The sequence below is a fragment of the Mycobacterium sp. 852002-30065_SCH5024008 genome (genome assembly GCF_001665645.1).
GTDB lineage: Bacteria > Actinomycetota > Actinomycetes > Mycobacteriales > Mycobacteriaceae > Mycobacterium > Mycobacterium paraffinicum.
In genome coordinates this window covers 1-55409 of sequence record NZ_LZSZ01000177.1, presented here as the reverse complement: position 1 = coordinate 55409, position 55409 = coordinate 1, and the positions used below count along the sequence as shown (strand labels likewise).

General features: G+C 68.9%; 58 protein-coding genes and 1 pseudogene (1 of these 59 running past the window's edge). 13 read left to right on the top strand and 46 right to left on the bottom strand.

Annotated features, from left to right (window positions below; all coding sequences use genetic code 11):
- Window positions 1–459, top strand: partial view of a PPE family protein gene (locus tag A5781_RS23055; protein WP_067212463.1) — the 3' portion only. It extends 432 nt beyond the left edge of the window; the window shows 459 of its 891 coding nt (coding positions 433–891); its start codon lies off the left edge, out of view; the stop codon is at window positions 457–459.
- 8 nt (window positions 460–467) lie between these two features.
- On the opposite strand, the gene A5781_RS23050 is transcribed toward A5781_RS23055, so the two are convergent.
- The 10 genes from A5781_RS23050 to dxr form a co-directional block, all read right to left on the bottom strand.
- On the bottom strand, window positions 468–1202 hold the full coding sequence (locus tag A5781_RS23050; protein WP_067212460.1) for a gamma-glutamyl-gamma-aminobutyrate hydrolase family protein: 735 nt from the start codon (window positions 1200–1202) through the stop codon (window positions 468–470).
- Between the two features lie 99 nt (window positions 1203–1301).
- Window positions 1302–1862, bottom strand: coding sequence for an alpha/beta hydrolase (locus tag A5781_RS23045; RefSeq protein WP_197504017.1), 561 nt, complete (start codon window positions 1860–1862; stop codon window positions 1302–1304).
- Window positions 1863–2006: 144 nt separating this feature from the next.
- Window positions 2007–3518 carry a cobyric acid synthase gene (locus A5781_RS23040; RefSeq protein WP_067212454.1) on the bottom strand — a complete coding sequence of 504 codons (1512 nt, stop codon included), beginning with the start codon at window positions 3516–3518 and terminating at the stop codon, window positions 2007–2009.
- A 14-nt stretch (window positions 3519–3532) separates the two neighbouring features.
- Complete coding sequence (map, locus tag A5781_RS23035; RefSeq protein WP_067212522.1) at window positions 3533–4390, bottom strand: type I methionyl aminopeptidase; 858 nt, start codon at window positions 4388–4390, stop codon at window positions 3533–3535.
- 10 nt (window positions 4391–4400) lie between these two features.
- Window positions 4401–5006 (bottom strand): DUF1707 domain-containing protein, encoded by a 606-nt coding sequence (locus A5781_RS23030; protein ID WP_067212451.1) that lies wholly within the window; start codon window positions 5004–5006, stop codon window positions 4401–4403.
- Between the two features lie 66 nt (window positions 5007–5072).
- Entirely contained in the window at window positions 5073–6890 is a 1818-nt protein-coding gene (locus tag A5781_RS23025; RefSeq protein ID WP_067212448.1) for a penicillin-binding transpeptidase domain-containing protein, read from the bottom strand.
- 150 nt (window positions 6891–7040) lie between these two features.
- Complete coding sequence (locus tag A5781_RS23020) at window positions 7041–7895, bottom strand: GNAT family N-acetyltransferase (protein ID WP_067212445.1); 855 nt, start codon at window positions 7893–7895, stop codon at window positions 7041–7043.
- Window positions 7896–7950: 55 nt separating this feature from the next.
- A complete protein-coding gene (gene ispG / locus A5781_RS23015; protein ID WP_067212442.1) occupies window positions 7951–9117 on the bottom strand; it encodes a flavodoxin-dependent (E)-4-hydroxy-3-methylbut-2-enyl-diphosphate synthase in 1167 nt (388 codons plus the stop codon).
- Between the two features lie 18 nt (window positions 9118–9135).
- A complete protein-coding gene (locus A5781_RS23010) occupies window positions 9136–10359 on the bottom strand; it encodes an RIP metalloprotease (RefSeq protein WP_067212439.1) in 1224 nt (407 codons plus the stop codon).
- 19 nt (window positions 10360–10378) lie between these two features.
- Complete coding sequence (gene dxr / locus A5781_RS23005; protein WP_067212436.1) at window positions 10379–11575, bottom strand: 1-deoxy-D-xylulose-5-phosphate reductoisomerase; 1197 nt, start codon at window positions 11573–11575, stop codon at window positions 10379–10381.
- Between the two features lie 96 nt (window positions 11576–11671).
- On the opposite strand from dxr, the gene A5781_RS23000 reads away from it, so the two are divergent.
- Complete coding sequence (locus tag A5781_RS23000; RefSeq protein ID WP_067212520.1) at window positions 11672–11926, top strand: DUF2631 domain-containing protein; 255 nt, start codon at window positions 11672–11674, stop codon at window positions 11924–11926.
- On the opposite strand, the gene rlmN is transcribed toward A5781_RS23000, so the two are convergent.
- The 4 genes from rlmN to pyrH all read right to left on the bottom strand — a co-directional run bounded on the left by rlmN (window position 11927) and on the right by pyrH (window position 15343).
- The gene (rlmN, locus tag A5781_RS22995) at window positions 11927–13021 is read right to left on the bottom strand and encodes a 23S rRNA (adenine(2503)-C(2))-methyltransferase RlmN (protein WP_067212433.1); all 1095 of its coding nucleotides are present in this window, start codon (window positions 13019–13021) and stop codon (window positions 11927–11929) included.
- A 23-nt stretch (window positions 13022–13044) separates the two neighbouring features.
- Window positions 13045–13866 carry a phosphatidate cytidylyltransferase gene (locus A5781_RS22990; protein ID WP_369816479.1) on the bottom strand — a complete coding sequence of 274 codons (822 nt, stop codon included), beginning with the start codon at window positions 13864–13866 and terminating at the stop codon, window positions 13045–13047.
- 133 nt (window positions 13867–13999) lie between these two features.
- The gene (gene frr / locus A5781_RS22985; protein ID WP_067212428.1) at window positions 14000–14557 is read right to left on the bottom strand and encodes a ribosome recycling factor; all 558 of its coding nucleotides are present in this window, start codon (window positions 14555–14557) and stop codon (window positions 14000–14002) included.
- Window positions 14558–14572: 15 nt separating this feature from the next.
- On the bottom strand, window positions 14573–15343 hold the full coding sequence (pyrH, locus tag A5781_RS22980; RefSeq protein WP_082939483.1) for a UMP kinase: 771 nt from the start codon (window positions 15341–15343) through the stop codon (window positions 14573–14575).
- Window positions 15344–15700: 357 nt separating this feature from the next.
- Between pyrH and A5781_RS22975 the strand changes: the two genes are divergently transcribed.
- A complete protein-coding gene (locus A5781_RS22975; RefSeq protein WP_067212426.1) occupies window positions 15701–15937 on the top strand; it encodes a CsbD family protein in 237 nt (78 codons plus the stop codon).
- Window positions 15938–16160: 223 nt separating this feature from the next.
- Complete coding sequence (locus tag A5781_RS22970; RefSeq protein ID WP_067212418.1) at window positions 16161–16898, top strand: response regulator transcription factor; 738 nt, start codon at window positions 16161–16163, stop codon at window positions 16896–16898.
- 46 nt (window positions 16899–16944) lie between these two features.
- Here A5781_RS22970 and A5781_RS22965 read toward each other — a convergent pair whose 3' ends face one another.
- Together A5781_RS22965 and A5781_RS22960 are read right to left on the bottom strand one after the other, a co-directional pair.
- Entirely contained in the window at window positions 16945–17880 is a 936-nt protein-coding gene (locus A5781_RS22965) for a lysophospholipid acyltransferase family protein (RefSeq protein WP_067212415.1), read from the bottom strand.
- 103 nt (window positions 17881–17983) lie between these two features.
- Complete coding sequence (locus A5781_RS22960) at window positions 17984–18538, bottom strand: MPT63 family protein (protein ID WP_067212411.1); 555 nt, start codon at window positions 18536–18538, stop codon at window positions 17984–17986.
- A 513-nt stretch (window positions 18539–19051) separates the two neighbouring features.
- Here A5781_RS22960 and A5781_RS22955 point away from each other — a divergent pair.
- Window positions 19052–19891, top strand: coding sequence for a glucose 1-dehydrogenase (locus A5781_RS22955; protein WP_067212407.1), 840 nt, complete (start codon window positions 19052–19054; stop codon window positions 19889–19891).
- Window positions 19892–19921: 30 nt separating this feature from the next.
- Here the strand turns inward: A5781_RS22955 and A5781_RS22950 are convergent, their stop codons facing one another.
- Together A5781_RS22950 and A5781_RS22945 are read right to left on the bottom strand one after the other, a co-directional pair.
- Window positions 19922–20251 carry a DUF2795 domain-containing protein gene (locus tag A5781_RS22950; protein ID WP_067212404.1) on the bottom strand — a complete coding sequence of 110 codons (330 nt, stop codon included), beginning with the start codon at window positions 20249–20251 and terminating at the stop codon, window positions 19922–19924.
- An 89-nt stretch (window positions 20252–20340) separates the two neighbouring features.
- A complete protein-coding gene (locus A5781_RS22945) occupies window positions 20341–20754 on the bottom strand; it encodes a ChaB family protein (protein ID WP_067212401.1) in 414 nt (137 codons plus the stop codon).
- Between the two features lie 125 nt (window positions 20755–20879).
- Here A5781_RS22945 and A5781_RS22940 point away from each other — a divergent pair, with 125 nt between their 5' ends.
- Entirely contained in the window at window positions 20880–21299 is a 420-nt protein-coding gene (locus A5781_RS22940) for a MarR family winged helix-turn-helix transcriptional regulator (RefSeq protein ID WP_066952628.1), read from the top strand.
- Between the two features lie 61 nt (window positions 21300–21360).
- Here the strand turns inward: A5781_RS22940 and A5781_RS22935 are convergent, their stop codons facing one another.
- The 3 genes from A5781_RS22935 to rpsB are packed head-to-tail and all read right to left on the bottom strand — an operon-like array spanning window position 21361 to window position 24453.
- Entirely contained in the window at window positions 21361–22758 is a 1398-nt protein-coding gene (locus A5781_RS22935; protein ID WP_067212399.1) for an amidase, read from the bottom strand.
- A gap of 32 nt (window positions 22759–22790) precedes the next feature.
- Window positions 22791–23606, bottom strand: a complete 816-nt coding sequence (gene tsf, locus A5781_RS22930; protein ID WP_067212397.1) for a translation elongation factor Ts — start codon at window positions 23604–23606, stop codon at window positions 22791–22793.
- Window positions 23607–23619: 13 nt separating this feature from the next.
- Window positions 23620–24453, bottom strand: a complete 834-nt coding sequence (rpsB, locus tag A5781_RS22925) for a 30S ribosomal protein S2 (RefSeq protein ID WP_067212517.1) — start codon at window positions 24451–24453, stop codon at window positions 23620–23622.
- A 261-nt stretch (window positions 24454–24714) separates the two neighbouring features.
- On the opposite strand from rpsB, the pseudogene A5781_RS22920 reads away from it, so the two are divergent.
- Window positions 24715–25200: pseudogene (locus A5781_RS22920) on the top strand (M23 family metallopeptidase); the annotation flags it as partial.
- Window positions 25201–25218: 18 nt separating this feature from the next.
- Here A5781_RS22920 and A5781_RS22915 read toward each other — a convergent pair.
- From A5781_RS22915 to dprA, 4 genes are read right to left on the bottom strand one after another with little or no spacing between them, the layout of a single operon-like run.
- On the bottom strand, window positions 25219–26124 hold the full coding sequence (locus A5781_RS22915; RefSeq protein ID WP_067212392.1) for a tyrosine recombinase XerC: 906 nt from the start codon (window positions 26122–26124) through the stop codon (window positions 25219–25221).
- A gap of 33 nt (window positions 26125–26157) precedes the next feature.
- The gene (locus A5781_RS22910; RefSeq protein WP_067212383.1) at window positions 26158–27321 is read right to left on the bottom strand and encodes an alpha-hydroxy-acid oxidizing protein; all 1164 of its coding nucleotides are present in this window, start codon (window positions 27319–27321) and stop codon (window positions 26158–26160) included.
- 42 nt (window positions 27322–27363) lie between these two features.
- Window positions 27364–28215, bottom strand: coding sequence for a siderophore-interacting protein (locus A5781_RS22905; RefSeq protein ID WP_067212381.1), 852 nt, complete (start codon window positions 28213–28215; stop codon window positions 27364–27366).
- Window positions 28216–28247: 32 nt separating this feature from the next.
- The gene (gene dprA / locus A5781_RS22900; RefSeq protein WP_067212380.1) at window positions 28248–29414 is read right to left on the bottom strand and encodes a DNA-processing protein DprA; all 1167 of its coding nucleotides are present in this window, start codon (window positions 29412–29414) and stop codon (window positions 28248–28250) included.
- Window positions 29415–29527: 113 nt separating this feature from the next.
- On the opposite strand from dprA, the gene A5781_RS22895 reads away from it, so the two are divergent.
- A complete protein-coding gene (locus A5781_RS22895) occupies window positions 29528–29803 on the top strand; it encodes a DUF4190 domain-containing protein (protein WP_067212378.1) in 276 nt (91 codons plus the stop codon).
- A 14-nt stretch (window positions 29804–29817) separates the two neighbouring features.
- Here A5781_RS22895 and A5781_RS22890 read toward each other — a convergent pair whose 3' ends face one another.
- From A5781_RS22890 to A5781_RS22875, 4 genes are all read right to left on the bottom strand, one after another.
- Complete coding sequence (locus A5781_RS22890) at window positions 29818–31329, bottom strand: YifB family Mg chelatase-like AAA ATPase (protein WP_067212373.1); 1512 nt, start codon at window positions 31327–31329, stop codon at window positions 29818–29820.
- Complete coding sequence (locus A5781_RS22885) at window positions 31329–31706, bottom strand: YraN family protein (RefSeq protein ID WP_067212371.1); 378 nt, start codon at window positions 31704–31706, stop codon at window positions 31329–31331. The genes A5781_RS22890 and A5781_RS22885 overlap by 1 nt, the downstream gene beginning before the upstream one ends.
- A 114-nt stretch (window positions 31707–31820) precedes the next feature.
- Entirely contained in the window at window positions 31821–32639 is an 819-nt protein-coding gene (gene fdhD, locus A5781_RS22880) for a formate dehydrogenase accessory sulfurtransferase FdhD (RefSeq protein WP_067212369.1), read from the bottom strand.
- 74 nt (window positions 32640–32713) lie between these two features.
- Window positions 32714–33694: an SDR family oxidoreductase gene (locus A5781_RS22875; protein ID WP_067212367.1), complete on the bottom strand. Its 981-nt coding sequence runs from the start codon at window positions 33692–33694 to the stop codon at window positions 32714–32716.
- Window positions 33695–33970: 276 nt separating this feature from the next.
- Between A5781_RS22875 and A5781_RS22870 the strand changes: the two genes are divergently transcribed.
- Window positions 33971–34729, top strand: a complete 759-nt coding sequence (locus tag A5781_RS22870; protein ID WP_067212514.1) for a GAF and ANTAR domain-containing protein — start codon at window positions 33971–33973, stop codon at window positions 34727–34729.
- A 5-nt stretch (window positions 34730–34734) separates the two neighbouring features.
- Here A5781_RS22870 and A5781_RS22865 read toward each other — a convergent pair whose 3' ends face one another.
- From A5781_RS22865 to rplS, 4 genes are all read right to left on the bottom strand, one after another.
- Complete coding sequence (locus A5781_RS22865) at window positions 34735–35040, bottom strand: DUF2469 domain-containing protein (RefSeq protein WP_046184425.1); 306 nt, start codon at window positions 35038–35040, stop codon at window positions 34735–34737.
- On the bottom strand, window positions 35037–35840 hold the full coding sequence (locus A5781_RS22860; RefSeq protein WP_067212364.1) for a ribonuclease HII: 804 nt from the start codon (window positions 35838–35840) through the stop codon (window positions 35037–35039). Before A5781_RS22860 ends, A5781_RS22865 begins: the two co-directional genes overlap by 4 nt.
- A 2-nt stretch (window positions 35841–35842) precedes the next feature.
- Window positions 35843–36721: a signal peptidase I gene (lepB, locus tag A5781_RS22855; protein ID WP_067212360.1), complete on the bottom strand. Its 879-nt coding sequence runs from the start codon at window positions 36719–36721 to the stop codon at window positions 35843–35845.
- A 69-nt stretch (window positions 36722–36790) separates the two neighbouring features.
- Window positions 36791–37132, bottom strand: a complete 342-nt coding sequence (gene rplS, locus A5781_RS22850) for a 50S ribosomal protein L19 (protein ID WP_067212356.1) — start codon at window positions 37130–37132, stop codon at window positions 36791–36793.
- A gap of 353 nt (window positions 37133–37485) precedes the next feature.
- Here rplS and A5781_RS22845 point away from each other — a divergent pair, with 353 nt between their 5' ends.
- Window positions 37486–38454 (top strand): hypothetical protein, encoded by a 969-nt coding sequence (locus A5781_RS22845; protein ID WP_067212351.1) that lies wholly within the window; start codon window positions 37486–37488, stop codon window positions 38452–38454.
- On the opposite strand, the gene trmD is transcribed toward A5781_RS22845, so the two are convergent.
- The 5 genes from trmD to A5781_RS22820 form a co-directional block, all read right to left on the bottom strand.
- Entirely contained in the window at window positions 38451–39155 is a 705-nt protein-coding gene (gene trmD, locus A5781_RS22840) for a tRNA (guanosine(37)-N1)-methyltransferase TrmD (RefSeq protein WP_067212348.1), read from the bottom strand. The two genes, A5781_RS22845 and trmD, sit on opposite strands and share 4 nt — an antisense overlap.
- On the bottom strand, window positions 39152–39673 hold the full coding sequence (rimM, locus tag A5781_RS22835) for a ribosome maturation factor RimM (protein WP_067212344.1): 522 nt from the start codon (window positions 39671–39673) through the stop codon (window positions 39152–39154). Before rimM ends, trmD begins: the two co-directional genes overlap by 4 nt.
- A 17-nt stretch (window positions 39674–39690) precedes the next feature.
- Entirely contained in the window at window positions 39691–39933 is a 243-nt protein-coding gene (locus tag A5781_RS22830; RefSeq protein WP_003878715.1) for an RNA-binding protein, read from the bottom strand.
- 5 nt (window positions 39934–39938) lie between these two features.
- Window positions 39939–40463: a 30S ribosomal protein S16 gene (gene rpsP, locus A5781_RS22825; RefSeq protein WP_067212341.1), complete on the bottom strand. Its 525-nt coding sequence runs from the start codon at window positions 40461–40463 to the stop codon at window positions 39939–39941.
- A gap of 176 nt (window positions 40464–40639) precedes the next feature.
- Window positions 40640–41059 carry a nuclear transport factor 2 family protein gene (locus A5781_RS22820; RefSeq protein WP_067212338.1) on the bottom strand — a complete coding sequence of 140 codons (420 nt, stop codon included), beginning with the start codon at window positions 41057–41059 and terminating at the stop codon, window positions 40640–40642.
- Window positions 41060–41117: 58 nt separating this feature from the next.
- Here A5781_RS22820 and A5781_RS22815 point away from each other — a divergent pair, with 58 nt between their 5' ends.
- The gene (locus A5781_RS22815; RefSeq protein WP_067212336.1) at window positions 41118–41993 is read left to right on the top strand and encodes a D-alanyl-D-alanine carboxypeptidase family protein; all 876 of its coding nucleotides are present in this window, start codon (window positions 41118–41120) and stop codon (window positions 41991–41993) included.
- On the opposite strand, the gene A5781_RS22810 is transcribed toward A5781_RS22815, so the two are convergent.
- The 4 genes from A5781_RS22810 to ffh all read right to left on the bottom strand — a co-directional run bounded on the left by A5781_RS22810 (window position 41994) and on the right by ffh (window position 47160).
- On the bottom strand, window positions 41994–42602 hold the full coding sequence (locus A5781_RS22810) for a TetR/AcrR family transcriptional regulator (RefSeq protein ID WP_067212333.1): 609 nt from the start codon (window positions 42600–42602) through the stop codon (window positions 41994–41996).
- A gap of 1 nt (window position 42603) precedes the next feature.
- The gene (locus tag A5781_RS22805) at window positions 42604–44406 is read right to left on the bottom strand and encodes an amidohydrolase family protein (RefSeq protein ID WP_369817783.1); all 1803 of its coding nucleotides are present in this window, start codon (window positions 44404–44406) and stop codon (window positions 42604–42606) included.
- A 96-nt stretch (window positions 44407–44502) separates the two neighbouring features.
- Window positions 44503–45582 (bottom strand): amidohydrolase family protein, encoded by a 1080-nt coding sequence (locus tag A5781_RS22800; protein ID WP_156622752.1) that lies wholly within the window; start codon window positions 45580–45582, stop codon window positions 44503–44505.
- A gap of 12 nt (window positions 45583–45594) precedes the next feature.
- Complete coding sequence (ffh, locus tag A5781_RS22795; RefSeq protein ID WP_067212321.1) at window positions 45595–47160, bottom strand: signal recognition particle protein; 1566 nt, start codon at window positions 47158–47160, stop codon at window positions 45595–45597.
- A 175-nt stretch (window positions 47161–47335) separates the two neighbouring features.
- On the opposite strand from ffh, the gene A5781_RS22790 reads away from it, so the two are divergent.
- On the top strand, window positions 47336–48130 hold the full coding sequence (locus A5781_RS22790; RefSeq protein WP_067212511.1) for an alpha/beta hydrolase: 795 nt from the start codon (window positions 47336–47338) through the stop codon (window positions 48128–48130).
- 103 nt (window positions 48131–48233) lie between these two features.
- The gene (locus A5781_RS22785) at window positions 48234–49964 is read left to right on the top strand and encodes a DEAD/DEAH box helicase (protein ID WP_067212318.1); all 1731 of its coding nucleotides are present in this window, start codon (window positions 48234–48236) and stop codon (window positions 49962–49964) included.
- Between the two features lie 6 nt (window positions 49965–49970).
- Here A5781_RS22785 and A5781_RS22780 read toward each other — a convergent pair whose 3' ends face one another.
- The 4 genes from A5781_RS22780 to ftsY all read right to left on the bottom strand — a co-directional run.
- Window positions 49971–52430, bottom strand: a complete 2460-nt coding sequence (locus A5781_RS22780) for a [protein-PII] uridylyltransferase (RefSeq protein WP_082939482.1) — start codon at window positions 52428–52430, stop codon at window positions 49971–49973.
- 45 nt (window positions 52431–52475) lie between these two features.
- On the bottom strand, window positions 52476–52814 hold the full coding sequence (gene glnB, locus A5781_RS22775) for a nitrogen regulatory protein P-II (protein WP_066952569.1): 339 nt from the start codon (window positions 52812–52814) through the stop codon (window positions 52476–52478).
- Window positions 52811–54202, bottom strand: coding sequence for an ammonium transporter (locus A5781_RS22770; protein WP_067212312.1), 1392 nt, complete (start codon window positions 54200–54202; stop codon window positions 52811–52813). The genes glnB and A5781_RS22770 overlap by 4 nt, the downstream gene beginning before the upstream one ends.
- Before the next feature lie 184 nt (window positions 54203–54386).
- Window positions 54387–55409: signal recognition particle-docking protein FtsY (gene ftsY, locus A5781_RS22765; RefSeq protein ID WP_067212509.1), on the bottom strand; the 1023-nt coding region annotated here is incomplete at its 5' end.

Here is a 55409-nt window from a genome sequence, read left to right as displayed (position 1 = left end):
GCCGCGGCCATGCACGCCTACGCCGCGGCGTCGGCGGATGCCGCGGCCATCGTGCCGTTCACGTTGCCGCCCGGCAGCGCAAGCCGAGGCACGTGGGCACTGGAATCGGGGCCGGAGGTCGTATCGGCAGGCCGGCAGCTGATCGCAGCCGCGCCCGGCGCGCTGCGGGCGCTGTCCCTGTCGCCGCTGGCCACGTTCGACGTCTCCCTCGCGTCGGCGACCTGCCCGCTGTCAAAACTGAGCTCACTCACCGCGCCGTCGGGTGTCGCGATCGGCTACCTGAATTCACTCAACAAGGCGGCGGCTTTGCGCTGCCTCGCGCCCGACCAGCGTGCTGTTCGCGGCGCGACAACCACCGCGCGGGTCGGCCGCGCAACGTCGGTCGGGGCGCTGTCGGTACCACGGGTCTGGGCGACGGCCGCGGCGCCGATGGCCGTCTACCGCGGAACGGTTGCGTAGCGCTCGGGTCAGCCCCCGCGCCCGGCATACGACCGCGCGGCGTCCACGATCGCGGCGAAGAGGCGTAAGTCGTCCAGGGATTGTTCCGGATGCCATTGCACCGCAAGCACAAAGCGGTCCCCGGGCAACTCCAGCGCCTCGACGACGCCGTCGGCGTCCCAGGCGCTGACCATCAGCCCCTCACCGACTTTGTCGATCGCCTGATGGTGGTAGCACGGCGCATCGGTGGACTCCCCGACCAGCGCGGCCAGCCGGCTGCCCGCCGCGGTGCGCACCGTCAACCTGTTGAACACCGCGTTGCCCGCCCGATGTCCGTCGTGGCCGAGAACCTCCGGCAGGTGTTGATGCAGGGTGCCGCCCAGCGCCACATTGAGCACCTGCGCACCGCGACAGATGCCCAGCACCGGCAGTCCCCGGTCCAGCGCGCCGCGCAACAACGCGAATTCCCATTCGTCGCGGGCGGCGCGCGGCTGATCGGTGGTCGGATGCGGCTGTTGGCCATACGCGGCGGGATCCACGTCGTAGCCGCCCGTGATCACCAGCGCGTGCAGACTGTCGAGCACCGGGCCCACCGTCGCAGGTTCCGCCGGTTGTGGCGGTAGCAACACCGCGGCCCCGCCGGCCAGCACGACACCCTGGAAGTAATCGGCAGGCAGATAACCCGCCGGCACGTCCCAGATCCCGGTCCGCACCCGCTCCAGGTACGAAGTCAGGCCCACCACCGGGCGCCCAGAGGCGTTCACAACCGCGCATCCTTTCCCCGACCGACACGGTACCGCCCGCGACCCGCGAAGTCGCCGCAAACCGCTTGTGCGAGTTGCTGTTCGGCGCGCCCGCCGGGACTACCAGGTACTGGTGCGCAACACGATCTCGGCGGCCAACTGTGCCGTCGACTCCTGCACCGTCCGCCGGCCCAAATGCACCACGCGGTACTCGGCGTAGACATACTGCTGGCTGGCGCGCGCCACCGCCCGCGCGGCCGGGGAGCTGACCAGGACCGTGGTGCCGATCTCCACCGGCGGGCAGTGCCCGTCGCGAACCGCGCCGTCGCGATCGGCCGCCCGCGGATGGCCGCGATCGATCACCACCAGGCCGACGAACCGGCCCAGCTTCGTCGCGGCCAGTTCCCAGGCCAGCTCGCCGCCGGCGCGGTCGCCCACCACCACGGCCCACCCGATTCCCAGCGCGTCGAGGATGCCGACCACCGACTTGGGGGTCAGGCGCGGGTCGAGACCGATGACGACCGTCCGAAGCGACGCGGTGTGCAGCCGTTCGCAGACCGCGTCGTACGCGGCCGGGATGCGCTCCTCGTCGCCCAGGATTACGACCACGACGCCCTGTTCCGGACCAGCCACCGCTACCGGGACGGGGAACCCGTCGAGCGTGGTCATCATTGAGGGCATCTACGCACGCTACAACCGACCGGCCCGCGCGCGGGACGATTTCTCCACATCCCCCGCGTTCAGCGGCTATCCCTGCGGGCGCGCGCGACGCGTTTTGCGTCGCCGTCAATTCGGCCGTCGTGCCGCCGACGCTCGGCGAATGCCCTACGGCCCCAACCGAGTTGCCAGGTGCGGCCGGCGGGGCGGCGGGCCGTCGAGCAGGCCGAGGACGGCGTCGGTGTCGAGGTGGTCAGCCAGCAGATCGGCGATCACATCGAGTTGGGCATCGCGGCGCGCGGCGACGTTGGTGTCGGCGACGACGAACCCGTCGCGGCCTGCCGCGGCCGCGACGCAGGTGACCCACGCGCGGCGGAAGTCGTCGTTGTCGAGCAGCCCGTGCCAGTGGGTGCCGAAGACCGCGCCGCGCGCCAGGCCGTGCGGTTGGCAGTCGCGCCCGCCCTCCGCGCCGAACCAGATGTCCTCCGCGCAGCGCGACACCCGGCCGTGATGGATCTCGTATCCGGCGAGCGGCGGCGGCCAGCGGCGCAGGATCTTGGTCTCGCCGAAGGCGATGTCCGCGTCCAACAGCCCCAGCCCGGCGACTTCGCCGACCCCCGATTCCACCGGGTCGTCGAGGCGCCGGCACAGCATTTGAAAGCCGCCGCAGATCCCGAGCACCGGCTTGCCGGCCGCGGCGTGCGCGGTGATCGCCTCGGCCAGGCCGTGATCGCGTAGCCAGGTCAGGTCGGCGACGGTGGATTTGCTGCCGGGAATCACGATGAGGTCGGTGTCGGCCAGGTCGGCGGGGTCGGCGCTCCAGCGCACCGCGACGCCAGGCTCGCACGCCAGCGCCTCGACGTCGGTGGAGTTGGAGATCCGGGGCAACCGGATCGCGGCCACCCGCAGCCACTCGCTCCCGCGCGGCGGTTCCGGGGTGCCGACGAGGCGGCGCGCGACCACCGACAGCGAGTCCTCGGCGTCCAGCCAGAGTTCGTCGGTGTAGGGCAGCACCCCGTAGGTCGGGCGGCCGGTCATCGCGTGCAATTGCCGCAATCCGGGTTCCAGCAGTGCGGGGTCGCCGCGGAATTTGTTGACCACGAACCCGGCGATCAGCGCCTGGTCTTCGGGCTCGAGCACCGCGACCGTTCCGAACAGATGGGCCAGCAGACCGCCCCGGTCGATGTCTCCGACCAGGATCACCGGCAGGTTCGCCGCCCGGGCCAGGCCCATGTTCGCCAAATCCGTTGCACGCAGGTTGATTTCGGCCGGCGAGCCTGCCCCCTCACAGATGACGGCATCAAAATCATCGCGCAGGCAAGACAATTCGTCTGCGACGATCCCGGCGAGGCGGTCGCGATGCCGCACATAGCTTGCCGCCGTGACCGAATCCGCGACCTGGCCGCGGATCACCAATTGCGACGTCCGGTCACTGCCCGGCTTGAGCAGGATCGGATTGAACCGCACGCTGGGCGCTAGCCCCGCCGCCCGCGCCTGGAGGGCCTGCGCCCGGCCGATCTCGCCGCCTTCCATGGTGACCACGGAATTGTTGGACATGTTCTGCGCCTTGAACGGCGCCACCCGAACGCCGCGGCGTGCCAGCAACCGGCACAGGCCCGCGACCACCACCGATTTCCCGGCGTCGGAGCTGGTGCCGGCGACCAGCAGCGCCCCGCTCAAGGATTCACGGCTTGTTATATCGAGGTGAGGATTTCGACGCCGGTGTCGGTCACCAGCAACGTGTGCTCGAACTGCGCGGTCCACTTGCGGTCCTTGGTGACCACCGTCCAGCCGTCGTCCCAGATCTCGTAGTCCAGGCCGCCGAGGTTGATCATCGGTTCGATGGTGAACGTCATCCCCGGCTGCATGATCGTCGTCACCGAGGGCTGGTCGTAGTGCAGCACGACCAGTCCGTTGTGAAACGTGGTGCCGATGCCGTGACCGGTGAAGTCACGAACCACGTTGTACCCGAACCGATTCGCGTACGCCTCAATGACGCGGCCGACGACCGACAGCGCCCGTCCCGGCTTGACGGCGTTGATCGCGCGCATCGTCGCCTCGTGGGTGCGCTCCACGAGCAGCCGGTGCTCCTCGGAGACGTCGCCGGCCAGGAAAGTCGCGTTGGTATCGCCGTGCACCCCGTCGATGTAGGCCGTGACGTCGATGTTGACGATGTCGCCGTCCTCGACCACCGTCGAGTCCGGGATCCCGTGGCAGATGACCTCGTTGAGCGACGTGCAGCACGACTTCGGGAAACCCTTGTAACCCAGGGTCGACGGGTAGGCGCCGTGGTCGATCATGTACTCGTGGGCGATCCGGTCCAGTTCGTCGGTCGTCACCCCGGGCGCCACCGCTTTGCCCGCCTCCTGCAGCGCGCCGGCCGCGATCCGGCCGGCGACCCGCATCTTTTCGATCACCTCCGGGGTCTGCACCCACGGCTCGCTGCCCTCCCGCACGGTGGGCTGCCACGCATACTCCGGACGGGGAATGCGGCCGGGCACCGGCAGAGTCGGGGACAACTCTCCGGGGGAAAGCGCAGTGCGAGCAGGCATGGCGACCAGCTTAATCACGCCGCGCGGCGGCTCCGCCGATGCGGCCGCGGATCAACGAGCGCCGCGGCCCGCGGATGATCACCGAGCCGCACACCACCCGTCCCGTCAGGACGACGTGCGGCCGGCCTTCGCCCGGTGCGTCCTTGCGGCGGTCGCTCGCGCTGCCCACGTAGACCTCCACGTCGTCGATCGACGCGCTGGCGCCGTCCGGCAACCGGATCTCCACCGAGCCGAACCGCATGTCGAGTTCGACGACCACCACCGGGCCCGCAAACCGCGCCTTGGTGAGGTCGAGCTCGATGGAGCCCAGCCGGCGGACCAACGCCAGCCGGGTGGGCACCGTCCATTCGCCCTGGCGCTTGAGCGAGCCGGCCCAGCCGCGCAGCTCGACCCGGTCGGCCGCGGAGGTGACGATCGCGCCCGGACCGGGCAGGTCGCCGACCAGCCCGTCGAGGTCTCCCCGGGTGCGCGCGTAGGACACCTGCGACGAGCGCTGCTCGAACTCGTCGATATCGATCAGCCCGAGCGCGACGGCGTTGTGCAGTCGCCGCATCGTGCCGTTGCGGTCGGCGTCCGAGACCCGTAACGCCACCATCTCTCCACCGGTCTCAGTCATGGCCTTTCCTGACGCTTGAACCCTGGGCCTACCCTCGCAACTTACCGCCGGGGCGGGCCGCCGGCGTCAGGCCAGGAAGTCGGGCGGCAGCGATTCGAACATCACCTTCGTCATCCGAACCGCGTATTCCGAGCTGCCGCCCCCGACGATCAGCGAGGCGAACGCCAGATCGCCGCGATATCCGGCGAACCAGGAATGCGATCCGCCCGGGAACTCGGCTTCGCCCGTCTTCCCGTAGACCGCGCCGCAGCCGGCGATCTCCTTGGCCGTCCCGTTGGTCACCACCAGCCGCATCATGGGCCGCAGCGCGTCGATCATCTTCGGGCTGATCGGCGTGGTGTCGCCCTGAACCGCGGTCGGCCGGCCCGCGATGAGCTGCGGCGTCGGGGTCTTGCCGGCGGCGACCGTCGCCGCCACCAGCGCCATGCCGAACGGGCTGGCCAGCACCTTGCCCTGGCCGAAGCCGTCTTCGGTGCGCTCGGCGAGGTCCACGGTCGGCGGCACCGATCCGGTCACCGTGGTGATGCCATCCACCTGATAGTCCAGCCCGATCCCGTACTGGGTGGCCGCCTGCGTCAGACCGCGCGGCGGCATCTTGCTGCTGAGCTCGGCGAAGGTGGTGTTGCAGGAGCTGGCGAACGCCCGCGACATCGGCACCACGCCGAGGTCGAAGCCACCGTAGTTCGGGATGGTGCGGTGCCCGATGTCGAGATGGCCCGGGCAGCCCAGCATCGTGTTCGGGGTGGCCATGTCGCGGTCGACTGCCGCGCCTGCGGTCACCATCTTGAACGTCGACCCCGGCGGGAACAGGCCGGTCGTGGCGAGCAGGCCGTCCGCGTCGGCGCCTCCGTTCTGCGCGATCGCCAGGATCTCGCCGGTCGACGGCTTGATCACGACGATCATGGCCTTGCCGCCGCGGGTGTCCACCGCGCGCTGGGCGGCGTTTTGCACGACCCGGTCGAGCGTGATCGAGATCGACGGCGCTGGTGAGCCCTGGACCTCGTGCAGGACTTCGACTTCGACACCGTTCTGGTTGACGCTCACCACCCGCCAGCCCGCTTGGCCGTCGAGTTGGTCGACCACGGCCTTCTTCACCTCGGCCATGGCCGCCGACGCGAAGTGCGGATCCGTCGGCAGGATCTCGGGCTGCGGCGTGACCACGACGCCGGGCAGCCGGCCGATCGCCGGGAAGACCTTGTCGTTGTCGTCGGGATGCAGCGTCACCAGGTCCACCGGTTGCGTCGCCGAGCTGGCCTGCTCGGCGAGCAGCTGCGGGTCGTTGAGCGTGCCGTTGAAGGGGTGCAGGACGTCCACGATCGCGTGCGCGGTCCCGCTCAGGGCGGATCCGGATCCGGCCTGGGTGGCGTCCAGCGTGTAGTGGTACAGGTAGCCCGGCACCAGCACGTCGGTGCCGCCGAGTTCGTTCACCGAGGCGCGCCGCGGCGCATCGGCCCGCAAGGCGAACGTCTGATGTTCGCCCAGCTTGGGGTGCAGGTCGGTCGGGGTCCACCGGACCTCCCAGCGACCCTCGTCGCGGGCCATTTTCAGCTGGCCGTCATAGGTCCAGGTCCGGTTCTTGGGCAGGTGCCACGTGAACCGGTAGCCGACCGTGCCGGTGTCCTCGGCGTACTTGGCGTTGAGGATCTGCGTGTCGAGGTGGGTCGCCTGCAGCCCCGCCCAGGCCGCGTTCAGCGCTTCGCGGGCCTCGTTGGGGTTGTCACTGAGTTGGGCGGCCGTGGCGGTGTCACCGATCGCCAGGGCGCCGAAGAACTTTTCGGCCGCGGGGCCGGGGCCGTCGGGCCGCGGTGTGCATCCGGACAGGGCGATCGCCGAGAGGAGCAACAGCCCTGAGGCAGAAGAGGCCAATGTTCTTGTAGTTACCATCGTTGCTGATGTTAAGAACTGCGGGGCCAACACCTCCGCAGACACTCCGAGACCGAACCGTTACGCGCAGGTAGCCCGCGACCACTGCGTCGAGATCGACAGGAGGGTGACCCGTACTCGCGCTGCCGTCGATCTCGGTGCGCCGGGCCGCTAGTCCAGCAGGACCGTCGCGAAGGTGCCCACCTCGGCGAAGCCGACTCGGGCGTATGCGGCGCGGGCCACGGTGTTGAAGCTGTTCACGTACAGGCTGGCGGTGCGCCCGCTCCCGACGATGACGGCGGCCACGGTCGCCGTGCCGGCGGTGCCGATGCCCAGGCCACGCCACTCGGGATGCACCCACACCCCTTGGATCTGGCCGACTCCCGGCGACTGCGAGCCGACTTCGGCCTTGAAGACGACCTGGCCGTGCTCGAAGCGGGCCCAGGCGCGACCGGCCGCGATGAGGCTGGCCACCCGCCGCCGGTAACCCCGACCGCCGTCGCCGATCCGCGGGTCGACGCCCACCTCGCCGATGAACATGTCCACGGCTGCCACCAGATAGGCGTCCAGCTCGTCCGGCCGAACCTGGCGCACCCCGGGGTCGATGTCGCAGTTGGGGTGCCTGGACAGCGACAGCAGCGGCTGGTGGTCGCGCACGTCCCGGGCCGGGCCCCACGCCGGCTCGAGCCGCTCCCACATCCGCATCACCAGGTCGGACCGGCCGACCAGCGACGAACAGCGGCGCGTCCCACTCATCGCCTCGTCGGCGAAGGCGTCCATGTCCTCCGGTGCGCCGCGCAGTGGGATCAGGTTGGCGCCGGCGAAGCACAGCGATTCTTCCGCGCCGCGCAGGGTCCACAGTTCCCCGCCGATGGAATTGGGGTCGATGCCGTGGTCCGCCACCCGGGCCGCGACCATGCATGACCCGACGGGATCCTCGTCGAACACCCGCCAGACGGCGGCGGCGTCGCGCACCACAGACACCCGTCGCTCACCGACAAGGCGGAAGAGGGGGGGAGCCGACATCTGGCGAACTCTCTGTGATGCGATTAACGGACTTGCAAGCTGGAAACGGCCCCCATCAGCTTACGGTCACGATCGGCGAACCGCTTGATGTTGTGTCAGGACCGTGATCGGTCCCCATCTCCGAGGCCAGACGCATCGCCTCCTCGATGAGCGTCTCGACGATCTGGGCTTCCGGCACGGTCTTGATCACTTCGCCGCGAACGAAGATCTGCCCCTTGCCATTTCCTGACGCGACGCCCAGGTCGGCCTCTCGCGCCTCGCCCGGACCGTTCACCACGCACCCCATCACGGCAACCCGCAGCGGGACGTCCAGGCCCTCCAGGCCGGCGGTGACCTCGTTGGCCAGGGTGTAGACGTCGACCTGCGCGCGGCCGCAGGACGGACAGGACACGATCTCCAGGCCGCGCGGCCGCAGGTTCAGCGACTCGAGAATCTGGCTGCCGACCTTGACCTCTTCGACCGGCGGCGCGGACAGCGACACCCGGATGGTGTCGCCGATCCCCCGCGAGAGCAGCGCGCCGAAGGCCACCGCGGACTTGATGGTGCCCTGGAAGGCCGGACCGGCCTCGGTGACGCCGAGGTGCAGTGGGTAGTCGCATTGGGCGGCCAGCTGCTCGTAGGCGGCGACCATCACGACGGGATCGTTGTGCTTGACGCTGATCTTGATGTCGCCGAAGCCGTGCTCCTCGAACAGCGAGGCCTCCCACAGTGCGGACTCGACCAGCGCCTCGGGGGTGGCCTTGCCGTACTTCTCCATGAACCGCTTGTCCAGCGAGCCGGCGTTGACGCCGATGCGGATGGGGATGCCCGCCGCGGCGGCCGCCTTGGCCACCTCGCCGACCCGGCCGTCGAATTCCTTGATGTTGCCGGGGTTTACCCGCACCGCGGCGCATCCGGCGTCGATCGCGGCGAAGATGTACTTCGGCTGGAAGTGGATGTCGGCGATCACCGGGATCTGGCTGTGCCGGGCAATCTCGGCCAGCGCGTCGGCATCCTCCTGACGGGGACAGGCCACCCGCACGATGTTGCACCCCGCCGCGGTCAGTTCCGCGATCTGCTGCAGCGTCGTGTTGACGTCGTGGGTTTTGGTGGTGCACATCGATTGCACCGAAATCGGATAGTCGCTGCCCACCCCGACATCGCGGACCATCAGTTGGCGCGTCTTACGCCGGGGGGCGAGCGTGGGCGCCGGTGCGTCCGGCATGCCCAGGCCAATGGTCACTGTTCTAATTCCTTCTTGCTATTGGAAGAGCCTGATCGGATTGACCAGATCAGCGGTCACGGTCAGCAACATGTACCCGACCACGAACACCAACACCACGTAGGTGGCGGGCATCAGCTTGAGGTAGTTCACCGGTGCGGCCGCGACCTTGCCGCGGGCCGACCGGACGAGGTTGCGGATCTTTTCGAACACCGCGATGGCGATGTGGCCGCCGTCGAAGGGCAGCAGCGGCACCAGGTTGATGGCACCCAGAATGAGGTTCAGCTGGGCCAGGAAGAACCAGAACGCCACCCAGAGCCCGTGGTCGACGGTGTCGCCGCCGATGATGCTGGCGCCGACCACGCTCATCGGGGTCTGGGGATCACGCTGTCCGCCCCCGATGGCGTGCACCAGCGCACCCACCTTGGTCGGGATGGTGACCAGCGCCCTACCCACCTCGCGGGTCAGGTCGCCGGTGAACGCGAAGGTGGCCGGCACCGCGGAGAGCACCCCGTAGTGCGCGGGCGCGAGTTTGACGGCCGCGACGCCGATGGCGCCGACCGTCGACGGCGCCGGCTGACCGCCCTGCCCGTTGGCGCCGGTGGTCAGGAAGCGCTGGGTGGGCGTGACGTCGACGTAGGTGGTGATCGCGTTGCCGCCACGCTCGACGACGACCGGGACGATGCCGTGCATCTTGCGGACCGCGGCGGCCATGTCCTCGAACGTGGACACCGGGGTGTCGCCGACCTTGACCACGACGTCGCCGGCGCGGATGCCGGCCGCCGCGGCCGGACCGGGGCCGGTGCAGTCCGCGATCTTCCCGGGAGCCACTTCCGGTGCGACACAAGCGGTTTCGCCGATCACCGCCCTGGTCGGCGGGTGCAGGTTGGGCAACCCCCAGACCAGCGCGATTGCATAGATCAGCACCAGGCAGATGACGAAGTTCATGGCCGGACCGGCGAACAACACCGCAACCCGCCTCCAGACGGCCTGCTTGTACATCGCGCGATCGGCCTCATCGGGAGCCAGCTCCTCGACCGAGGTCATCCCGGCGATGTCGCAGAAGCCACCCAGCGGCACGGCCTTGAGGCCGTACTCGGTCTCACCCCGCCGCGTCGACCACAGCGTGGGCCCGAACCCGACGAAATAGCGACGGACCTTCATGCCGGTGGCGCGGGCGACCCACATGTGACCGCACTCGTGCAAGGCCACCGAGATCAGGATGGCAAGGGCGAACAGCACAATGCCGATAACGAACATCATCTCCGCTGCAGGACCTTTCTCACACCATTCCGGAGGCGTTGACGGAGGCCTCGGTGGGCCGCGCGTGTGCGACGGCGCGTCGCGCTCGCTCCCGCGCCCAGCGCTGCGCGTCTAGTACCTCATCCACGTTAGCGGGTGAAACCGCCCATTGGTCCGCGGCGTGCAGCACGTCGGCGATGGTTTTCACGATGACGGGGAATCCCACCCGGCCCGCGAGGAACGCCGCAGCGGCTTCTTCGTTGGCCGCGTTGTAGACCGCGGTCATGCAACCACCGGTCTGGCCGGCATACCGGGCCAGTTCAACGGCGGGAAAAACCCCGCCGTCCAGCGGCTCGAATTCCCAGCTAGAGGCGGTGCTGAAGTCGCACGGGGCGGCCACCCCGGGAACCCGGTCCGGCCAGCCCAGCGCCAAGGAGATCGGCAGCTTCATGTCCGGGGGGCTCGCTTGGGCGATGGTCGAGCCGTCAACAAAAGTGACCATCGAATGAACAATCGACTGCGGGTGCACGACGACCTCGATGCGGTCGTACGGGACGCCGAACAGCAGGTGCGTCTCGATGAGTTCGAGCCCCTTGTTGACCAGCGAGGCCGAGTTCAGCGTGTTCATCGGGCCCATCGACCAGGTCGGATGGGCGCCGGCCTGTTCGGGGGTGACGCCCTCGAGCTGGGCGGCGGTCCAGCCGCGAAACGGCCCGCCGGAGGCGGTCAGCACCAGCTTGGCGACTTCCTCGGGGGCGCCCCCGCGCAGGCACTGGGCCAGCGCGGAGTGTTCGGAGTCGACGGGCACGATCTGACCCGGCCGTGCCGCCCGCAAGACCAGCGGGCCACCGGCGATCAGCGATTCCTTGTTGGCCAGCGCCAGCCGGGCGCCCGATTCCAGGGCGGCCAGCGTCGGCCGCAGGCCCAGCGCGCCCACCAGGGCGTTGAGGACGACGTCGGCCTCGGTGTCCTCGACCAGGCGGGTCACCGCGTCGGGACCGCGGTAGGGGGCGTCGGCGGCCTGCGCCGCGCGTTCGTCGGCGACGGCGATGTTGGTGACCCCGGTCTCGGCGCGCTGGCGCAACAGGGTGTCCAGGTTCGCGCCGCCCGCGGCCAGGCCGACCACCTCGAAGCGGTCCGGATGGGCCGCGATCACCTCCAGGGCCTGGGTGCCGATCGAGCCGGTGCTGCCCAGCACCAGCACGCGCAGGCGGCCCTCGGGTGTCGCGATCGTCACTCACTCATTGTGCCCCGCCCGGTGACGATGCGAGGGCTGCGGGACCTCGCCGCGGGTATGCCAGAATCGCTGCAGGACCGACGAAAGGGATTCACCGTGGCCAGTACCGAGGTGGAACACTTCAGCGGCGTCGACACCGTTGAGGTGCCGTCCGCGGCGTGGGGTTGGAGCAGCATCAATCACCGCACCTGGCACATCACCGGCCTGGTCATCATCGTGTTCCTGCTGGCGATGCTGCGCGGCAACCACGTCGGCCACATCGAGAACTGGTTCCTGATCGGGTTCGCGACGCTGGTGCTCGTCGCCCTGGTCCGCGACCTGTGGGGCCGCCGGCGCGGCTGGATCAGGTAGCTACTTCTTCTCGGCGGCCAGCTGTCCGCACGCGGCGCTGATCTCGCGGCCGCGGGTGTCGCGGACCGTGCAGGAAACCCCCTGCGCCCGCACCCGGCGGACGAACTCCCGCTCCGCCGCCTTTGGGCTGGCGTCCCACTGGCTGCCCGGGGTCGGGTTGAGCGGGATCAGGTTCACGTGCACCAGCGGGCCGAGCGCCCGGTGCAGGCGTTTGCCCAGCAGGTCGGCGCGCCACGGCTGGTCGTTGACGTCGCGGATCAGCGCATACTCCACCGACACCCGGCGGCCGGTGACGTCGGCGTAATAGCGGGCGGCGTCGAGCGCCTCGGTGATCTTCCACCGGTTGTTGACCGGCACCAGCGTGTCGCGCAGTTCGTCGTCGGGGGCGTGCAACGACAGGGCCAGCGTCACCCCGAGCCGCTCGTCGGCCAGTTTGCGGATGGCCGGGGCCAGGCCGACGGTCGAGACTGTGACCGCGCGGGCCGAGATGCCGAAGCCGTGCGGCGGCGCTTCGGTGATGCGACGCACCGCGGCCACCACCCGCGCGTAGTTGGCCAGCGGCTCCCCCATGCCCATGAACACCACGTTGGAGAGTCGATCGCCGAAATCGTCCCGCAGGGCCACCGCGGCGGAACGGACCTGTTCCAGGATCTCCGCCGTCGACAGGTTGCGGGTCAGTCCCCCCTGCCCGGTCGCGCAGAACGGGCAGGCCATGCCGCAGCCGGCCTGCGAGGAGATGCACACGGTGTTGCGCTGCGGGTAGCGCATCAGCACCGACTCGAAGGTCGTCCCATCGGTGCCGCGCCACAACGTCTTTCGGGTCTGCCCGGCGTCGCAGGTGACCTCGGCGGCGGACGTGAGCAGGTGCGGGAACATCGCGTCGGCGATCCGGTCCCGCACGGCCGCAGGCAGGTCGGTCATCTCGCGGGGGTCGGCGATCAGACGGCCGTAGTACTGATGCGCGAGCTGCTTGGCGCGAAACGCCGGAAGGCCGAGCTCGGCGACGGCCGAGGCGCGGCCGTCCGCGTCGAGGTCGGCCAGGTGCCGCGGCGGCTTGTTCGGGCGGGGTTCGGTGAAGACCAGTTGTTGGACCATGTCCAGTCCAGTATCGGCCCTTCTCAGGGGACGAGTGTCAGCACCGTCCACGCGGCGACCGCCGACGGGAGCACGCCGTCGAGCCGGTCCATCAGGCCGCCGTGGCCGGGCAGCAGGCGGCCCATGTCCTTGATGCCGAGGTCGCGCTTGATCTGCGACTCGACCAGGTCGCCAAGTGTGCAGGTGAGCACCAGGATCACGCCGAGCACCGCACCGATCCACGGCGGCTTGCCGGCCAGGAAGGTCGCGGTCAAAACGGCCGCGGTAATTCCGAGGAAGAGCGAACCGGCGAATCCCTCCCACGATTTCTTCGGGCTGATCGCCGGCACCATCGGGTGCTTGCCGAACAGCACGCCGACGGCGTAGCCGCCCACGTCGGAGGCGACGACGGTGACCATCAGGCAGAACACCCGGCCCGCGCCGTCCTTGGGGTAGACCAGCAAGGCGCCGAATGAGGCGAAGAGCGGCACCCACGCCGCCAGGAACACCGTCGCGGAGGCGTCGCGCAGGTAGTTGGCCGACGGGGACCCGGCGAACGGCTCGGGCCGCTTGCTGTTGTCCTGCATGAACAGCCGCCAGACGTTGCACACCACCACGGTGGCGCCGAAGCCGGCCAGGGCGCCGGCGGCGTGAAACGGCCACGTCAGCCAAACCGTCACCTGACCGCCGATCAGCAGCGGGATGAGCGGGATGACGTATCCGGCCTCGCGCAGCCGTCGCACCACCTCATGGGTGGCGACCAGGATGGCCAGCGCGACGATGGGGACCCAGAAGCGGGGCGCGAAAATCAGCGTCACGACGAGCACGCCGCCGATCGCGGCGCCCACCGCGATGGCCGCGCGCAGGTCGCGTCCCGCGCGGGACGTCTTCTTGGTCGGCTGCTGCGCGGCCTTACTGCCCTGACGCGCCGGCTCGTCGGGCGTGCTGGCTGCGCCGGTGGTTGCCACGGACCTGGGTGAACTTAGCTGCTGGTGGCCGCTAGACCTCCAGCAGCTCGCCTTCTTTGTGCTTGACCAGGTCTTCGATCTGGGTGATGTACTGGTGCGTCGTCTTGTCCAGGTCCTTCTCGGCGCGGCCGACCTCGTCCTCGCCGGCCTCGCCGTCCTTGCGGATGCGGTGCAACTCCTCCATCGCCTTGCGGCGGATGTTGCGCACCGACACCTTGGCGTCCTCGCCCTTGCCCTTGGCCTGCTTGACCAGCTCGCGGCGACGCTCCTCGGTGAGTTGCGGCACCGCCACCCGGATCAGGGTGCCGTCGTTGGTGGGATTGACGCCCAGATCGGAGTTGCGGATCGCGGTTTCGATCGCGCCCAGCTGACTGGTTTCGTAGGGCTTGATCACGACGAGCCGGGCCTCGGGGACGTTGATGCTGGCCAGCTGCGTAATGGGGGTGGTGGCGCCGTAGTAGTCGATGGCGACCCGGGAGAACATGCCCGGGTTCGCGCGGCCGGTCCGGATGCTCGACAAGTCGTCACGGGCGACCGCTACGGCCTTCTCCATTTTCTCTTCGGCGTCGAAGAGAGCCTCGTCAATCATCGTTCGCTCTTCCCCTCAGGTGGTGACCAGTGTCCCGATTTTCTCACCGGCGACCGCGCGGGCGATATTGCCATTGGTCAGCAGGTTGAACACCAGGATCGGCATGCCATTGTCCATGCACAGGCTGAACGCCGTGGCATCGGCCACTCGGAGCCCCCGGTCGATGACCTCGCGATGGCTGATCGCGGCGATGAGCTCGGCGTGCGGATTCTGCCGCGGGTCCGCTGAGAACACCCCGTCGACCGCCTTCGCCATCAAGACCACCTCCGCCCCGATCTCCAGTGCCCGCTGCGCGGCCGTGGTGTCGGTGGAGAAGTACGGCAGCCCCATGCCGGCCCCGAAGATGACCACCCGGCCCTTCTCGAGGTGACGGACGGCGCGCAACGGCAGATATGGCTCGGCGACCTGTCCCATGGTGATCGCCGTCTGGACGCGCGTGACGATGCCTTCCTTTTCCAGGAAGTCTTGCAGCGCCAGGCTGTTCATGACCGTGCCGAGCATGCCCATGTAGTCCGAGCGGGTGCGTTCCATGCCGCGCTGCTGCAGTTGCGCGCCACGGAAGAAGTTGCCGCCACCGATCACGACCGCGACTTGGACGCCGTCGCGAACCACCTCGGCGATCTGGCGGGCCACCCGCGCCACGACATCGGGGTCCAGCCCGACCTGGCCACCGCCGAACATCTCGCCGCCAAGCTTGAGCAACACCCTGGAGTACTTGGGCCGCGTCCGCGGCTGCCCGGCAGCTGATCCATTCTCCGGTGCCGTGGGCTCCCTGGACTCCGTCATCAGGCTCCTCGCATGAGAGTGCCATCCCGGGGGTTAACTCCTCCGGAACGGCATTTCACATCCTGCCTCATCGCAACACAAGCCGGCGTCGGTGGGGTGCGTTATGCGCGGAGTTGGCGATGCGGACGACTTTTCGCGGCGATCGGCCCAGGTGACGCGGAGGCGGCGCTCCGGTTCGGCGGGCTCCTCGCCACGGATGTTTGCGGGATGACCGTAGTGGGGAATCTGCACTATCGCGGCGGGAATTCACGGTCTTGAGAAAAAAGGGCCCATCTCGCCGTCTGACCGGATCGATCGCGTTGGCGATCGGTGGTGAGCGCGAATCGCTCAGGTACGCCTACGAGGAGGAACTGATCCATGGCGGACAACAACTCGGGACCTGCTGAAGCTGTCAAGGGCGTCGTCGAGGACGTCAAGGGCAAGGCGAAGGAAGCCGTTGGTGCGGTGACGGGTCAAGACGACCTCACCCGCGAGGGCCAGGCCCAGCAGGACAAGGCGGAAGCGCAGCGCGACGCGGCGAAGAAGGAAGCCGAGGCCGAGGCGGCCCGCGGCGGCGCCGAGGCCGCTGAGCAGCGCCAGAAGGCCAATCAGTAGCTTGCTGGGAGGATGGGTCCGGTCTGTGGAAACGGACCGGGCCCATCGACTTTTCTGGGTCAAGACGATCGCGTCCGGTTAGCCAGGCCGACGCGGTCCGCAAGCGTCGCAAGATCATTTGCATACTTTCGCCGCGAGTGGGTAGTCACCGCTGCGCTGGCTGACATCTCCCCCAGGAGAGATGCCTAAGGGCCGGGGGCCAAAGCGGACCCACATTCGGGAGATGTCGTTGGACGTTCTACTGCTGACCGACGCGGACGACTTCGAGCACGCCCTGCCGCCCCTGACTTCGTTCGGGCGAATCATGCGGCGCGCGCCCCTTATAAGTGACGGCCAGGGGCCGGTCGAAGCCGGCGACGTCGCCATCGTCGACGCTCGAGGCAACCTCGCGGCCGCGGCGGCGGCCTGCCGGCGCCTGACAACCGATGCCCCCGCCACCGCCGTGGTGGCGTTGGTGGCGCCGGCCGACGGCGTGACGGAGGACGTGGACTGGAACGTCGACGACGTCATACCGCCGGGGACCGACTTCGACGAGCTGCAGGAGCGGCTGCAGCGGGCGATTGCGCTGCGGCGCAGCATAATCAACGGCAGTTTGCGGTTCGGCGCCCTGCTCTTGCACCCGACCAGCTTCACCGGATCGCTGGAAGGCAAGGACCTTGGTTTGACGCTGACCGAGTTCAAACTGCTGAATTTCCTTGTGCAGCATGCCGGTCGGCCATTCACCCGAACCCGCCTGATGCACGAGGCGTGGGGCTATGACAGCAACGGCCGAGTCCGTTCGGTCGACGTCCACATCCGGCGGCTGCGCGCCAAGCTCGGACCCCGACATCAGTCGATGGTGGACACCGTCCGAGGTGTCGGCTACATGGCTGCGACCCCACCGCATCCGGAATGGATCATCAGCGAGCCGACGCTGACATTGGCGCCGACGGATTCCGCCAGGGACCCGGTCGCGCAGTGACGCGCTGAGCGCGAATCGCCCTGCCCGAGAAGGACTTCGAGATTGGTCAGCCGAAGAGCGGGAAGGCGCGCTTGCGCGCGAGCGCGTCCATGCCGTCCTGGATGGCGTCCTGGATCTCGCGGTACTTGCGGTCGATGTACGCTTCGTCCTCCGCGCGTGCGGGATCGTGGTCGAGCTGCACGGCGGGCATGAACCGGGTCCTGATCTTGGCCGGTAGCGGCAGCTGCGGAAGTGCCGCCGGCGCGATCCCCCACGGCAGCGAGATCGCCAAGGGGAACACTTTGAGGCGCAGCAGGCGGTCCAGCTGCAAGGCCTTCGACAGCTTGTCGCCGCGAATCAGCACGGGCATGGCGTCGGCGCCGCCGACCGTCGCGATCGGCACGACGGGCACGCCGGCCCGAATCGCCATCTTCACGAAGCCTTTTCGGCCCGCCAGGTTGGCCTGGTCGCGCTCGGTCCACGGGCGCAGGGAGTCCACCTCCCCACCGGGCCACAGTGCAACGTCGCGCCCTTCGGCCAGGGCGGTGGCGATCGCGTCCGGGGCGGCCGGAAGCACACCCATCGACCGGAAGTACCGGCCGATCACCGGAATCGCCATCAACGCGTCGTGGGCCGTACCGTGCAGCGGGCGTTCCTGCCCGAAGCGCCGCCACCATTGCAGACCGACGGTCCAGGCATCCCAGACGAAGGGAGCGCCGGAGTGGATTCCCACCAGCAGAACCGGCGGCTCCGGGACGTTCTCCCAGCCGTCGATCTCCATGCGAAACCAGTAGTCCACCAGCACATTCCACAGATACTTCTGCCGCTGCAGGGCGGCCTCTTCCTGGCCGCGGAGGTCCCACCGACCGGCGCGCTCGGCGACCCAGCCGCTCAGTCCCCCGCCCTGACCGCTGCGGCGATCCTCCATCGCCGCCCGCGCCCGCTCGGCGTTCAGTCGCGCTTGTTCGCGTACTTCGGCTGGCCTGTGATCTGGGTTACTCATGGGTACGGTGTACCCGATTCATGCCCACACGACGCAACACCCGGCTGCCAAAAGCACCTCCCCGCGTCGCATGCGCGACGCGGGGAGATATCCGCAAGCGGGATCAGGTGTGAGCCGGGCTGGGCGGCGCACCCGGTGCCGGGCTCGGGCTCGGAGCGCCGGGCGCAGAGCTGCCCTGCACGTTCGACGTCCACATCAGGATGTCTTGCATCCCGTCGTTGTAGGCCACGCCGTTGGGCGGCGCGCCGGTCACGTCGAAGTACAGCGTCCCGGTCGACTCGCTACCCTGCGGGATCGGCGCCGGGTTGAGGCCATTAGGGGCCCCCACCTTGTCGATCACCCGGTAGTTCTGGCCGTTGGGCCCGCGGGCGATGAAGTCCTTGACCATCGGGGTCACGAGCCCGCCGTCCGACCGAGCGGTGACGTCCGCCTGGTAGAGCGTCCCCTTGGGCGTGTAGCCGGGAATCGAGACGTTGCTCGGCTGCAGGTTGCTCACCGTGTAGTTGGTGATCAGCGGCCCGTCCACGAGTTGCTCACTGGTGCCGAAGCCCTGGATGTTGGGCGGCGCGGCAGAAGCCGGCACCGCGGCGAAAATGCCTGCCGCCGCTATCCCCCCGGCAGCGGCAGCTGTCTTCAGCGCGGTCTTGGTGACCTTCATTGCTCATTTCCTTTCGTGTCGAACAATCGCCCCCCAGAAGGGCAATACGCACATAGGCCGCAAATAGCCCCTTGCTGCCCGCTTTAAACATATGCGCCCGTTTATTCGTAATTTTCAGCCGGCTAGCTGGCGAAATGGTGTTGCTTTGCTGGACAGCATCTTTCGCATCAGCTTTTAACATCCGTATCGCTATTCACGTTGAATGACTGTGGCAACGACAACGTCGTCGGGCTCTGGGCGCCCGATTAGCGCGCACGGTGGCGGGTAGTCGGAGCGGGAGAAATCCGACCAGACGACAGGGGCCGTCCATGGAACGCGGAAGCTCTAAGCACAGTCCGCGCGAGGACGAGCTCAAGCACGAATTGGAGGCACGCTGCGCGGTAACCGGCCCGTCGCGCCGAGGAATGGCGCGATCCCGAGCCGCCGGCCGCCGACGACCCCGACGTCCCCACAGCCCGCCCGGTGACATACGAACCGTGAACCGGCATTTTCGACCACGAATCGAGGAATCAGATGGGTTTTGCGCCTCAGCAACAAACCGCCCCCGGTGTGCAGGGCCGGATGAACCCCGTGCCCGACTGCGGCGAAAACACTTACCGGGGCTCGGGAAAGCTCACCGGCAAAAGGGCGATCATCACCGGGGGTGACAGCGGTATCGGGCGCGCGGTCGCTATCGCTTTCGCGCGCGAAGGCGCCGACGTGCTGATCTCCTACCTCAACGAGGACGACGACGCCCGCGACGTCGCGCGGTACGTGGAAGACGCCGGGCGCAAATGCGTACTGGTGTCCGGCGACCTTTCCGATGCTGCGCATTGCCGCGCCGTCGTCGACCGGGCCGTCGAAGAATTCGGCGGCATCGACATCCTGGTCAACAATGCCGCCTACCAGATGATGCACAAGAACCTCGACGAAATCAGCGATGAGGAATGGGATTACACGTTCCGGCTCAATGTCGGCGCATATTTTTATCTCACCAAGGCGGCGGTGCCACACATGAACGCGGGGGCGTCGATCATCGGCAGTTCGTCGGTCAACTCCGACACGCCCAATCCAACGCTGGCGCCCTACGCCGCCACCAAGGCCGCGATCGCCAACTTCTCGGCCAGCCTCGCTCAGTTGCTGGGCGAGAAAGGGATTCGGGTGAACAGCGTCGCGCCCGGCCCCATCTGGACACCGCTGATTCCCTCGACCATGCCCCCGGACAGCGTCGAGTCGTTCGGCGACAACACGCCGCTGGGCCGCGCCGGCCAGCCCGCCGAACTCGCGCCGATCTACGTGCTGTTGGCCTCCGACGACGCGAGTTACATCTCCGGCGCGCGGGTGGCCGTCACCGGAGGCCGGCCAATTCTCTAGCGCCGCATCGTTTTTGCTCTTGCGGACGGTTCAGGAGCCCCGGTTCTCGCCCAGTTCCTCGACGATCGGGCTCGAAGCGGGGATGTCTTTTGCGTTTTCGGCCAGCCCTGGCTTGGTGTGGGAGCGACGAGCCGCGGCCTTGTCGGCGTCCCGGACGTCGCGATCGTCGATGATGGTGACCGACGCGGCGACCTGGGCGGCATTGTTGTAGGTCTCGGGGGGAATGCTTCGCAGGGCGCGGATCGTGTGGTCGTCGCAGCCATTGCGACCGGCGGCGTCGAGCAGATCCTGTTTGTTCGCCGGAAAGTCCACATCGGTGAAGCATTGACGCAGCTGACTGGGAGTAGTGGACGCAACCATGGCTGTCGGGATGCCCGGTGGCCGTGGCGCTAAACGCGGCCCCGGGGTGACGTCTCGGTCACATCGGCGCGCGACCTGGAACGCCTTTCTCAGCGGCCGCGGACCCGGCGGTTGTGCTTCTTGATCGCGTCGACCAACTCCGCCTTGCTCATCGTCGACCGCCCCCGCACGTCGAGCCGGCGGGCCACGTCAAGCAGGTGCTTCTTGCTCGCGTTGGCGTCCACACCCTCGGCGGTCGCGCCGGAGGCACGCGGCCCGCCGCTCTTGGCGCGCTCGTCGGACGGCCCCTTCTCTTCTTTGGGCTCCCAATGATCGCCGATCTTTTCGAAGCTGTGCTTGAGGGCGGAATACGCCACCCGGTGGGCGCGCTCTTCGCTGCCGTATTCGTCGGCGGCCGCGTCATGCGTTTTCGCGAACGTCCGTTGCGCTTTGGCGTTGGAACGCTGCAAAGTGCTCGGCAGTTCGTCCTTCTTCGGCTTGCCGCCTTTCGTCGTCTTGGGCATGAAAACCTCCTGATACGCCCGCGCGGTACGAGTGACATTCCGGTTACCCCACTGACGGGCCGGCAATCACCACTTCGCACCGCGAAGTCGCGTCCAGAGCCCGAAAATATGTCAATATCATTGACATGGTTCAGGCCGAAGACGCCCCGCTTGGTTACCTGCTGTACCGGGTGGCCAGCCTGCTGCGACCGGAGGTTTCCGCGGTGTTGGGCCCGCTCGGCCTGACGCTGCCCGAATTCGTCTGCCTCCGCATGCTTTCCCTGGTTCCGGGGATGTCGAGCGCCGAACTGTCTCGGCAGGCCGGCGTGACACCGCAGGCGATGAACACGGTGCTGCGCAAGCTGGAAGACATTGGCGCCGTGGCTCGGCCGACATCGGTGTCCAGCGGTCGCGCGCTACCGGCCACGCTGACCGGTCAGGGCCGCGCCCTGCTTAAGCGCGCCGAAGGCGCGGTGCGGACCGCCGATGCGCGCATCCTGGCCAAGCTGACCGAAACTCAACAGCGCGACTTCAAGCGGATGCTCGACAAGCTCGGGTCCGACTGACCCGCGGCGATCGCGAGCGCGGCGAAGCCGGGCGAAGCGGGTCGCCGCCTCGGACTACGCGTCAAGCGTTTTGGATCCGGGCCCATGGTCGGGCCTCTTCGAGTTCGTAGGCCAGCTCGAGCAGTAGCGCCTCCTGCCCGATGTTGGTCGAGAACATCATGCCCACCGGCATGCCTTCGTCGGACTGCGCCAACGGAAGTGAGATCGCCGGCTCGCCGGTGACGTTCTGCAGCGGGGTGAACGAGACCCAGTCGATCAGTCGCTCGATGACCTGGTGGTAGTCGGTGGGTGCCAGATAGCCGATGCGGGGCGTCTCGTCGGCGAGCGTCGGGGTCAGCACGACGTCGTAGGTACCGAAGAATTGTGCGGTACGCATGCGGATTCGGCGCAGGCGCATGATCGCCAGCGGCAGCCGATGAATGTTGCGGGCGGTGTGTCGCTCCAGCCCGAGCGTCAGACTGTCCAGCCGGCCGCGGTCGAACGTCTTGCCGAACATGTGCCGCCCGCTGCGCACCTGGGCCAGCGCGAGAAATCCCCAGTAAAGGACGAAATCGTCGACGAAGCTGGCCGGCACCGGGGGCTCGTCGAGGTATTCGACGCGGTGCCCCAGCTCCTCGAGAAGGCCGGCGGACTTCAGCGCCAGCTCGCGCACCTGGGGGCTGCAGTCGCGTTGCACCGAACGGGTCAGCACGGCGATCCGCAGCCGCTGCCTGCCGGGCCCGGCGACGTCGCCGACCGGTGCCAGTTTCGGATTACGCCAAATTCGTTCGGCCTCCCGGTAGAACGCCGCCGTGTCACGCACCGAACGGGTCACCACACCGTTGGCGACGATGCCCACCGGCATCCGGCGCAGGTGGGCGTCCAGCGGTAGCCGCCCACGCGACGGCTTCAGCCCGACAAGCCCGTTGCAGGCGGCAGGGATGCGGATGGAGCCGCCGCCGTCGTTGGCGTGGGCGATCGGCACCACGCCGGCGGCAACGAACGCAGCCGAGCCCGATGAGGATGCGCCGGCGCTGTAGTCGGTGTTCCACGGGTTGCGGACCGGCCCCAGCCGGGGGTGTTCGGCCGACGCGCTGAAACCGAATTCCGACAACTGCGTCTTGCCCACCGGGGCCAGCCCGGTGGCCAGGAACAACCGGGTGAATGCGCCGTCGGAGGTGGCATTCCACGGCGTCCACGCGTCGGTGCCGTGCATCGTCGGCTGGCCGGCGATGTCGACGTTGTCCTTGAGGAACGTCGGGACGCCGTCGAAGAAGCCGTTCGCCGCGGGGGCGGTCCTGGCCTGCTGGAAGGCCGCATAGGCCAGGCCGTTGAGGATCGGATCGACGGCCTCGGTGCGGGCGATGGCGGCCTCGACCACCTCCGCCCTGCTGACCCAGCCGGCCTGTATCGCGTGGGCGAGGCCGACCGCGTCCAGATCACCGAGGGCGTCGTCACCGAACGCATGCACGTGTCGCATGTAACCGACGCTAGCCCGCGCCCGCGCGGGGCTTAGGCCTGGCCCACCTCGAAGCGCACGAACCGCGTCACCGTCACGCCGGCTTCGTCGAGCAGGGCCTTGACCGTCTTCTTGCTGTCGGACACCGAGGGCTGCTCCAGCAGCACGGAGTCCTTGAAGAAGCCGTTCAGCCGGCCTTCGACGATCTTGGGCAGCGCCTGCTCCGGCTTGCCCTCGGCCTTGGCCGTCTCCTCGGCGATGCGGCGCTCGCTGGCCACGACGTCCTCGGGGACGTCGTCGCGCGACAGGAAGCGCGCCTTGAGCGCGGCGATCTGCAGCGCGACCGAGTGCGCGGCCTCGACGTCGGAGCCGCTGTATTCCACCAGCACGCCGACAGCGGGTGGCAGGTCCGCCGCCCGCTTGTGCAGGTAGGCCTCGACGGTGCCGTCGAAGTACGCGACACGGCGCAACTCGAGCTTTTCGCCGATCTTGGCCGACAGGTCGGCGATGGCCTGCTCGACCGTCTTACCGCCCGTAGCGGCAGCCTTGAGCGCCTCGACATCGGTGGCCTTGGATTCGGAAGCCGCCGCGACGATGTCATCGGCGAGCTTCTGGAACTCGGCGTTCTTGGCGACGAAGTCGGTCTCGGAGTTCAGCTCGATCAGCGCGCCACCCTTGGCCGCGACCAGACCTTCGGCCGTGGCGCGCTCGGCGCGCTTACCGACGTCCTTGGCGCCCTTGATGCGCAACGCCTCGACGGCCTTGTCGAAGTCGCCGTCACTCTCGGCCAGCGCGTTCTTGCAGTCGAGCATGCCGGCGCCGGTGAGCTCCCGAAGCTTCTTGACGTCGGCGGCGGTGAAGTTGGCCAATGATCAGCCTTCCTTAGGAGGGTTCAGGGGTCGATTCGGGTGCGCCCGCAGCGACATCGGTGGGGGCGCTGGCAGCAGCGGAGGCCAGCAGTTCCTGCTCCCATTCGGGCAGCGGCTCGGCGGCCTCAACCTCGGGCTTGCCGTCGGTGCGGCCAACGCCGGCGCGGGCCTGCAGGCCCTCGGCAACCGCGGAGGCGATCACCTTGGTCAGCAGCGCTGCCGAGCGGATCGCGTCGTCGTTCCCGGGGATCGGGTAGTCGACCTCGTCGGGGTCGCAGTTGGTGTCCAGGATCGCGATGACCGGGATGCCCAGCTTGCGGGCCTCGCCGACGGCGATGTGCTCTTTGTTCGTGTCGACGACCCAGATCGCCGACGGCACCTTGGCCATGTCGCGGATACCGCCCAGGCTGCGCTCCAGCTTGTTCTTCTCCCGGGTCAGCATCAGGATTTCTTTCTTGGTGCGGCCCTCGAAGCCGCCGGTCTGCTCCATCGCCTCGAGCTCCTTGAGGCGCTGCAGGCGCTTGTGCACCGTGGAGAAGTTGGTCAGCATGCCGCCCAGCCAGCGCTGGTTCACGTAGGGCATGCCGACGCGGGTCGCCTCGGCCGCGACGGATTCCTGTGCCTGCTTCTTGGTGCCGACGAACATCACGCTGCCGCCGTGGGCGACGGTCTCCTTGACGAACTCGTACGCCTTGTCGATGTAGGTCAGCGTCTGCTGTAGGTCGATGATGTAGATGCCGTTGCGGTCGGTGAAGATGAACCGCTTCATCTTGGGATTCCAACGACGGGTCTGGTGCCCGAAGTGAGTGCCGCTGTCCAGCAGCTGTTTCATGGTTACGACGGCCATGCTCGTGCCTAACTTGTGTCGGTTGTCGCCCGGCATCGGGTGAAGCCGGGCCCTGGCGCCTGCTGCGATGCCGGACCCTGTTAAGGGACCGCCCGGCATGCGATGCGAACTCCTTGTGGAACGGGAGACGCGGGGCGGACGCGCGAAGTCAGCCCGCGAACGAGCTGCGACCAGGAGTTTACACCGACTCAGCTGGTGGTTTTGCACAGCACCGACCCGCCCTGAGTGGTGTGGGCGCAGGCGGGGCAATGAACTGAGCCGATGCGACGGGTTTTGCGGCTGATGCTGTGCCTGGCGGTGCTCAGCGCGGTGCCGGCGGTTGCGGACGACGCTCGCCTGGATTGGCCGTTGCGCCCGCCCCCGGCCGTCGCCCGCGGATTCGACGCCCCGTCACCGAACTGGAAACCCGGGCATCGGGGCGTGGATCTGCCCGGGGCTGCAGGTCAGCCGGTGTATGCGGCGGGCACCGCCACCGTGGTGTTCGCCGGGCAGCTGGCGGGGCGGCCGGTGGTTTCGCTGGCCCACCCGGGCGGGCTGCGCACCAGCTACGAGCCGGTCCGGGCGGCTGTTCGGGTGGGCCAGCCGGTAACGGCCCAGACCGTGATCGGCGAGCTGGTGGCCGGCCATCCCGGCTGCCGGCCCGCGGCGTGCCTGCACTGGGGCGCGATGTGGGGTCCGGCGTCGGGCGCCCACTATGTGGATCCGCTGGGTTTGGTGAAGTCGACGCCGATCCGGCTCAAGCCGCTGCAGGGATGAGGGCGGGCGTCATGCCCGCGGGTGGGCCTGATCATGCACCGCCCGCAACCGCGAGACGGCGACATGGGTGTAGAGCTGGGTGGTCGCCAGGCTCGAATGGCCGAGCAGTTCCTGCACGACGCGCAGGTCGGCGCCGCCTTCCAGCAGGTGCGTGGCCGCGCTGTGCCGCAGGCCGTGCGGCCCCATGTCGGGCGCGCCGTCCACCGCCGACACCGTCTCGTGCACGACGGTGCGGGCCTGGCGGACGTCGAGCCGCCGCCCTCGCGCACCCAGCAGCAGCGCCGGCCCCGACTCGGCGGCCACCAGGGCGGGCCGCCCCTCGTCCAGCCAGGCGCGCAGCGCCTCGGCGGCCGGTGTCCCGAACGGCACGGTGCGCTGCTTGTTGCCCTTACCCAATACCCGGATCAGCCGATGCCCGGCGTCCACATCGTCGAGGTCCAGGCCGCACAGTTCGCTCACGCGGATCCCGGTGGCATACAGCATCTCGACGATCAGCCGGTCCCGCAATGCCATCGGATCACCTTGTTGGGCACCGGATTTCGCGGCAGCCATCGCGTCGAGAGCCTGGTCTTGGCGCAGCACCGCCGGCAGGGTGCGGTGCGCCTTGGGCACCTGCAGCCGGACCGCCGGGTCCGCGGCCAGCAGGCCGCGCCGCGCGGCCCAAGCGGTGAACGCCTTGACCGCCGAGGTGCGACGGGCCAGCGTCGTGCGGGCCGCGCCGGCGGCCCCCGAGGCCGACAACCACGAGCGCAAGAGCGGCAGGCTCAATCCGTCCAGCCCGGCGCCGCGGTCGTCGAGAAAGGTCAGCAGCGAGCGCACGTCGCCGAGGTAGGCCCGACGGGTGTGCGCTGACCGGCCGCATTGCAGCGACAGGTATTCGTCGAACTCCTCGAGGATCGATTCGCTGTCCGGCACTCCCCCACGCTCGCAGACATGGGCGGGCGGTTGTCAGTCGACGCGCCGAAGTGTGTCCGGGGTGAGATCTTTGAGCTGGGGATATCCGTCGACGGCCATGATCAGGTCGGCTTCGGCCAGCATCATCCGCAGCACGTGCACGATGCCGTCGACCCCACCGAGCGCCAGGCCGTACGCGTACGGGCGGCCGATGCCCACCGCGGTCGCGCCCAGCGCGAGCGCCTTGATGATGTCGGCACCGCTGCGGACCCCGGAGTCGAACAGCACCGGAAGACCGTCGGCGGCCTCGACCACACCCGGCAGGCAATCAAGCGCGGGCAGGCCGCCGTTGGCCTGCCGGCCACCGTGGTTGGAGCAGTAGATGCCGTCGACGCCGCCGTCCTTGGCGCGCCGGGCGTCGTCGGGATGGCAGATGCCCTTGATGATGAGCGGCAGCTTGGTCAGCGACCGCAGCCAGGGAAGGTCGTCCCACGTCAACGGATTGCCGAACGTCGTGATCCACTGCAGCACAGTGGCTTGCGGGTCCTCCTCGGGCGGCCGCTGCAAGCCGGCGCGAAAGACCGGATCGCTGGTGTAGTTGCTCAGGCACAATCCCCGCAACTGCGGAAAGTTGGCCGTGGTGAGGTCGCGCGGGCGCCAACCGGGAATCCAGGTGTCGAGCGTGACGACGATGCCCTTGTAGCCGGCGGCCTCCGCCCGCTGCACCAGGCTGGCGGCGAGCTCGCGATTCTTCGGCGTGTAGAGCTGGAAAAAGCCGGGGGTGTCGCCGAACTGGGCGGCAACGTCTTCCAACGGGTCGGCGGTCAGGGTGGAAACGACCATCGGGACGCCGGTGGCCGCTGCGGCTTGCGCGGTGGCCAGGTCGCCGTGGCCGTTTTGAGAACAGATGCCGATGACGCCGATCGGGGCCATGAACACCGGCGACGGCAGCGTCAGGCCGAACATCTCCACCGACAGGTCGCGCTCGGCGGCGCCGACGAACATGCGGGCCATCAAGCCCCAGCCGTCGAAGGCCTCGCGATTGGCCCGCTGGGTGCGCTCGTCGCCGGCACCACCGGTGACGTAGGACCACACCGACGGCGACATGGCCCGCTCGGCCCGGGCTTCCAGCGCCGCGAAGGCCATCGGCAGCGCGGGCGCGATCCCGCCCAGGCCCTTGAAGTAGATCTCGTTCTGGTAGTCCCCGAAATGCGCCATGGGAGTAGAGGATGCCAGCCGGCGTTCAAGCCGACGAATCCGCTAGGAGGCCCCGGCCTCCGCCTCGGCCAGTTCTTTCTTCCATTGCCGAAACGTCTCTTCGGTGCGGCCGCGACGCCAGTAACCCGAGATGGACGACGCCCACCTGGCGTCCACGCCGCGCTCCTTGCGGATGTAGGGCCGCAGATTGTGCATGACGCTTTGCGCCTCGCCGTGAATGAAGACGTGTACCTGACCGGGCAGCCACGGCGTGGTGGTGACCGCCTCGATGAGCGGGGCGTGGTCGCCCGCGCGGTCCTCGGGGACCAGATCGGCCCGCCCGCCGCGATAGACCCAATGCACCTCGACGCCTTCCGGCGCGGTCAGCGGAATCTCGTCTTCCTGGCCCGCTACCTCAATGAACGCCTTGCCAACGGCGCTGGGAGGCAACGCCTCCAGCGCCGCGGCGATGGCCGGAAGCGCCGATTCGTCGCCTGCCAGCAGATGCCAATCGGCGGCGGGATCGGGTGTGTAGGCGCCGCCGGGGCCCATCAGGTAGATCCGCTGGCCGGGCTGAGCCGCCGCGGCCCATTGGCCCGCGATCCCGTGCTCGCCGTGCACGACGATGTTCAGCGTGATTTCGCCGGCCGCCGCGTCCACGTGCCGGACGGTCATGGTCCGGACCGACGGCCTCTTCTCGGGGGGCAGGCCGGCGAAGCTGTCCAGGGTCAGCGGCTGGGGCAGGTCCGCGACGTCGACGTCATCGGCGACGAACGCCAACTTGACGTAGGAGTCGGTGAATTTGCTGGGCACGAAGGCGTCGAAGTCCTTGCTGCCCAGCACGACCGCGACCATGTGCGGTGTGAGCTCCTTGGTATCGACAACCTCGAAGCGTTGCAAAGGTCGACCCGCCACTTGTCCTCCTGTCCCCGCCCGACCCCCGTCGACTATACGAGCCGCGTCGTCGATGCAGCTTGACCCGTTGCGGCCCGGAAAAGTCGCCACTTGCCCTCGCGGCGCTGCACCAACCCGGCCAGCTCAAGGATCGCCAGCGGCCCCAACACCCGCTCGGGCGCCAGCCCCGACGCGACCGCGAGTTGCTCGACGGTGGCGGCGCCGCGGCCCGGCAGCGCCTCGTACACCCGGCGCTCGTCGTCGCTGAGCCCGTCGAGCGCCGACGCCGGGCGCGGTTCCTCGGCCGCCAGCTCGCCGATGCGGCCGATCAGCTCGACGACGTGGTCGGCCCGGGTCACCAGTTCGGCGCCGTTGCGCAGCAGCGCATGGCACCCGGCCGACGCGGACGACGTCACGGGCCCGGGCACGGCGGCCACCACCCGGCCCAGCGCCCTCGCCCAGGCGGCAGTGTTCGCGGCGCCGCTGCGCAGGCCGGCTTCCACCACCACCGCGGCCCCCGCGACGGCGGCCACCAGGCGATTGCGGGTCAGGAATCGGTGGCGGGCCGGCCGGACACCGGGCGGGTATTCGGTGAAGAGCAGCCCGTGTTGCCCCACGCGGTGCAGCAACGCCGCGTGGCCACCCGGATACGGAATGTCGAGCCCGCCGGCGAGAACGGCCACGGTGATTCCGTCCGCGTTCAGCACCGCCCGGTGCGCCGCGCCGTCGATGCCGTAGGCGCCACCGGAGACGACCGCGACCTCGCGTTGCGCCAGCCCCGCCGCAAGGTCCTCGGCCACCTGCTCGCCATACGCCGTCGCCGCCCGTGTGCCCACCACGGCGGCGGCGCGGTGCGCGACCTCGTCGAGCCGGGTCGTGCCCTGCGCCCACAACACCATCGGCGCCCCGCCGCGAGCTTTCGCCGGGAGATTCCCGAACGCGGCGAACGCCAGCAGCGGCCACTCGTCGTCGTCGGGGGTGATCAACCGTCCGCCCCGGCGGGCGAGCAGCTCGAGGTCGGCGGCGGCGCAGTCGATTTCGCGCCGCGCTTCGGTGTGCCGCGCCAGGCCGTCGTCCACCAGTCCACGGCGGACCCGGTCGGCCGCCTCCACCGGACCAACACATCGCACCAGGCTGGCGAGCTCGGCGCAGGGCGGCTCGGCCACCCGGGACAGGTATGCCCACGCGCGCAGCACGGGACCGTCGACCGCGGTCAGCATCGCCGGGCTCCGGGGTCCAAGAATTCGCCAAGGATCCGTATAGCCCCGTACGCGAATGTGTTGTCGTCGACCCCCATTCGGCATCGCGCCGCCGGCAAGGAACGGAGCGAACAATGATCGTCTGCCAGCCGACCCAGCTCGCCGCGCCCGCCCGCCCCGTAAACCCGTGGGCGATCGCGGCGTTCGCTTTGAGCCTGGTCAGTTGGTGCGGCTTGCCCATTCCCATCTTGAGCGGCGCCCTCGCGTCCGTGGCGCTGCGCGACATGGAACAGCGCGGCGAGGGCGGCCGCGCGATGGCCCAGTTCGCCAGGGCGTTCGCCGTCCTGGTGACCGTCGCGATTGCGGTCCGGGGCGGGCACAACGACTGGCTGACGAAGGCGTACTGGTGACCCGGGTCCGGCGCTCATCGCCGCGCTCCCGGCTGCCGGAAGCTGAGCGCGGCCGCGACCTCCGCGGGTCCGGGCGATACCCCCCCGGCCAAGTCGGCCAGGCTCCACGCGACCCGCAGGGTGCGGTCCAGGCCGCGGATGCTGAGCAGCCCCCGGTCCAGCGCTTGCTGTAGCGGCGTCATCGCGGCGTTGCCGGGCCGGAACTTGCGGCGCAACAGCACCCCGCTCACTTCGGCGTTGGTACGGAATCCGTGCGGCAGCCACCGCTCGGCCGCGGCCGCGCGGGCCTGCGCCACCCGCTGGCGAACATGTGCCGTCGATTCGGCTTCGGTGCCCGCGAAGGCGCCCGCGCGCACCGCATGCATCTCCACCCGCAGGTCCACCCGGTCGAGCAGCGGCCCGGACAGCTTGCCCAGATAGCGACGCTTGGCCGCCGCCGCGCAAATGCAGTCCTGCGGATCGGCGGGCGCGCACGGGCACAGGTTGGCCGCCAACACCAGCTGGAACCGGGCCGGGTAACAGGCCACCCCATCGCGTCGGGCGAGCCGAATCTCCCCGTCTTCCAATGGCGTTCGCAATGCCTCGAGCGCGCTGACGCTGATTTCGGCGCATTCGTCGAGGAAGAGCACCCCACGGTGCGCGCGGCTGACCGCGCCCGGGCGCGCCATGCCTGAACCGCCGCCGACGAGCGCCGCCACGCTGGAGCTGTGATGTGGCGCAACGAACGGCGGCGTGGTGATCAGCGGCGTGTCCCCCGACAGCAGCCCGGCCACGGAGTGGATTGCGGTGACTTCCAGCGACTCGCTGTCCGACAGCGGCGGTAACAGGCCCGGAAGCCGTTGCGCGAGCATGGTTTTGCCGACGCCCGGCGGGCCGGTGAGCATAAGGTGATGCGACCCGGCGGCGGCGACCTCCACCGCGAAGCGCGCCTGCGTCTGCCCCACCACATCGGAGAGATCCGCCGAGGCCTCGAGTGGGGTGGCCGTCGCGGTGATCCTGTTGACCAGAGCGGCGGACCCGCTGAGCCACTTCTGCAGCTGCCCCAGCGTGCGCACGCCCCAGACGTCGATGCCGTCGACCAGGCTGGCCTCGGCCAGGTTGTCCACCGGGACGACGACGGCCGGCCAGCCGTCGCGTTTGGCGGCCAGCACCGCCGGCAGTACGCCGCGCACCGGCCGGACCCGTCCGTCCAGCGACAGCTCCCCCAGCAGCACCGTCTTCTCCAGGCGGTCCCACGGGTTCTTCCGTTGCGCCGACAGGACGGCAGCGGCCAGGGCGATGTCGTAGACGGAGCCCATCTTGGGCAGCGTCGCCGGGGACAGCGCCAGCGTGAGCCGCGCCATCGGCCAGCTGTTGCCACAATTGGCGACCGCCGCCCTGACCCGGTCACGGGACTCCTGCAGGGCGGCGTCGGGCAGACCCACCAGATGCACGCCCGGCAGTCCGGAGGTGATGTCGGCTTCGATCTCCACGATTTGGCCGTCCACCCCGCGCACGGCGACAGAGAACGCGCGACCCAGCGCCATCAGCCGATCCCTTGCAGATGGGTGATCTCCGGTATGCGCCGGCGACCGATCCGCACCCGGATCACGTCGATCCGTAGCGCCGCCCAGCGCTCGTCCTGGCCGGCCAGCCACAGGCCGGCCAGTCGGCGCAGCCGGCGAACCTTACGCTCGGTGACCGCGTACGCCAGCCCGCCGTAGCCGTCCCCGGTACGGGTTTTCACCTCGACGAACACCACCGTGCGGATGGCCTCGTCGCAGGCGATGACGTCGAGTTCGCCGTAGCGGCAGCGCCAGTTACGCTGCAGGATCGACAATCCCATCCTCTTCAGGTGATCCACGGCGAGCGCCTCACCCATCGCCCCGAGTTGGGCCCGAGTCAAAGTCGTTTCGGTCGTCATGGGAGCCAATGTGCTCGAGGACCCCGACACGGCGGGCCGCAGCGACACCTGCGATCCATCCGCGACGGCCGGTTATCCCCGGTGCCGTCTACATCCACAACCGGCCGCAAACGACTAGCCGATTCGGTCCGCCCTGGTGTAGATGTTCATCGAGTCCTCCCGCAGGAACGCCACCAGCGTGATGCCCGACTCCTCGGCCAGCGAGACCGCCAGCGATGACGGCGCGGACACGGCGGCAAGCACCGGAATCCCGGCCAGCACAGCTTTTTGCGTCAACTCGAAGGAGGCCCGCCCACTGACCAGCAGCACCGAGCCGACCAGCGGCACCCGCCGATTTTCCAGCGCCCAGCCGATGACCTTGTCGACCGCGTTGTGCCTGCCGACGTCCTCCCGCACCGCCAGCATGGTGCCGTCGACGCTGAACAGCGCCGCGGCGTGCAGCCCGCCGGTGCTGTCGAAAACCTTTTGTGCCGAACGCAATTGGTCGGGCATCGCCTCGAGGGTGGCCGCCGCGACGGGGGCGGGGTCCGCGCCGGGCGAGAAGCGGCCGATCAGCCGCACGGCGTCCAGCGACGCCTTGCCACACACCCCGCACGACGAGGTGGTGTAGAAGTTGCGGGTCACGTCGAGGGTCGGCACCGTGACGCCGGCGGCCAGTGTCACGTCGAGCACGTTATAGGTGTTCGTGCCCTCGACGGCGCCGCCGCAATACCGGATGGTCAGCACGTCGTCGCGGCCGGTGATGATCCCCTCGGTGAGCAGAAAGCCTTGGGCCAGTTCGAAATCCGCACCCGGGGTGCGCATCGTCACGGTGACCGCCGCGCCGTTCACCCGGATCTCCAGCGGCTCCTCGACGACCAGCGTCTCCGGCCGGCTGATCGCTTTCCCGGCGGTGAGATGCTTTACCCGCCGGCGCGCAGTTACGTGCCGCACTAGGCGAATTCACCGTCAGCCGGGATCGCGGCCGAACGCTGGAACCTCACGCAGCCAAACTACCCTGGTCGGCGTCACACCGCCGAAGCCAGCGCCCTCAGGGTTTCCGCCGACGAGTGCACCGGCCGCCAGCCCAGCTGGGTGCGCGCTTTGGTGGTGTCCATGACCATCGACGTGCGCGCGGTGTGCAGCCATTCCAGCATGGACGGGACCAGCGGCACCCGCGACAGCGCCGCCGACGCCGCCGAGGCCGCGACGGCCGGCACCCGCACCGGGCGGCCGCCCAGCGCCCTGGCCACATCCCCCACCGTCACCACGCCGTCCCCGGCGATGTTGTACGCCCCGGGCGGCGCCGGGGTGGTGGCCGCCAGCGCGATCGCGCTCGCGACGTCGTCGTGGTGCACCAGCTGCAACGGGATGCCCGGGTCCGGGACGACCGGCTTCAAAATCGGCATCGCCTTGACCACGGCGCGCATCGGGCCCGGCAACTGGTTCCACGGCATGGCGTCGGCCAGGACGGTGGCATTGGGCCCGGCGACGATGCACGGCCGCAGCACGAACACCTCGAGCGGCGAGTCCTTGGTGATCTCGGCCAGCAGCGCCTCGCACGCCGCCTTCTGCGCGGAGTAGTAGTGCTCGTCGGACCCTCGTGCCGGGACGTCCTCGGTCAGCGGGTGGGGGTTGTCGCCGTGGTAGCCGTAGGCCGCCACCGATGAGGTGTACACCAGGCGCCGTGTCCGCTCGCTGGCGACCGTCGCCTCGAACACGTTGCGGGTGCCCTGCAGGTTGATGCGGGCGCTCTCTTCCCGCGACCCCATGATGATGAAGGCGAGGTGGATGACCACGTCGGCCTGCGCCACCAGCGCGTCGACGGCCTCGCGGTCCAGGATGTCGCCCTGCTGGTAGGTCGTCTTCTGCCAGCCGCGCGAAGACGGGTCGAACGGCCGGCGCGCCATCCCGACGATGGCGTCCACGGCGGGTTCACGCTCCAGCGCAGTCACCGCGGACATACCGATCTCGCCGGTTGGCCCTGTCACCGCGACGGTAATTCCCACCTGAAGGCTCTTTCCCGCCGGGCGCCCGCCGAAACCCCCGGTGGGAAATGTCACCAACGGGCGCCGCCGCGGGCGCGCCGATTGGTGAGTGCAAGACGCGCGGGTACCCGTATTGGCAGCGGGTGCTTTCGCCGGCCCAGGGACTGGCGGTCGAGGCGCGTGGGATTCGTCGCAATCGCACCGAACAGCGTGTGAGGGTCGCGCCCAGGACCGATAATCTACGGCGATCGAAACGCGGGGGTCAGACTGCCGAATGCGCAGGGAATGAGGCACAACATGGCGGACGAATCGACGGCCGCAGGCGGGCCGACGCCGGGCGGGGAAATGGCCGACCCCGGGACGGTGTTCGCCGCGCTGGCCGAGATCATCTACCAGGGCTCGGACGCCGGCCAGATGTATGCGGCCATCTGCATCGCCGCCACCCTGGTTGTGCGCGGATGCGACCACGCCAGCCTGTTGGTGCGCGATGGCGACCGCTACGTCACCGTGGGCGCGAGTGACCAGCTGGCGCAGCAGATCGACGAGCTGGAACGGCGTTCGGGGGACGGTCCGTGCATCGACGCGATCGAGGAGGAGACCCCCCAGATCGACCCGGACCTGACGACCCCGTCGCTGTGGCCGCAGCTGGCGAAGGTCCTGGTGGCGGAAACCCCGGTGCGCGGGGCGATGGGCTTTCGGCTGCTGGTGGACAAACGCAAGGGCGCCGCGCTCAACCTGTTCAGCGACACCCCCAACGTGTTCGACGCCGAATCGGCCGGGCGCGCGGCGGTGCTGGCCGCGTTCGCCAGCGTGGCCATCAATGCGGTCGCAAAGGGCGACGACGCCACCAGCCTGCGCCGCGGATTACTGAGCAACCGCGAGATCGGCAAGGCAGTCGGCATGTTGATGCTGCTCCACGACATGACCGAGACGCAGGCGTTCGACCTGCTGCGGCGCCATTCCCAGACGCTGAACATCAAGCTGGCCGATGTCGCGCGGGAAGTCATCGACAGACGCGGCCAACTGCCGCCCGCGGAAGACAAGGAGGACGGCTAGCCTGGCTACTCCGGCAGCCGCAGCTCGGGCTTTTCCACCTCTTCGATGTTGACGTCCTTGAACGTCACCACCCGCACCTGCTTGACGAACCGGGCCGGGCGGTACATGTCCCACACCCAGGCGTCGGACAGTCGCAGCTCGAAGTACACCTCGCCGTCGGCGTTGCGGGGCACCATCTCCACGCTGTTGGCCAGGTAGAAGCGCCGCTCGGTTTCGACGACGAAGCTGAACTGGCCGACGATGTCCTTGTATTCGCGGTACAGCGAGAGCTCCATCTCGGTTTCGTACTTTTCGAGATCCTCGGCACTCATCTGTTCAGACGTCCTTCTCGGAGAAACACTTCCCCCGGCGTTCCGCCCGGGGAATCCTGGCCCCATCTTTCCTCACCGATATCCACCGCGCGCGGGCGAGGGTCCGGTCGGCATTCGGCCACGACGCGGCCGCCCGACCCTTCTGACCCTATGGCCACGCGCCGGACATTGATGAACGAATGGCGGTGTTCGGGGCAGGGACCCAGCCGCGTCAGCGCCGTGCTGTGCGCCGGAGTGCTGTAGCCCTTGTGCTCGGCGAAGCCGTAGCCCGGGTGGTCGGCGTCCATGGCGACCATCAGCCGGTCCCGGCTGACCTTCGCCAGCACGCTGGCCGCGGCGATGCACGCCGCCACCGCGTCGCCGCCGATGACCGGGAGCGACGGCACCGCCAGGCCGGGCACCCGGAATCCGTCGCTGAGCACGTAACCGGGCCGCAGCGACAGGCCCGCCACGGCGCGGCGCATGCCTTCGATGTTGGCGACGTGCACGCCGCGCCGGTCCACCTCGGCCGGCGGGATGAACACCACGTGGTAGGCCAGCGCGTAACGACGGATCAACGGGAACAACTTCTCCCGGGCACTCTCCGTAAGCTTTTTCGAATCATCAAGCGCAGCAAGGCTTTCCAGGCGCCCCGGCCCCAGCACGCAGGCCGCCACCACCAGTGGGCCCGCGCAGGCACCGCGGCCGACTTCGTCCACGCCGGCCACCGGCCCCAGGCCGCTGCGGTACAGCGCCGACTCCAGGGTCCGCAACCCCGATGACTTGCGGATCACCGTCCGCGGCGGCCACGTCGTGGCCATGGCTACTGATGCTGCTGGGGGTTCACCGAAGACACGCCACCCCATCGCCCGGGCGGCCACACGATGAACCTCGCCTTGCCGATCACGTTGGACACCGGCACGGTTCCCGACGCGGGATCACCCGTGCACAACACGCCCTTGAGCGCCTCGGCCGGGACACTGTTGCAGTGGGCGCGGGAATCCGCCGAGTGCGTCCGGTTGTCGCCCATCACCCACAGCCGCCCCTGCGGAACGGTGACCGGCCCGAACTCGCTGCCCAGGCACGGGTACACCGACGGGTCGGCCATCATGGTGGCCGGATCCAGGTAGGGCTCTTTGAGCGGCTTGCCGTTGACCGTCAAGCCGGTGTCGGCCCGGCACTGCACCGTCTGCCCGCCGACCGCGATGACCCGCTTGACCAAGTCGTTTTCGTCGGGAGGCACGAAGCCGATGAAGGACAGCGCGTCCTGTGCCCAGTGCAGCACGGTGTTGTTGGACCGGATCGACTTGTACCCGAGGTTCCAGTTCGGCGGTCCCTTGAAGACGATGACGTCACCGGGGCGGGGTGAGTCGAAGCGATAGCTGACCTTGTCGACCATGATCCGGTCACCGACACAACCGGCGCACCCGTGCAGCGTCGGCTCCATCGATTCCGACGGGATCAGGTAGGGCCGTGCCACGAACGTCAACATGACGTAGTAGAGGGCCACCGCGATCACCGCCAGCAGCGCGAATTCCCGCAGTGTGGATCGCTTGGTGCGCTCCGGCGCGCCCTCGTCGGGCGCCTCTGCAGGTTCGGGGACCTTCGGCGAATCGCCTTCGGGCGTGTCCGGGATTCGGGTGGAGACCTTCGGCTCTGACTGGGCGGACTGGGGCTCAGATGAGTCCGTGGGATCGGTCACGAGATCAGAGTAGCCAGCGCAGATTGTGGCGCTGTAAACCGACCGGGACTGCCGCCCGGCCGTCCCAGCTCAGCGCTTTTCCTTGATCTTGGCCTTCTTGCCGCGGAGCTCACGCAGGTAGTACAGCTTCGCGCGGCGGACATCGCCACGGGTCACCACCTCGATGTGGTCGATGTTCGGCGAATGCACCGGAAACGTCCGCTCGACGCCGACGCCGTAGCTCTCCTTGCGCACGGTGAAGGTCTCGCGGATTCCGCCGCCCTGCCGACGGATCACCGCGCCCTTGAACACCTGGATACGCTCCTTGGCGCCCTCGATGACCTTGACGTGCACGTTGACGGTGTCGCCCGGGCCGAAAACCGGGATGTCGTCGCGCAGCGACGCTTGGTCGACGAAGTCCAGGCGGTTCATCTGAGAAGACACTTCCTTGCGGTCGCGGCCTGCGGCAACAGCTCTCACCCGGATGTGAGGCAGTCGCCAAGCCGATGGTTTGGGGCAACTTGGGCGTATCTCGCAGCAGGCAAGAAGCGGCCCGGCCGGCCTGGAACCGCTGGAGACAACTGGTCAATTGTGCCAGACAGGAGGCTTGCCATGAAAATCACAGCGTCGGAGGCGGTTCGCAACGAGCCGAAAACGCTGGTGAATGGTACATATGACTGGGGCCAGAACGCGCTACCGGACCTTGCGTAATGGCCGGGACAGGTGGCGCGATGCAGCCCACACCCGTGCACTTGGGTGCGTCGGAGCCACGTCGGAGGAGAGGAATGCGCGTTCGGCCGCTGATTTTGTTCACCGCCACAGCGGCGGTGGCGTTGATCGTGGCCGCCGGATGCGAGGCGAAGGTACAGGCCAAGGTATACAGCCTCCCGGTCTACGTCACACCCGACCGAGGCCTGCGCCAGCCGCCGCCGCAGTCGGCCGAGCTCATGCTCGAGGCGGTCAAGCCACCGCAGCCCGAACCGCAGCTGACCAACCCGGGGCCCGTCGGCCTGCAGGCGCGGGTGCAGCAGGCAACCGACGAAGCCGCCGCCGGCGGAGCCGCCCTTTCGGTGGCGATCCTCGATCGCAAGACCCACCAGCTGGTCTCCACCGGCAACAGCCAGGTCATCGGCACCGCGTCGGTGGCCAAGCTGTTCATCGCCGACGACCTGCTGCTACACGAATCGCAGGGCAAGGCCGCGCTGAGCGCGGACGACCGCCAGGCGTTGGACATCATGTTGCAGTCATCCGACGACGGCGCGGCGGAGAAGTTCTGGGGCCAGGGCGGCGAGAACGCCATCATCACCGCGGTCGCGGCGCGCTACGGGCTCACGTCGACCACCCCGCCCAGCGACGGACGCTGGTGGAACACGATGAGCACGACGACCGACCTGATCCGCTACTACGAGATGCTGCTCGACGGATCGGGCGGGCTGCCGGCGGACAAGGCGAAGGTCATCGTCGACGACCTGGCCCAGTCCACCCCGAACGGGCTCGACGGCTACCCGCAACGCTTCGGCATCCCCGACGGGCTGTACGCCGAACCGGTGGCGGTCAAGCAGGGCTGGATGTGCTGCATCGGCAGCGACTGGATGCACTTGTCGACCGGGGTGATCGGCTCGGACCGTCGCTACATCATGGTGGTGCAGTCGCTGCAGAACTCCGACGACGCCACCGCCCGCGAGACCATCACCCGGGCGGTCAGGACGATATTTCCCGAGGGCCGGATCGACCCGCTGGGGCGCGGGCTCTAATCCTCTTGCCCGGGCGGGCCGAGCAGCTCCGGGCGGCGTTCGCGGGTGCGCTGCAGCGAGACCTCCCGGCGCCAGGCGGCGACGCGCGCGTGGTCGCCGGATAACAACACCTCGGGAACGTCGAGCCCACGCCAGCTCGGCGGCCTGGTGTAGCTGGGCCCCTCCAGCAGCCGGTCCAGCGCCGGGGAGTGCGAATCCTCGCGATGCGACGCCGGATTGCCGAGGACGCCCTCGAGCAGGCGCACCACGGCTTCGATCATCACCACCGCCGCCGACTCCCCACCCGGCAGGACATAGTCGCCGATCGAGACTTCCTCGACCCGCATCCGCCGGGCGGCATCCTCGATGACCCGCTGGTCGATGCCCTCGTAGCGGCCGCACGCGAACACCAGGTGCTCCTCGACGCTCCACCGCTGGGCATCAGCCTGCGTGAACAACGCACCGGCGGGGGTGGGCACAACCAAAACGGTTTGCTCCGAACAGATCTCGTCCAGCGCTTCGCCCCACACCGGGGCCTTCATCACCATCCCGGGGCCACCGCCGTACGGCGCGTCGTCGACCGAGCGATGCACGTCGTGCGTCCACCGACGCAGATCGTGCACCCGCAGGTCGACCAGCCCCGATTGAATCGCCTTGCCCGGCAAGGATTGTCGCAACGGGTCGAGAAAGTTCGGGAAGATCGTGACGACGTCGATTCTCATGCCAGGTCCAGCAGGCCCTCGGGCGGATCGATCTCCACACTGCGGTCGTCGAGCGACACCGACGTGACGATCGCGCCGACGAACGGCACCAACACTTCCCCGCCGTCGCCTCGGCGCACCGCCAACAGCTCACCCCCGGCGGTGTGCAACACCTCGGCGACGACACCGACGTCCTGGCCCGTGACCGTCCGGACGTGCAGCCCTTCGAGTTGGTGGTCGTAGTAGGTGTCCGGCTCATCGATGGGGGGCAAATCATCGGAATCGACGACGAACAAGGTGCCGCGCAGTGCGTCGGCGGTGTCGCGGTCCGTCACCCCGGCCAATCGCAACAGCAGCCGCCCACCATGCTCGCGTGCGCTCTCGACGACGAAGTCACGTTCTTCGCCACCGCGGGATGGCTTGCCGCGCAGGGTGTTACCCGGCGCGAAGCGGGTCGCGGGGTCGTCGGTGCGGATCTCGACGACGACCTCGCCGCCGATCCCGTGCGCTTTCGCGACGCGCCCGACGGTCAACTCCAACGGAGCTCCATCAGCGGCTACTGGTCGGTGTCCACCACGTCGACGCGGATACCGCGGCCACCGATACCGGCGACCAGGGTGCGCAGCGCGGTCGCGGTGCGTCCGCCGCGACCGATCACCTTGCCCAGGTCGTCGGGATGGACGTGGACCTCGACAGTTCTGCCGCGGCGGCTGGTCACCATGTCCACCCGGACATCGTCGGGGTTGTCGACAATCCCACGGACCAGGTGCTCCACCGCGTCAACGACGACCGTGCTCACGTCAGTCAGCTTTCGGCGCTCGGCGCGGCCTGCTCGCCGCCCTCGGCGGCCGTCTCCGCCGGCGCGGCTTCAGCGGCGGTCTCCGCCGGCGTCTCGGCGGCAGCCGGCGCCTCCGGCTCGGCCGCCTTGGCGGCCTTCTTGGCGGGCGACTTCTTCTTCGGCTTCGCGGCCTCGGTGGTGGGACCGCCCTCGGCCTCCGCCAGCGCGGCGTTGAACAGCTCGAGCTTGCTGGGCTTCGGGGGGGCGACCTTCAAGCGGCCCTCGGCGCCCGGCAGGCCCTTGAACTTCTGCCAGTCGCCGGTGATCTTCAGCAGCTTGAGGACGGGCTCGGTGGGCTGAGCGCCCACGGACAGCCAGTACTGCGCGCGCTCGGAGTTGATCTCGATGAGGCTCGGGTCTTCCTTCGGGTGGTAGCGGCCGATGACCTCGATGGAGCGACCGTCGCGCCGCGTGCGCGCGTCGGCGACGGCGATGCGGTATTGGGGATTGCGGATCTTGCCAAGCCGAGTCAGCTTGATCTTCACAGCCATGGTTAAGCGGGTTCTCCTGTGTGTGTCACGCTGCAATTCAGCGATCGGGGCGGGATGCCCGGATCCGGTTTTGCCTCGCGTGTATGACCACCAAGCGATGCGTAATCGCTCGGTGGACAGCCGCCCATTGTGCCAGAACGGGGTGCCGCGCCAGAAATCCGCTCGATCGTCCCGGCCTACATGACCTTCTGGAAGACCTTGGTCTCGACCCGGCGGGTCATCCGCCAGCCCTCGGGCGTACGGACGAACTCGTCGTCGTACCAGAGCCCGCAGAACAACACCTGATCCTTGTCCCCGCCGAGCACCATCGGGTTGAAGCAGATCACCCGCGAGGAGGCCTTATCCCCGTCGATCCGCACCGAGAAGTTGCCCAGCATGTGCGCATACACCGGGAAGTTCGGCAGCACCTCCGACAGCCACTTCTTGACCTCCGGGTAGTGGCCCTCGATGCCGCCGAGTGCGGTGTAGTCGATGTACGCGTCTTCCGTGAACACCTGGTCGAGGTCGTCGAATCGGCGCTGGTCAATGGCGGTGGAATAGTCCACCAGAAGCTGCTGGATCTCTAAGCGGTCGGAAATCTCGGCCAGGCTCAACATGCATCGGACAGTACTGAAAATCGACGCCGAACAGGCCCGGAAGTTAGACTTTCGGCCCATGCGCAAGGTCATGGCCGCAGCCGCGGCCCTGCTCACGGTGGGGGCGTGCGGTGCGACCGTCCCCACGGCCTGGGCCGACAGCATGCAGCCGGTGGGCTCGGTGCCGATCCCGGACGGCCCGGCCCAGACTTGGATCGTCGCCGATCTCGACACCGGTCAGGTGCTGGCCGGCCGCGACCAGAACGTGGCCCACCCGCCAGCTAGCACCATCAAGACGCTGCTGGCCCAGGTGGTCCTCGACTCGGTGAGCCTGGACTCCACCGTCGTCGCCGACGCCGCCGACACCCAGGTGGAATGCAATTGCGTCGGCATCAAACCGGGCCGCACCTACACCGCGCGTCAGCTTCTCGACGGCCTGCTGCTGGTCTCGGGTAACGACGCCGCCAACACGCTGGCGCACATGCTGGGCGGGCCCGACGTCACGGTCGCCAAGATGAACGCCAAGGCCGCGTCGCTCGGCGCGACGAGCACCCATGCCGCGACGCCGTCCGGGCTCGACGGGCCCGGTGGATCCGGGTCATCGACCGCGCACGACCTGGCCGTCATCTTCCGCGCCGCGATGGCCAACCCGGTGTTCGCGCAGATCACTGCCGAGCCGTCGGCGATGTTCCCCGGCGATCACGGGGATCAACCGATCACCAATCAGGACGAGCTGTTGCAGCGCTACCCCGGCGCGATCGGCGGCAAGACCGGGTTCACCAACGCGGCCCGCAAGACCTTCGTCGGGGCCGCCGCCCGCGGTGGCCGCCGGCTGGTCATCGCCATGATGTACGGGCTGCTCAAAGAGGGCGGCCCGACGTACTGGGACCAGGCGGCGACGTTGTTCGACTGGGGATTCGCGCAGAGCCCGCAGTCCAGCATCGGCTCGCTGTAGCTATCCCGCCAGGCCCGCGTCCGGCGCCGCCGCGGACAGCAGCGTCATCAGCATCGGGATCCGTTGCTCGGCGATCTGCGGCTGTGGCAGCACCCCCTCCACCACCGCGGCCCCGTCGAACACGTTGGTCAGCAACGCGACCAGAACCGGGAACGTTTCCTCGGGGAAGCTTTCGGCCCCGGGCAGCGTACGGGCGGCATCGTGAATCTTCGCCGAGTACTGGCGCAGCTCGGTTTGCAAAGTGGCCCTGAGCTTTTCGTCGGTGCGCGCGGCGACCAACAGTTCGTACAGCACGGCATTGCTCGGGGCGGCGGTGATGTCGCGGAGTATCGCCAGGGCGGCTTCGAGCGCCGGCCGATCGGCCGGTATTTCGGCGACCCGCTTGGTGAACGTCTCGAGCTGCCGACGCAGCACCTCCGACGCCGTGGCGGCCATGAAATCGCCCATCGTCTCGAAGTGCCGGAACAGGGCGCCCACCGACACCCCGGCGCGCTTGGTGATCACGGCCGCCGACGCCCGGGCGTATCCGACCTCGATGATGGTGGCGATGCAGGCGTCGAGAAGCCGTCCCACGGTCTCTTCCCGACGCTGCTGCTGTGTTCTGGCCACGTCAGCCCCCGATTTTCAGGGCGCTCCGGCCCCGGTGCCGCTGGCCCGCGCGCAGGTAGCGGCCCGATTTCACGGTCCGGCCGTAGCCGTCCCTGAACTGGCCACCGCGGAAGACGACGGCGCCGCCCACACCGGTCGCGACGACGGCGTCGTCGTTGCGATTGACCATGCGCCGCAAGCCCCCGTAGAACGGCACCTCCTCCTCGTAGTAGCCCTCGACCGCTTCGTTGAGGCCGGCCGGGTCGATCACCACGAAGTCCGCGCGGTCGCCCTGCCGCAGCGTGCCGGCGTCGACGCCGAACCACTCGCCGAGTTCGCCGGTCAGGCGATGCACCGCCTGCTCGGTGGACATGAACGGTGTGCCGGCGCGGTGGGCGTCCCGGACCCGCTTGAGCAGTTTCACCGGGAAGTTGTAGAAGGCCATGTTGCGCAGGTGCGCACCGGCATCCGAGAAGCCCATGTGCACGCTGCCCTCATTGGCGAGCGCGTTGAGCAACTTTGGGCGGTGGTTGGCCACGACGGTCGTCCACCGGACGTTGCGTTCGCCGTTCTCGACGAGCACGTCCAGGAACGCGTCGAGCGGGTGCAGCTTGCGCTCGTCGGCGATGGCCCCAAAGCTCTTGCCTATCAACGATTCATCGGGGCACTCGACGATTACCGCGTCGTGGAAGTCGCGGTGCCACAACGACGGTCCGAGTTTGATCCGGTCGAACTCCTTGCGGAACTTCCGGCGGTATTCCTTATCGGCCAGTAACTCGTTGCGCTCCAACTGGTCCCGCAGGTGCAGGGCGGCCGTTCCGGCGCCGAACTCTTCGAAGACCGGCAGATCGATTCCGTCGGAGTACAACTCGAACGGCACCGGCAGATGCTGGAATCGCACGCTGGCGCCCAGCAGCTTGTTCAGCAAGCGGGTCCCCGGGCCGAAGACGTATACCGACAGCGGCATCGACTTGGCATCGGCGGATACCAGCATGCTCATGCGAACGCCCTTGCCGCGGTTGAGGATCCGGCTGCTGGCCAGGAAGAAGAGCATTCCGGACGACGGCTTCGCCACGTTGGGCGCGCTCTGCAGCATGCGGCCGCGCTTGCGCAGCACCTTGATGAGCCTGCGGCGCTCGCGCCAGGTCGCGAAGGTGGACGGCAGCGCCCGCGACCGGAAGCGCTCACCGTCGAGCTTGTCGATGGCCGCATCCATCCCCGACATGCCGAGCACCCCGGCGTCGAGCGCCTCCTCGAGCAGGGCCGCCATCTGCTCCAGCTCGGCGGCGGTGGGCGAGACGGTGGCGTCGGTGGCCCGGTCGAGCCCGAGCACCGCGGTCCGCAGGTCCGAATGGCCAAGCAGCGAGCCGATATTCGGCCCGAGCGGGAGGGCGTCGATCGCCTTGATGTATTCGGCCGCGGTGGACCACGTCTTGTCCTGCAGCGCGCCGTAGACGAACTCGCGGGGCACGGCCTCGACGCGGCTGAAGAGGTCGGCGGCGTCCTCGGAGCTGGCGTAGACCGTCGACAACGAGCAGTTCCCGAGCAACACGGTGGTGACACCGTGCCGCACGGACTCCCGCAGACCCGGGTCCAGCAGCACCTCGGCGTCGTAGTGGGTGTGCACGTCGATGAAGCCGGGCACGATCCACTTGCCGGCCGCGTCGATCACCTCGGGGCAGCCCGTCTCATCCAGCGGCCCGTCCGACACAGTGGCCACCACGCCGTCACGAATACCCAGCGTGCGGGTCTGCGGCGCGCTGCCGGTGCCGTCGAACCACAGCCCTTCGCGAATGATCACGTCGTAAGCCACTTTTGCCTCCAGTCGTCATGGTGACATGGAACGTAACATAGATAGCAAGCACTCGCAATCTTTTCTGGAATTCGGCGTGTCAGCCCCGTGAACAGGCCCGATTCCGGGCTACGTCGGCGAGCGGAACGCCTTGCCACGCAAAATCACCAGGTCCGGACGGTGCAGCGCGGCCGCGCCCGACCGCGGATCGTCCGCGTAGCACAGCAGGTCGGCGGATGCGCCGTGATCCAGCCCGGGGCGGCCCAGCCAGCGACGGGCGTCCCAGCACCCCGCGCCCAACGCATCGGTCGGGCTCAGTCCGATGCCCTTGAGCGCTTCGATCTCGTCGGCGATGCGCCCGGGCGCGACCATGGTGCCGGCGTCACTGCCGGCGTAGATCGGCACGCCCGCATCACGGGCCGCGGCGATCCGCGACAGGCCGCGTGCATGCAGGTCGCGCATGTGGGCGGCGTAGGTCGGATACTTCGCGGCGGCGGCGTCGGCGATACCCGGGAAATTCTCGACGATGTTGACCAGCGTGGGGACCAAAACGGTTCCGTGCTCGACCATCAGCGCGATGGTGTCATCGGTGAGGCCGGTGCCGTGTTCGATGCAGTCGATGCCGGCCTTGACCAGCCCCGGCAGCGCGTCCTCACTGAAGACGTGCGCGGTGACCCGGGCGCCATGGGTGTGTGCGGTGTCGATGGCGGCCTTGAGCACGTCGTCGGACCACAGCGGGGCGAGGTCGCCGACGCTGCGATCGATCCAGTCGCCGACCAGCTTGATCCAGCCATCGCCACGCCGCGCCTCTTCCGCCACCGCCTCGGGCAGTTGCCACTCGTCTTCCAGCTCGCGTGAGAAACCCGCCGCATACCGCTTGGGCCGGGCCAGATGTTTTCCGGCCCGGATGATGCGTGGCAGATCCTCGTGGTCGTCGAGGCTGCGGGTGTCGGTGGGTGAGCCGCAGTCTCGCAACAGCAGCGCACCGACGTCGCGTTCGATCTCGGCCTGGGCGATCGCCTCGTCGAGCGGAATCTCGCCGTGCTCGCCGAGCCCGACGTGGCAGTGCGCGTCCACCAGGCCGGGGATGATCCAGCCGCCGTCAAAGACGGTGTCGGCCCTCGCGACCGGTTCGGTGCTGATGCGCCCGTCGACGATCCACAGCTCGGTTGGGGTCTCGTCCGGCAGCCCGACACCTCGCACGTGCATGCGCACGGCGGGTTAGTTTCGTCCCGGGTTGCCTGGGAACTTGAGTTTGGACAGGTCGAAGTCCGCCAGCCCGGGCGGCAGCTCGTTGAGGCCTTCGGGCATGTGCGATAGGTCGGGGAATCCGCCCGGCATGCCCGGCATTCCGGCGCCGAGCGGGTTCCTGGTCTTGGGCGGCGTCGGGCCGCGCCCGCCCTTCTTGCCCTTCTTGCCCTTGCCGCCCTTGGCCTTTCGGGTCGCCGACTTGCGACCCATGCCGGGGATGCCCAAGCCGCCAAGCATCGACGACATCATCTTGCGGGCCTCGAAGAAGCGGTCCACCAGCTGGTTCACCTCGGACACCGAGACGCCGGACCCGTTGGCGATGCGCAGCCGCCGCGACGCGTTGATGATCTTCGGGTCGGCCCGTTCTTGGGGCGTCATGCCGCGGATGATGGCCTGCAGGCGGTCGAGTTGCTTGTCGTCGACCTGGGCCAGCGCGTCCTTCATCTGTCCGGCCCCGGGCAGCATGCCCAGCAGGTTGCCGATCGGACCCATCTTGCGGATGGCGAGCATCTGCTCGAGGAAGTCCTCCAGCGTCAGCTCGCCGGTGCCGATCTTGGCGGCGGCGGCCTCGGCCTGCTCGGCGTCGAAGACCTGCTCGGCCTGTTCGATCAGGCTCAGCACGTCGCCCATGCCCAGGATGCGGCCGGCCATCCGGTCGGGGTGGAAGACGTCGAAGTCCTCGAGCTTCTCGCCGGTGGAGGCGAAAAGGATTGGGACGCCGGTCACCTCACGGACGGACAACGCGGCACCACCGCGGGCGTCACCGTCGAGCTTGGTCAACACCACCCCGGTGAAGCCGACGCCCTCGCGGAACGCCTCGGCAGTGGTAACGGCGTCCTGACCGATCATCGCGTCCAGGACGAACAGGACTTCGTCGGGATTCACGGCGTCGCGGATGGCCGCGGCCTGGGCCATCAGTTCGTCGTCGATGCCCAGCCGGCCGGCGGTGTCGACGATGACGACGTCGTGGTGCTTCGCCCGGGCTTCGGCGAGGCCGGCGGCCGCGACGGCGACCGGGTCGCCGGGCCCCGACTCGGGGGACTCGCCGGGGTGGGGCGCGAACACCGGTACCCCGGCGCGCTCACCGACGACTTGCAGCTGGTTCACCGCGGCGGGCCGCTGCAGGTCACACGCCACCAGCAGCGGGGTGTGCCCCTGGCCGCGCAGCCAGGCGGCCAGCTTGCCGGCCAGCGACGTCTTACCGGAACCCTGCAGACCGGCGAGCATCACCACGGTCGGCGGCGTCTTGGCGAAGGCCAGCTGGCGGGTCTCCCCACCGAGGATGCCGATGAGCTCTTCGTTGACGATCTTGACGACCTGCTGCGCCGGGTTGAGGGCACCGGAGACCTCGGCGCCCCGGGCGCGGTCCTTGATCCGGGTGACGAACGCGCGCACCACGGGCAATGACACGTCGGCTTCCAGCAGCGCCAGCCGGATCTCGCGGGTGGTGGCCTCGATGTCGGCGTCGGTCAGTCGACCCTTGCCGCGTAGTCCCTGAAGGGCACCGGTCAACCGGTCGGACAGCGATTCAAACACCCCGCCAGCCTAGTGGTAGTCCAGCCTGGCCGGCCCGCCACCGCCCATCGACCGCGACTCTGCAACCACGCACACGACACGCCGATAAAGGTGTGCGTAGTTTCAGTCTCGCCGAGGCGGCGAGCGGGTTTGAATGGTCGAGCGAACCAAAACGCCGCCGAACGAGGTGAAGCTCATGCTCGAGGTGATCGACAAGGGATCTTGCAGCCAAGACCATCCGGTGCCGCTGCTCTTCGTGCACGGCGGCTGGCACGGCGCGTGGTGCTGGGAGCACTTCCTGGACTTCTTCGCCGACGCGGGCTATCGCGCGGTCGCGATGAGCCTGCGGGGACACGGCGCCAGTCCGACGGCCAAGCCGCTGCACAAGGTTTCCATCGCCGACTACATCGACGACCTCCGTTCGGTGGCCGACGAACTGGGCGGAGGCCCCGTGCTGATAGGCCATTCGCTGGGTGGCTTCGTCATCCAGCGCCACCTCGAAACACGCAGCGCCCCGGCGGCGGTCCTGGTGGGCTCCGTGCCGCCGCAGGGCGTGCTCAGGTTGGCGGTGCGTGTCTGGCGTCGCCGACCATCGATGACGATGGGAGCCTGGGCCGACCCCACGCTGCTGAAGTTCCTCGCCACCCCCACCCTTACCCGCGAGTACCTCTTCTGCGCCGACACACCGGAGGCGGTGGTCCAATCCTGCATGCAGCGCGCCGGAGCCGAAAGCATCCGCGCCGCCATGACCGATCCGATGGTCCGCCGCGTCAGAACCCGTCGGGTGACCACGCCGATCCTGGTCCTCGGCGCCGAGCACGACGGCTTCGTCAGCGTCGGCGACGTGCGGGCCACGGCGCGCGCCTACCGGACCGAGCCGGAATTCTTCCCGATGGGCCACAACATGATGCTCGAGCCGGGGTGGGCTGACGTCGCGCAACGCATCCACGGCTGGCTGCAGACCCGCGACGTCGCGGGCATGCCACGGTAACCGCATCCGAGTCGTTACTGCGCCGAAAAGCGTTGGCGTGCTAGATTTCACAGCCACCGCTTCACCACTCTGGCTGCGTCGACAATTACAACAAACGGGGGAAATGTCCGTGCAACCGCTCGCTCGCACGGAGTCTCCCGTCGACGACAGCGGCCGCGCGCTGCGGGGTTGGCAGCGCCGGGCGTTGGTGAAATACCTGGCCGGCCAACCGCGCGATTTCCTGGCCGTGGCGACCCCGGGATCCGGGAAGACGACGTTCGCCTTGCGGGTGGCCGCGGAACTGCTGAGCCAGCGCGCCGTCGAGCAGATCACGGTGGTGGTGCCCACCGAGCACCTCAAGGTGCAGTGGGCCCAGGCCGCGGCACGGCACGGCATCGCCCTGGACCCGAAGTTCTCCAACTCCCATGCCCTGATGTCGGGCGAGTACCACGGCGTGATGGTCACCTACGCTCAGGTCGCGGCGCATCCGACGCTGCACCGCGTACGCACCGAGCAGCGCAAGACGTTGGTGGTCTTCGACGAGATCCACCACGGCGGTGACGCCAAGACCTGGGGCGACGCCATCCGCGAGGCCTTCAGCGATGCGACGCGCCGGCTCGCCTTGACGGGCACGCCCTTTCGCAGCGACGACAGCCCCATCCCTTTCGTACTCTACGAATCGGGCGCCGACGGCGTGCGACGTTCGCAGGCCGACCACACCTACGGCTACGCCGAGGCTCTCGCCGACGGGGTGGTCCGGCCGGTGGTGTTCCTGGCCTACTCCGGGGAGGCGCGCTGGCGGGACAGCGCCGGCGAGGAGCACGCCGCGCGGCTGGGCGAGCCGCTGACCGCCGAGCACACGGCGCGGGCCTGGCGCACGGCGCTCGACCCGGCCGGCGAATGGATGCCCGCGGTGATCGCGGCCGCCGACCAGCGGCTGCGCCAGAAACGCGAGCACGTGCCCGACGCCGGCGGCATGATCATCGCCTCGGACCGCACCGCGGCCCGCGCTTACGCAACCCTGCTGACGAGGCTGACCTCGGAGGCACCGACGGTGGTGCTGTCCGACGATCCCGGATCGTCCGCGCGCATCAGCGAATTCGCCGCCGGCACCAGCCGGTGGCTGGTGGCGGTGCGGATGGTCTCCGAAGGCGTCGACGTGCCCCGGCTCTCGGTCGGCATCTACGCCACCAGCGCCTCCACTCCCCTGTTCTTCGCCCAGGCCATCGGCCGCTTCGTGCGATCGCGCCGGCCGGGCGAGACCGCGAGCATCTTCCTGCCGTCGGTGCCGAATCTGCTGCAGCTCGCCAGCGAGCTGGAAGCCCAGCGCAACCACGTGCTGGGGGAACCGCACCGCCCCGACGACGATCCCCTCGACGGTGATCCCGCCGTCAGGACGCAGACCGAAAAGACCGAGACCGACAACGGCTTCACCTCACTGGGCGCCGACGCGGAGCTGGACCAGGTCATCTTCGACGGATCGTCGTTCGGCACCGCCGCGCCGGCCGGAAGCGACGAGGAGGCCGATTACCTCGGCATCCCAGGGCTGCTCGACGCCGATCAGATGCGGGCGCTGCTGCATCGCCGGCAGGACGAGCAGCTGCAGCGACGGGCCGCACAGGGTGCGCCGGTCGCGGTGTCGGGCTCACCGTCGATGCATGGCCAGCTGCGCGAGCTGCGCCGCGAGCTCAACACATTGGTGTCGGCCACCCATCACCGCACCGGCAAGCCGCACGGCTGGATTCACAGCGAACTTCGCCGTCGTTGCGGGGGGCCGCCGATCGCCGCCGCGACCCGCGAGCAGATCCAGGACCGCATCGAGGCCCTGCGGCGACTCAACGCCGAGCACGCCTGACCCCCTCTAGTCGCCGACCGGCTCCTGGAGCACCTCGACCGTGGGGCCGCCCAACACGGCGAGCAGGTTCTGCTCGATCGCGGCTCGCGCGTCGTGCTCGCCGTGTGCCGGCACCGTCACGCAGAAGACGTCGGCCGCGGTCGACCCGAACGTGTTGACCTTGGCCCAGGCGATGTCCGCTCCCGCACGTTCCAGCGCACGGGTCAACAGGGCGAGCAGACCCAACCGATCCATGGCCCGGACTTCGAAGATCAACTGGCCGGCGGTCGCCGCGTCGAGCCACAGGATGCGCGGCGGGGCGGTCGACCGGGTGACGGGCACCCCGGCCTGAATCTCGCCGGCCCGGGCCGTCGCGGCGCTGACCGCGTCGCTATCGCGCCTCTCCAGCGCGCCGAGGACGTCGAGGTCGCCGGCCAGGGCGCCGTTGAATTGCTGCCGCAGTAAGCCCGATTCGGGCGGCGAGCCGAACACCGGCGACACGACGAACTCGACGATCGCCACGCCGTCGTGAATGTTGGCCAACGCCGAATGGATTCGCAGGGAGTTCACCCCCAGCACCGCCGCGGCTTTCGACACCAGCCCGCGCTGGTTCGGCGCGAGCATCACCGCGGTCAGGCGCTCCCGGTCGCCGGGGTGCAGCTCCACGTGCACGCCGCGGCTGGCCGCCAGCGAAAGATAGTGGGGGGCAATCGGTTCGGCCTCCGGTAACGGCTCGCCCGCCATCACCAGCCGGCAGCGACGGACCAGGTCCTCGATCAACGACGCCTTCCAGTCACTCCACACCCCGGGACCGGTGGCCTTCGAATCCGCCTCGGCCAGCGCGTGCAGGAGTTCGAGCAGTTGCGGATCGCCGTGCAGGGCCGCGGCCACCGACTCGATGGTCTTGGGATCGTTGAGATCGCTTCGGGTGGCCGTTATCGGCAGCAGGAGGTGGTGGCGGACCATGCCCGCGAGCGTGTCGGTGTCCTGGGCCGACAGCCCCAGCCTGTTGCCGATCGGGATCGTCAATTCCGCGCCGAGCACACAGTGGTCCGTGCCGCGCCCCTTGCCGATGTCATGCAGCAGCGCGCCGAGCGCGAGCAGGTCAGATCGCGCCACGCGGGTGGTGAGCGGGGCCGCGTTGACGGTGGTTTCAACGATGTGGCGGTCGACGGTCCACTTGTGCGAGACGTCGCGCGGGGGAAGGTCCCGCACCGCATCCCATTCCGGGAAGAGGCGGCCCCACAGCCCGGTGCGGTCCAGCGACTCGATCGTGTTCACCGCCGTCGGCCCGGCCAGCAGCACGACCAGCAGGTCGTCCAGTGCCTCCCGCGGCCATGGCGACGGTAAATCCGGGACGCTGTCGGCGAGTCGTTTGAGCGTGCCGGCGCCGATCGGCAGGCCGGTGTCCGCCGACGCGGCGGCGACCCGCAGCATCAGCCCGGCATCGGTTTGGGGTTGGGCGTCGCGAGCGAGCACCACCTCGCCGTCGTACTCGACCACCCCCTCGTCCAACGGTCGCCGCTTCGGGCGCCGCACCAGGGCGGTGAGGCCGCGTCGGGGCAGCGCGTTCTGCGCGGTCCGCAGGCCGGTTTCGGCGTGGTATGCGATGGTGCGGCTGACGCTGGAGAGCATGCGGGACAACGCAAATCGATCCCCGACGCCCAACGCGGCGCTGACCTCGTCGGCGAACTGCGCCAGCAGTTGATCGAGCCCGCGCTTGGATACCCGGTGTAGTTCGGTGCGGACATCGAGCAGCGTGAGGTACGCGGCGTCCAGCGAGCCGCCGGGCGCGTCGGGATGGCCCATGCCGTGGCGGTCGATCAGCTGCGCGACGCCCAGCGCGTCAAGCAATTGGACGTCGCGCAGGCCGCCGCGCCCGGACTTCAGGTCCGGTTCGGCCCGCTGCGCGATGCGCCAACACCGTTGCCAGCGTTCATATGTCATGGCGACGAGCTCGTCCATGCGGGACCGAATTGCGCTGCGCCACTGGCGTCGGGCCCCGTCGATCAACTCCGCCGACAGGCGCTCGTCACCGGCGATGTGGCGGGCGTCCAGCATGCCCAGCGCGGCCACCAGGTCGCTGTTGGCGACGCCCAGGGCCCCGGACACCGTCCGCACGCTGTGGTCAAGCCTGACGTTGGCGTCCCACAGCGGGTACCACAATCCGTCGGCGACCCGCTGCAATTCCGTGTCAGATTTGTTGTCGTGCAACAGCATTAGGTCGAGATCGGAATACGGCAACAGCTCGCGGCGGCCCAGGCCACCGACCCCGACGACCGCGAAACCGCTGCCGTCGGTGATGCCGATCTCGCCGGCCTTGGCGACAAGCCAGGATTCGTGAAGCTCCAGCCAGGCTTTCCTGAGTTCCGCGGCGCCGAGGTGACTGCCCTCCGACAGCAGTTGGCGCCGCGAGGCAGCCAAATCGGCTGCCCCGCCGGCGCTTCCTGTCCCCGCTTCAGATGACCTATCGGATGGGCTTGTCATACCCTCCCGGCCCGTCCGGCCTGGTTCAGCAATGTGCGGCTACGGTCAGAGGGCATCGGTTCCGCGTTCACCCGTGCGCACGCGCACAATGGTTTCCACGGGGGTTACCCAGACCTTGCCATCACCGATCTTGCCGGTGCGCGCCGCCCGGACGATGCTGTCCACGACCTTGTCCACGATGGAATCGTCGACCACCACCTCGATTCGCACCTTCGGCACGAAATCCACCGAGTACTCAGCACCCCGGTAAACCTCGGTGTGGCCCTTCTGCCGCCCGTACCCTTGAATTTCGCTGACCGTCATCCCCAGGACGCCCGCGTCCTCGAGGCTGGTCTTCACGTCATCGAGGGTGAACGGCTTCACAATTGCGGTGACTAGCTTCATGCTTGCTCTGCCTCCACTTTGTCGCCCACTCGATCCTCCTCCAGGCCGTTGCGGTCATCCACCGGAGTCCGCGCCGCCGGGAGAACGGATCCTTGCCCGCCGATCGTTCCGAAATCGTACGCGCTCTCCGCGTGCTCAGACTCGTCGATGCCGGTTGATTCTTCCTCGGCGCCGACACGCAACCCGATCGTGTACTTCAGGATCAAAGCCAAGATCAGCGTGACGATGCCGGAGTAGAAGAGGACGGCGAAGGCGCCGACCGCCTGCCGCTCCAGCTGGGCCCAGCCGCCGCCGTAGAACAACCCCTTCGATACACCGGCCACCCCGTTGATCGCAGTGGACTCCGGCGCGGCGAGCAGGCCGACCAGCAGTGTGCCCGCCAGACCGCCGACCATGTGCACCCCGACCACGTCGAGCGAGTCGTCGAAGCCGAACCGGAATTTCAGTCCGACGGCGAGCGCGCACACCACTCCGGCCACCGCGCCGACGACGATCGCGCCCAGGATGTTGACCGACGAGCAGGACGGCGTGATCGCGACCAGCCCCGCGACGATGCCGGACGCCGCTCCCAGCGTCGTGGGCTTTCCGTCGCGGATGCGCTCGGTCAGCAGCCAGGCGAGCATGCCCGTGGCCGTGGCGACCGTGGTGGTCATGAACGTCGCACCGGCGGAGCCGTTGGAGCTGGTCGCCGAACCGGCGTTGAACCCGAACCAACCGAACCACAGCAAGCCGGCGCCGAGCATGACGAAGGGCAGGTTGTGCGGCCGGAACATCGTCGTGGGCCACCCGCGGCGCTTGCCCAGGACGATGGCCAGCGCCAGGCCGGCCACACCGGAGTTGATATGGACCGCGGTCCCTCCGGCGAAGTCGATGGCGTGCAGCTTGTTGTTGATCCAGCCACCGTGCTCGGACGCGAAGCCGTCGGCGGCGAAGACCCAGTGCGCCACCGGGAAGTAGACCAACGTCGCCCACAGCCCGGCGAACACCAGCCACGCGGTGAACTTGAGCCGATCGGCCACCGCGCCCGAGATCAGCGCGACGGTGATGATCGCGAACATCAGCTGGAAGGCCACGAACACCGTCGCGGGCATGGTGCCGGCCAGCGGGATGTCGACCTGCGTGACGCCCTTGCTCGGGTCCGCCTTGACGGCGTTGCCGCCGATAAGCTTTGCCAGGCCCCAGTAATCGGTCGGGTTTCCTACGACGCCGCCCCGGTCGTCACCGAACGACATCGAGTAGCCGTAGAGCACCCAGAGCACGGTCACCACACCCATGGCGCTGATGCTCATCATGATCATGTTGAGCACGCTTCTGGTGCGCACCATGCCGCCGTAGAAGAACGCAAGACCCGGCGTCATCAACAGCACTAGCGCGGAACTCGCCAACATCCAGGCGGTATCGCCGGTATCTGGTTGGCCCAATTGCGGGAATGCCACTCGCTCACCTCCGGTCGGACATGAATGGCCGTCAGGCGACGCCTGTGGCCTGCGAGAACCATGCTCAATGGTTGTTTCCGCAGTGGGGCCGCCGTGTTTCGGCGGTATTAACGTCGCGCTCGCCGTGTAAGGGGTTTCAGCCGAGCAGGGCGTCGACGAAGGCGCCCGGCTCGAACGGCGCCAGATCGTCGGGACCTTCCCCGAGCCCGACCAGCTTCACCGGTACCCCGAGTTCCTGTTGGACGCGGAATACGATGCCTCCCTTGGCCGTACCGTCCAGCTTGGTCAGCACCGCGCCGGTGATCTCGACGACCTCGGCGAACACCCGCGCCTGGGCCAGTCCGTTCTGTCCGATGGTGGCGTCGAGCACCAGCAGCACCTCGTCGACCGCAGCGCGTCGTGTTACCACGCGTTTAACCTTGTCGAGCTCGTCCATCAGCCCGACCTTGGTGTGCAGCCGGCCTGCGGTGTCGATGAGCACCACGTCGGCGCCCGACGCGATGCCCTTGTCGACGGCGTCGAACGCCACCGACGCCGGGTCGGCGCCTTCGGGCCCGCGCACCACCTCCGCGCCCACCCGGGACGCCCAGGTTTGCAGTTGGTCGGCGGCCGCGGCCCGGAAGGTGTCGGCGGCGCCCAGCACGACGCGGCGTCCGTCGGCCACCAGCACCCGGGCCAATTTGCCTACGGTGGTGGTCTTTCCGGTGCCGTTCACGCCGACGACCAGCAGCACCGATGGGTGGTCATCGTGCGGCAGCGCGCGGATCGAGCGGTCCATGTCGGGGTGCAGCTCCCGGATCAGCACGTCGCGCAGTACGGCCTTCGCGTCGGCCTCGGTGCGGACATCGCTGCCGGCCAGGCGGGCGCGCAGCTGCGCCATCACCGACTCGGTGACCACCGGGCCGAGGTCGGCGACCAGCAGGGTGTCCTCGACGTCCTGCCAGGCGTCTTCGTCCAGGTCGCCGCCGCCGATCAGGCCCAGCACGCTGCGCCCCAGCGCGTTCTGCGACCTGGCCAGCCGGCCGCGAAGGCGCTCGAGGCGGCCTTCGGGCGGCGCGATGGCCTCGATCTCTGGGGCCGCTGGCGGCGGCTCGGGGGCCGGCGGCTGCGGGGGCGCCGGTGCCTGTCTCTTATACACATCTCCGAGCCCACGAGACGG

Excerpts from the sequence above, each read along its gene's own strand:
- A5781_RS23010 (WP_067212439.1), bottom strand. The coding sequence starts at position 10,359 with ATGATGTTCGTTATCGGCATTGTGCTGTTCGCCCTTGCCATCCTGATC.
- A5781_RS22960 (WP_067212411.1), bottom strand. The coding sequence starts at position 18,538 with ATGAAGGTCACCAAGACCGCGCTGAAGACAGCTGCCGCTGCCGGGGGG.
- A5781_RS23030 (WP_067212451.1), bottom strand. The coding sequence starts at position 5,006 with ATGACTGAGACCGGTGGAGAGATGGTGGCGTTACGGGTCTCGGACGCC.
- A5781_RS22770 (WP_067212312.1), bottom strand. The coding sequence starts at position 54,202 with ATGTTGGCGAGTTCCGCGCTAGTGCTGTTGATGACGCCGGGTCTTGCG.
- rpsP (WP_067212341.1), bottom strand. The coding sequence starts at position 40,463 with ATGGCTGTGAAGATCAAGCTGACTCGGCTTGGCAAGATCCGCAATCCC.
- rlmN (WP_067212433.1), bottom strand. The coding sequence starts at position 13,021 with ATGGTCCAACAACTGGTCTTCACCGAACCCCGCCCGAACAAGCCGCCG.
- trmD (WP_067212348.1), bottom strand. The coding sequence starts at position 39,155 with ATGAGAATCGACGTCGTCACGATCTTCCCGAACTTTCTCGACCCGTTG.
- pyrH (WP_082939483.1), bottom strand. The coding sequence starts at position 15,343 with ATGACGGAGTCCAGGGAGCCCACGGCACCGGAGAATGGATCAGCTGCC.
- A5781_RS22790 (WP_067212511.1), top strand. The coding sequence starts at position 47,336 with ATGCTCGAGGTGATCGACAAGGGATCTTGCAGCCAAGACCATCCGGTG.
- A5781_RS22935 (WP_067212399.1), bottom strand. The coding sequence starts at position 22,758 with ATGCGACACGTGCATGCGTTCGGTGACGACGCCCTCGGTGATCTGGAC.
- A5781_RS22955 (WP_067212407.1), top strand. The coding sequence starts at position 19,052 with ATGGGTTTTGCGCCTCAGCAACAAACCGCCCCCGGTGTGCAGGGCCGG.
- A5781_RS22945 (WP_067212401.1), bottom strand. The coding sequence starts at position 20,754 with ATGCCCAAGACGACGAAAGGCGGCAAGCCGAAGAAGGACGAACTGCCG.
- dprA (WP_067212380.1), bottom strand. The coding sequence starts at position 29,414 with ATGCTGACCGCGGTCGACGGTCCCGTGCTGCGCGCGTGGGCATACCTG.
- A5781_RS23020 (WP_067212445.1), bottom strand. The coding sequence starts at position 7,895 with ATGTCGGCTCCCCCCCTCTTCCGCCTTGTCGGTGAGCGACGGGTGTCT.
- A5781_RS22940 (WP_066952628.1), top strand. The coding sequence starts at position 20,880 with ATGGTTCAGGCCGAAGACGCCCCGCTTGGTTACCTGCTGTACCGGGTG.
- map (WP_067212522.1), bottom strand. The coding sequence starts at position 4,390 with ATGCCTGCTCGCACTGCGCTTTCCCCCGGAGAGTTGTCCCCGACTCTG.
- rplS (WP_067212356.1), bottom strand. The coding sequence starts at position 37,132 with ATGAACCGCCTGGACTTCGTCGACCAAGCGTCGCTGCGCGACGACATC.
- A5781_RS23045 (WP_197504017.1), bottom strand. The coding sequence starts at position 1,862 with ATGCCCTCAATGATGACCACGCTCGACGGGTTCCCCGTCCCGGTAGCG.
- A5781_RS22970 (WP_067212418.1), top strand. The coding sequence starts at position 16,161 with ATGTCGTTGGACGTTCTACTGCTGACCGACGCGGACGACTTCGAGCAC.
- A5781_RS22895 (WP_067212378.1), top strand. The coding sequence starts at position 29,528 with ATGATCGTCTGCCAGCCGACCCAGCTCGCCGCGCCCGCCCGCCCCGTA.
- A5781_RS22965 (WP_067212415.1), bottom strand. The coding sequence starts at position 17,880 with ATGAGTAACCCAGATCACAGGCCAGCCGAAGTACGCGAACAAGCGCGA.
- A5781_RS22950 (WP_067212404.1), bottom strand. The coding sequence starts at position 20,251 with ATGGTTGCGTCCACTACTCCCAGTCAGCTGCGTCAATGCTTCACCGAT.
- glnB (WP_066952569.1), bottom strand. The coding sequence starts at position 52,814 with ATGAAGCTAGTCACCGCAATTGTGAAGCCGTTCACCCTCGATGACGTG.
- A5781_RS22910 (WP_067212383.1), bottom strand. The coding sequence starts at position 27,321 with ATGGCGCATTTCGGGGACTACCAGAACGAGATCTACTTCAAGGGCCTG.
- A5781_RS22885 (WP_067212371.1), bottom strand. The coding sequence starts at position 31,706 with ATGACGACCGAAACGACTTTGACTCGGGCCCAACTCGGGGCGATGGGT.
- A5781_RS23025 (WP_067212448.1), bottom strand. The coding sequence starts at position 6,890 with ATGGTAACTACAAGAACATTGGCCTCTTCTGCCTCAGGGCTGTTGCTC.
- A5781_RS22865 (WP_046184425.1), bottom strand. The coding sequence starts at position 35,040 with ATGAGTGCCGAGGATCTCGAAAAGTACGAAACCGAGATGGAGCTCTCG.
- A5781_RS22785 (WP_067212318.1), top strand. The coding sequence starts at position 48,234 with ATGTCCGTGCAACCGCTCGCTCGCACGGAGTCTCCCGTCGACGACAGC.
- A5781_RS22860 (WP_067212364.1), bottom strand. The coding sequence starts at position 35,840 with ATGGCCACGACGTGGCCGCCGCGGACGGTGATCCGCAAGTCATCGGGG.
- A5781_RS22780 (WP_082939482.1), bottom strand. The coding sequence starts at position 52,430 with ATGACAAGCCCATCCGATAGGTCATCTGAAGCGGGGACAGGAAGCGCC.
- A5781_RS22890 (WP_067212373.1), bottom strand. The coding sequence starts at position 31,329 with ATGGCGCTGGGTCGCGCGTTCTCTGTCGCCGTGCGCGGGGTGGACGGC.
- A5781_RS22870 (WP_067212514.1), top strand. The coding sequence starts at position 33,971 with ATGGCGGACGAATCGACGGCCGCAGGCGGGCCGACGCCGGGCGGGGAA.
- frr (WP_067212428.1), bottom strand. The coding sequence starts at position 14,557 with ATGATTGACGAGGCTCTCTTCGACGCCGAAGAGAAAATGGAGAAGGCC.
- A5781_RS22845 (WP_067212351.1), top strand. The coding sequence starts at position 37,486 with ATGCGCGTTCGGCCGCTGATTTTGTTCACCGCCACAGCGGCGGTGGCG.
- rpsB (WP_067212517.1), bottom strand. The coding sequence starts at position 24,453 with ATGGCCGTCGTAACCATGAAACAGCTGCTGGACAGCGGCACTCACTTC.
- A5781_RS22800 (WP_156622752.1), bottom strand. The coding sequence starts at position 45,582 with ATGCACGTGCGAGGTGTCGGGCTGCCGGACGAGACCCCAACCGAGCTG.
- A5781_RS22975 (WP_067212426.1), top strand. The coding sequence starts at position 15,701 with ATGGCGGACAACAACTCGGGACCTGCTGAAGCTGTCAAGGGCGTCGTC.
- A5781_RS22815 (WP_067212336.1), top strand. The coding sequence starts at position 41,118 with ATGCGCAAGGTCATGGCCGCAGCCGCGGCCCTGCTCACGGTGGGGGCG.
- A5781_RS22820 (WP_067212338.1), bottom strand. The coding sequence starts at position 41,059 with ATGTTGAGCCTGGCCGAGATTTCCGACCGCTTAGAGATCCAGCAGCTT.